The organism is Enterococcus sp. DIV0660C (assembly GCF_017316125.1).
Lineage (GTDB): Bacteria > Bacillota > Bacilli > Lactobacillales > Enterococcaceae > Enterococcus_B.
The window spans coordinates 57,672-115,342 of the sequence record NZ_JAFLWA010000003.1; the positions used below are offsets into that span (position 1 = coordinate 57,672).

Annotated in this window: 60 protein-coding genes and 3 tRNA genes (2 of these 63 cut by a window edge); 56 read left to right on the forward strand and 7 right to left on the reverse strand. The window is 37.8% G+C overall.

Going from position 1 to position 57,671, the window contains the following annotated elements; translation table 11 throughout:
- The 5 genes from DOK81_RS00450 to DOK81_RS00470 form a co-directional block, all read left to right on the forward strand.
- A protein-coding gene (locus DOK81_RS00450) for a V-type ATP synthase subunit F (RefSeq protein ID WP_206907108.1) crosses the window boundary here: on the forward strand, positions 1-136 show its end. The gene continues 176 nt to the left of window position 1, outside the view; the window shows 136 of its 312 coding nt (coding positions 177-312); its start codon lies beyond the left edge, outside the window; it ends in the stop codon at positions 134-136.
- A gap of 21 nt (positions 137-157) precedes the next feature.
- Complete coding sequence (locus DOK81_RS00455) at positions 158-1,939, forward strand: V-type ATP synthase subunit A (RefSeq protein WP_206907110.1); 1,782 nt, start codon at positions 158-160, stop codon at positions 1,937-1,939.
- Positions 1,932-3,311, forward strand: coding sequence for a V-type ATP synthase subunit B (locus DOK81_RS00460; protein WP_206907112.1), 1,380 nt, complete (start codon positions 1,932-1,934; stop codon positions 3,309-3,311). Before DOK81_RS00455 ends, DOK81_RS00460 begins: the two co-directional genes overlap by 8 nt.
- A gap of 2 nt (positions 3,312-3,313) precedes the next feature.
- Positions 3,314-3,952, forward strand: coding sequence for a V-type ATP synthase subunit D (locus tag DOK81_RS00465; RefSeq protein ID WP_206907113.1), 639 nt, complete (start codon positions 3,314-3,316; stop codon positions 3,950-3,952).
- 103 nt (positions 3,953-4,055) lie between these two features.
- A complete protein-coding gene (locus tag DOK81_RS00470) occupies positions 4,056-5,411 on the forward strand; it encodes a TrkH family potassium uptake protein (protein ID WP_206907115.1) in 1,356 nt (451 codons plus the stop codon).
- A gap of 85 nt (positions 5,412-5,496) precedes the next feature.
- Here the strand turns inward: DOK81_RS00470 and DOK81_RS00475 are convergent, their stop codons facing one another.
- Positions 5,497-5,868, reverse strand: coding sequence for a VOC family protein (locus tag DOK81_RS00475; RefSeq protein WP_067484141.1), 372 nt, complete (start codon positions 5,866-5,868; stop codon positions 5,497-5,499).
- Between the two features lie 120 nt (positions 5,869-5,988).
- On the opposite strand from DOK81_RS00475, the gene DOK81_RS00480 reads away from it, so the two are divergent.
- On the forward strand, positions 5,989-6,447 hold the full coding sequence (locus DOK81_RS00480; protein ID WP_206907117.1) for an NUDIX hydrolase: 459 nt from the start codon (positions 5,989-5,991) through the stop codon (positions 6,445-6,447).
- 223 nt (positions 6,448-6,670) lie between these two features.
- Here the strand turns inward: DOK81_RS00480 and yidA are convergent, their stop codons facing one another.
- The 3 genes from yidA to DOK81_RS00495 are packed head-to-tail and all read right to left on the reverse strand — an operon-like array spanning position 6,671 to position 9,697.
- Positions 6,671-7,483, reverse strand: a complete 813-nt coding sequence (yidA, locus tag DOK81_RS00485; protein ID WP_206907119.1) for a sugar-phosphatase — start codon at positions 7,481-7,483, stop codon at positions 6,671-6,673.
- 20 nt (positions 7,484-7,503) lie between these two features.
- Positions 7,504-8,871: an HD domain-containing protein gene (locus DOK81_RS00490; RefSeq protein ID WP_206907121.1), complete on the reverse strand. Its 1,368-nt coding sequence runs from the start codon at positions 8,869-8,871 to the stop codon at positions 7,504-7,506.
- Between the two features lies 1 nt (position 8,872).
- Positions 8,873-9,697: a lipoate--protein ligase family protein gene (locus DOK81_RS00495; protein ID WP_206907123.1), complete on the reverse strand. Its 825-nt coding sequence runs from the start codon at positions 9,695-9,697 to the stop codon at positions 8,873-8,875.
- Positions 9,698-9,909: 212 nt separating this feature from the next.
- Here DOK81_RS00495 and DOK81_RS00500 point away from each other — a divergent pair, with 212 nt between their 5' ends.
- Positions 9,910-10,347 carry a DUF1934 domain-containing protein gene (locus DOK81_RS00500; RefSeq protein ID WP_206907125.1) on the forward strand — a complete coding sequence of 146 codons (438 nt, stop codon included), beginning with the start codon at positions 9,910-9,912 and terminating at the stop codon, positions 10,345-10,347.
- 74 nt (positions 10,348-10,421) lie between these two features.
- A complete protein-coding gene (gene rpoE, locus DOK81_RS00505) occupies positions 10,422-11,048 on the forward strand; it encodes a DNA-directed RNA polymerase subunit delta (protein WP_206907127.1) in 627 nt (208 codons plus the stop codon).
- A gap of 300 nt (positions 11,049-11,348) precedes the next feature.
- Here rpoE and DOK81_RS00510 read toward each other — a convergent pair.
- A tRNA-Arg gene (locus DOK81_RS00510) sits at positions 11,349-11,420 on the reverse strand.
- Positions 11,421-11,479: 59 nt separating this feature from the next.
- Here DOK81_RS00510 and rpoN point away from each other — a divergent pair.
- The 32 genes from rpoN (at position 11,480) to DOK81_RS00670 (ending at position 36,823) form a co-directional block, all read left to right on the forward strand.
- Positions 11,480-12,811, forward strand: a complete 1,332-nt coding sequence (gene rpoN / locus DOK81_RS00515; protein WP_206907130.1) for an RNA polymerase factor sigma-54 — start codon at positions 11,480-11,482, stop codon at positions 12,809-12,811.
- A 150-nt stretch (positions 12,812-12,961) separates the two neighbouring features.
- The gene (locus DOK81_RS00520; protein ID WP_206907132.1) at positions 12,962-14,053 is read left to right on the forward strand and encodes a sugar-binding domain-containing protein; all 1,092 of its coding nucleotides are present in this window, start codon (positions 12,962-12,964) and stop codon (positions 14,051-14,053) included.
- 40 nt (positions 14,054-14,093) lie between these two features.
- Positions 14,094-15,095, forward strand: a complete 1,002-nt coding sequence (gap, locus tag DOK81_RS00525; RefSeq protein WP_206898410.1) for a type I glyceraldehyde-3-phosphate dehydrogenase — start codon at positions 14,094-14,096, stop codon at positions 15,093-15,095.
- A 104-nt stretch (positions 15,096-15,199) separates the two neighbouring features.
- On the forward strand, positions 15,200-16,390 hold the full coding sequence (locus tag DOK81_RS00530; RefSeq protein WP_206907134.1) for a phosphoglycerate kinase: 1,191 nt from the start codon (positions 15,200-15,202) through the stop codon (positions 16,388-16,390).
- 84 nt (positions 16,391-16,474) lie between these two features.
- The gene (gene tpiA, locus DOK81_RS00535; protein ID WP_206907136.1) at positions 16,475-17,230 is read left to right on the forward strand and encodes a triose-phosphate isomerase; all 756 of its coding nucleotides are present in this window, start codon (positions 16,475-16,477) and stop codon (positions 17,228-17,230) included.
- 117 nt (positions 17,231-17,347) lie between these two features.
- A complete protein-coding gene (gene eno, locus DOK81_RS00540; RefSeq protein WP_067483744.1) occupies positions 17,348-18,646 on the forward strand; it encodes a phosphopyruvate hydratase in 1,299 nt (432 codons plus the stop codon).
- Positions 18,647-18,791: 145 nt separating this feature from the next.
- Complete coding sequence (locus DOK81_RS00545) at positions 18,792-19,151, forward strand: DUF1304 domain-containing protein (protein ID WP_206907138.1); 360 nt, start codon at positions 18,792-18,794, stop codon at positions 19,149-19,151.
- Between the two features lie 151 nt (positions 19,152-19,302).
- On the forward strand, positions 19,303-20,271 hold the full coding sequence (locus DOK81_RS00550; RefSeq protein ID WP_206907204.1) for an alpha/beta hydrolase: 969 nt from the start codon (positions 19,303-19,305) through the stop codon (positions 20,269-20,271).
- 240 nt (positions 20,272-20,511) lie between these two features.
- Positions 20,512-20,787: a (4Fe-4S)-binding protein gene (locus DOK81_RS00555; protein WP_206907205.1), complete on the forward strand. Its 276-nt coding sequence runs from the start codon at positions 20,512-20,514 to the stop codon at positions 20,785-20,787.
- A 1-nt stretch (position 20,788) separates the two neighbouring features.
- Positions 20,789-21,064, forward strand: coding sequence for a GNAT family N-acetyltransferase (locus DOK81_RS00560; protein ID WP_206907139.1), 276 nt, complete (start codon positions 20,789-20,791; stop codon positions 21,062-21,064).
- Between the two features lie 308 nt (positions 21,065-21,372).
- Positions 21,373-21,609, forward strand: coding sequence for a preprotein translocase subunit SecG (secG, locus tag DOK81_RS00565; protein WP_206907141.1), 237 nt, complete (start codon positions 21,373-21,375; stop codon positions 21,607-21,609).
- A 112-nt stretch (positions 21,610-21,721) separates the two neighbouring features.
- Positions 21,722-22,477: an alpha/beta fold hydrolase gene (locus DOK81_RS00570; protein WP_206907207.1), complete on the forward strand. Its 756-nt coding sequence runs from the start codon at positions 21,722-21,724 to the stop codon at positions 22,475-22,477.
- A complete protein-coding gene (gene rnr, locus DOK81_RS00575; protein ID WP_206907143.1) occupies positions 22,474-24,831 on the forward strand; it encodes a ribonuclease R in 2,358 nt (785 codons plus the stop codon). Before DOK81_RS00570 ends, rnr begins: the two co-directional genes overlap by 4 nt.
- 20 nt (positions 24,832-24,851) lie before the next feature.
- Entirely contained in the window at positions 24,852-25,316 is a 465-nt protein-coding gene (gene smpB, locus DOK81_RS00580; protein WP_206907150.1) for an SsrA-binding protein SmpB, read from the forward strand.
- A 311-nt stretch (positions 25,317-25,627) separates the two neighbouring features.
- Positions 25,628-26,347, forward strand: a complete 720-nt coding sequence (gene atpB, locus DOK81_RS00585) for a F0F1 ATP synthase subunit A (RefSeq protein ID WP_206898417.1) — start codon at positions 25,628-25,630, stop codon at positions 26,345-26,347.
- Positions 26,348-26,397: 50 nt separating this feature from the next.
- The gene (gene atpE / locus DOK81_RS00590) at positions 26,398-26,613 is read left to right on the forward strand and encodes an ATP synthase F0 subunit C (RefSeq protein ID WP_010718599.1); all 216 of its coding nucleotides are present in this window, start codon (positions 26,398-26,400) and stop codon (positions 26,611-26,613) included.
- 91 nt (positions 26,614-26,704) lie between these two features.
- Positions 26,705-27,229, forward strand: a complete 525-nt coding sequence (gene atpF, locus DOK81_RS00595; protein WP_206898418.1) for a F0F1 ATP synthase subunit B — start codon at positions 26,705-26,707, stop codon at positions 27,227-27,229.
- A complete protein-coding gene (atpH, locus tag DOK81_RS00600) occupies positions 27,216-27,758 on the forward strand; it encodes an ATP synthase F1 subunit delta (RefSeq protein WP_206907152.1) in 543 nt (180 codons plus the stop codon). The genes atpF and atpH overlap by 14 nt, the downstream gene beginning before the upstream one ends.
- Before the next feature lie 22 nt (positions 27,759-27,780).
- Entirely contained in the window at positions 27,781-29,337 is a 1,557-nt protein-coding gene (gene atpA / locus DOK81_RS00605) for a F0F1 ATP synthase subunit alpha (RefSeq protein WP_206907154.1), read from the forward strand.
- A 13-nt stretch (positions 29,338-29,350) separates the two neighbouring features.
- Positions 29,351-30,253 (forward strand): F0F1 ATP synthase subunit gamma, encoded by a 903-nt coding sequence (locus tag DOK81_RS00610; RefSeq protein WP_206907155.1) that lies wholly within the window; start codon positions 29,351-29,353, stop codon positions 30,251-30,253.
- Between the two features lie 22 nt (positions 30,254-30,275).
- Entirely contained in the window at positions 30,276-31,682 is a 1,407-nt protein-coding gene (gene atpD / locus DOK81_RS00615) for a F0F1 ATP synthase subunit beta (RefSeq protein WP_067483770.1), read from the forward strand.
- A gap of 13 nt (positions 31,683-31,695) precedes the next feature.
- Complete coding sequence (locus DOK81_RS00620) at positions 31,696-32,118, forward strand: F0F1 ATP synthase subunit epsilon (RefSeq protein WP_067483772.1); 423 nt, start codon at positions 31,696-31,698, stop codon at positions 32,116-32,118.
- Positions 32,119-32,297: 179 nt separating this feature from the next.
- Positions 32,298-32,531, forward strand: a complete 234-nt coding sequence (locus DOK81_RS00625) for a DUF1146 family protein (RefSeq protein ID WP_206907157.1) — start codon at positions 32,298-32,300, stop codon at positions 32,529-32,531.
- Positions 32,532-32,627: 96 nt separating this feature from the next.
- Positions 32,628-33,929 (forward strand): UDP-N-acetylglucosamine 1-carboxyvinyltransferase, encoded by a 1,302-nt coding sequence (gene murA / locus DOK81_RS00630; protein ID WP_206907159.1) that lies wholly within the window; start codon positions 32,628-32,630, stop codon positions 33,927-33,929.
- A 12-nt stretch (positions 33,930-33,941) separates the two neighbouring features.
- Positions 33,942-34,118 (forward strand): DNA-directed RNA polymerase subunit beta, encoded by a 177-nt coding sequence (locus DOK81_RS00635; RefSeq protein WP_067483778.1) that lies wholly within the window; start codon positions 33,942-33,944, stop codon positions 34,116-34,118.
- Between the two features lie 70 nt (positions 34,119-34,188).
- A complete protein-coding gene (yidD, locus tag DOK81_RS00640; RefSeq protein WP_206907160.1) occupies positions 34,189-34,461 on the forward strand; it encodes a membrane protein insertion efficiency factor YidD in 273 nt (90 codons plus the stop codon).
- Between the two features lie 47 nt (positions 34,462-34,508).
- Positions 34,509-34,970 carry an N-acetyltransferase gene (locus DOK81_RS00645; protein WP_206907162.1) on the forward strand — a complete coding sequence of 154 codons (462 nt, stop codon included), beginning with the start codon at positions 34,509-34,511 and terminating at the stop codon, positions 34,968-34,970.
- Positions 34,971-35,058: 88 nt separating this feature from the next.
- Positions 35,059-35,943, forward strand: coding sequence for an ROK family protein (locus DOK81_RS00650; RefSeq protein WP_206907164.1), 885 nt, complete (start codon positions 35,059-35,061; stop codon positions 35,941-35,943).
- Between the two features lie 93 nt (positions 35,944-36,036).
- A complete protein-coding gene (locus DOK81_RS00655; RefSeq protein ID WP_067483785.1) occupies positions 36,037-36,270 on the forward strand; it encodes a DUF2969 domain-containing protein in 234 nt (77 codons plus the stop codon).
- 86 nt (positions 36,271-36,356) lie between these two features.
- Positions 36,357-36,437 (forward strand) — tRNA-Tyr (locus tag DOK81_RS00660).
- A gap of 9 nt (positions 36,438-36,446) precedes the next feature.
- Positions 36,447-36,518 (forward strand) — tRNA-Gln (locus DOK81_RS00665).
- A 134-nt stretch (positions 36,519-36,652) separates the two neighbouring features.
- Positions 36,653-36,823 (forward strand): hypothetical protein, encoded by a 171-nt coding sequence (locus tag DOK81_RS00670; RefSeq protein WP_206907165.1) that lies wholly within the window; start codon positions 36,653-36,655, stop codon positions 36,821-36,823.
- Positions 36,824-36,874: 51 nt separating this feature from the next.
- Here DOK81_RS00670 and DOK81_RS00675 read toward each other — a convergent pair whose 3' ends face one another.
- Entirely contained in the window at positions 36,875-37,483 is a 609-nt protein-coding gene (locus DOK81_RS00675) for a TetR/AcrR family transcriptional regulator (RefSeq protein WP_206907167.1), read from the reverse strand.
- 172 nt (positions 37,484-37,655) lie between these two features.
- On the opposite strand from DOK81_RS00675, the gene DOK81_RS00680 reads away from it, so the two are divergent.
- Complete coding sequence (locus DOK81_RS00680; RefSeq protein WP_206907168.1) at positions 37,656-41,897, forward strand: 2-hydroxyacyl-CoA dehydratase; 4,242 nt, start codon at positions 37,656-37,658, stop codon at positions 41,895-41,897.
- A 180-nt stretch (positions 41,898-42,077) separates the two neighbouring features.
- A complete protein-coding gene (locus DOK81_RS00685; protein ID WP_206898431.1) occupies positions 42,078-42,785 on the forward strand; it encodes a GntR family transcriptional regulator in 708 nt (235 codons plus the stop codon).
- Positions 42,786-42,833: 48 nt separating this feature from the next.
- On the opposite strand, the gene DOK81_RS00690 is transcribed toward DOK81_RS00685, so the two are convergent.
- Positions 42,834-43,472 carry a YigZ family protein gene (locus DOK81_RS00690; RefSeq protein WP_206907170.1) on the reverse strand — a complete coding sequence of 213 codons (639 nt, stop codon included), beginning with the start codon at positions 43,470-43,472 and terminating at the stop codon, positions 42,834-42,836.
- A 131-nt stretch (positions 43,473-43,603) separates the two neighbouring features.
- Between DOK81_RS00690 and DOK81_RS00695 the strand changes: the two genes are divergently transcribed.
- The 14 genes from DOK81_RS00695 to pstB form a co-directional block, all read left to right on the forward strand.
- Positions 43,604-43,894, forward strand: coding sequence for a hypothetical protein (locus DOK81_RS00695; RefSeq protein ID WP_206907171.1), 291 nt, complete (start codon positions 43,604-43,606; stop codon positions 43,892-43,894).
- Between the two features lie 104 nt (positions 43,895-43,998).
- Entirely contained in the window at positions 43,999-44,322 is a 324-nt protein-coding gene (locus DOK81_RS00700) for a PTS sugar transporter subunit IIB (protein ID WP_067483795.1), read from the forward strand.
- A gap of 88 nt (positions 44,323-44,410) precedes the next feature.
- The gene (locus tag DOK81_RS00705; RefSeq protein ID WP_206907173.1) at positions 44,411-45,727 is read left to right on the forward strand and encodes a DEAD/DEAH box helicase; all 1,317 of its coding nucleotides are present in this window, start codon (positions 44,411-44,413) and stop codon (positions 45,725-45,727) included.
- Positions 45,724-46,431 carry a ComF family protein gene (locus DOK81_RS00710; protein WP_206907176.1) on the forward strand — a complete coding sequence of 236 codons (708 nt, stop codon included), beginning with the start codon at positions 45,724-45,726 and terminating at the stop codon, positions 46,429-46,431. Before DOK81_RS00705 ends, DOK81_RS00710 begins: the two co-directional genes overlap by 4 nt.
- 137 nt (positions 46,432-46,568) lie before the next feature.
- A complete protein-coding gene (gene raiA, locus DOK81_RS00715) occupies positions 46,569-47,123 on the forward strand; it encodes a ribosome-associated translation inhibitor RaiA (RefSeq protein ID WP_067483801.1) in 555 nt (184 codons plus the stop codon).
- A 207-nt stretch (positions 47,124-47,330) separates the two neighbouring features.
- Positions 47,331-49,865, forward strand: coding sequence for a preprotein translocase subunit SecA (gene secA / locus DOK81_RS00720; RefSeq protein ID WP_206907177.1), 2,535 nt, complete (start codon positions 47,331-47,333; stop codon positions 49,863-49,865).
- A gap of 150 nt (positions 49,866-50,015) precedes the next feature.
- A protein-coding gene (gene prfB / locus DOK81_RS00725) for a peptide chain release factor 2 (RefSeq protein ID WP_206907179.1) occupies positions 50,016-51,117 on the forward strand; the annotation gives its coding sequence in 2 pieces (ribosomal slippage) (positions 50,016-50,087 and positions 50,089-51,117; 1,101 coding nt in all).
- Between the two features lie 110 nt (positions 51,118-51,227).
- A complete protein-coding gene (gene ftsE / locus DOK81_RS00730; RefSeq protein ID WP_206907181.1) occupies positions 51,228-51,914 on the forward strand; it encodes a cell division ATP-binding protein FtsE in 687 nt (228 codons plus the stop codon).
- On the forward strand, positions 51,907-52,791 hold the full coding sequence (gene ftsX / locus DOK81_RS00735) for a permease-like cell division protein FtsX (protein WP_206907182.1): 885 nt from the start codon (positions 51,907-51,909) through the stop codon (positions 52,789-52,791). The genes ftsE and ftsX overlap by 8 nt, the downstream gene beginning before the upstream one ends.
- A 155-nt stretch (positions 52,792-52,946) precedes the next feature.
- Positions 52,947-54,395, forward strand: coding sequence for a cardiolipin synthase (gene cls / locus DOK81_RS00740; protein ID WP_206907184.1), 1,449 nt, complete (start codon positions 52,947-52,949; stop codon positions 54,393-54,395).
- A gap of 350 nt (positions 54,396-54,745) precedes the next feature.
- Positions 54,746-55,603 (forward strand): phosphate ABC transporter substrate-binding protein PstS, encoded by an 858-nt coding sequence (locus tag DOK81_RS00745; protein ID WP_206907186.1) that lies wholly within the window; start codon positions 54,746-54,748, stop codon positions 55,601-55,603.
- 114 nt (positions 55,604-55,717) lie between these two features.
- On the forward strand, positions 55,718-56,638 hold the full coding sequence (gene pstC / locus DOK81_RS00750; RefSeq protein ID WP_206898440.1) for a phosphate ABC transporter permease subunit PstC: 921 nt from the start codon (positions 55,718-55,720) through the stop codon (positions 56,636-56,638).
- Between the two features lies 1 nt (position 56,639).
- Positions 56,640-57,524 (forward strand): phosphate ABC transporter permease PstA, encoded by an 885-nt coding sequence (pstA, locus tag DOK81_RS00755; protein ID WP_206898441.1) that lies wholly within the window; start codon positions 56,640-56,642, stop codon positions 57,522-57,524.
- A gap of 15 nt (positions 57,525-57,539) precedes the next feature.
- On the forward strand, positions 57,540-57,671 hold the start of the coding sequence (pstB, locus tag DOK81_RS00760) for a phosphate ABC transporter ATP-binding protein PstB (protein ID WP_206898442.1). It continues 675 nt past the right edge of the window; 132 of the gene's 807 nt are visible here — the first part of the coding sequence; it begins with the start codon at positions 57,540-57,542; its stop codon lies off the right edge, out of view.

Here is a 57,671-nt window from a genome sequence, read left to right on the forward strand (position 1 = left end):
AGAGGTGATTGCTCGCTACCAAGAACAACTGATGCCAGCAATCGTGCTAATCCCTAATTATCAAGGAACAGAAAAGATTGGAATAACAGAAATTCAAAACAATGTTGAAAAAGCCGTAGGTCAAAATATTTTATAGTAGGGAAAAGGAGCGAATGATTTGCAAATTGGAAGAATTATCAAAGTGTCTGGACCACTTGTGATGGCTGAAAATATGAGTGATGCTAGCATTCAAGATATGTGTTTAGTAGGAGAGCTTGGTGTGATCGGCGAAATCATTGAAATGCGTGGTGATGTCGCTTCTATCCAAGTTTATGAAGAAACATCAGGAATTGGTCCAGGTGAGCCAGTACGTTCAACTGGCGAAGCATTGTCTGTTGAACTGGGACCAGGAATCATTTCACAAATGTTTGATGGTATCCAACGTCCGTTGGATACCTTCATGGAAATTACACAAAGTAATTTTTTAGGTCGAGGTGTACAACTGCCAGCTTTAGATCATGAGAAAAAATGGTGGTTTGAAGCAACAGCTGAAGTGGGCGAGTTTGTCGTTGCTGGTGACGTCATTGGAACTGTGGCTGAAACAAAAGTAATCCAACACAAAATCATGGTTCCAAATGGAATCAGTGGAAAAATCATCCGATTAGAATCAGGCAATTTCACGATTGATGAAGTTGTTTGTGTTCTTGAAACGGAACAAGGAAGTAAAGATCTCACGATGATGCAAAAATGGCCAGTGAGGCGAAGCCGACCAATTAAGGAAAAATGCAACCCAGAAGCGCCTATGATTACTGGACAACGAGTGATTGATACTTTCTTCCCGGTGACAAAAGGAGGGGCTGCGGCTGTTCCAGGACCGTTTGGAGCTGGAAAAACAGTTGTTCAGCATCAGATTGCTAAATGGGCAGATGTTGATATGGTTGTTTATGTTGGTTGTGGCGAGCGAGGAAATGAGATGACCGATGTCTTAAATGAATTTCCTCAATTGATTGATCCAAATACTGGTGAATCCATCATGGAGCGAACAGTTTTAATTGCAAACACATCGAATATGCCAGTTGCAGCACGAGAAGCATCGATTTATACAGGGATTACAATTGCTGAGTATTTTCGTGATATGGGATATGACGTGGCAATCATGGCAGATTCTACTTCTCGCTGGGCGGAAGCTTTAAGAGAAATGAGTGGTAGGTTAGAAGAAATGCCAGGAGACGAGGGATATCCTGCTTATCTCGGTTCACGTTTAGCTGAATATTATGAGCGGTCAGGGCGAGTAATGACTCTTGGTTCCGTGTCTAGAGAAGGAAGTATTACAGCAATCAGTGCCGTTTCTCCTTCGGGGGGAGATATCTCTGAACCAGTGACACAGAATACACTGCGTGTAGTAAAAGTTTTCTGGGGATTAGATGCAAATCTAGCACAACGACGCCATTTTCCATCAATCAACTGGATGCAAAGTTATTCTTTGTATTCGACGGAAGTTGGGCAATATTTAGATCAAGTATTGCAAGCAGATTGGTCACAAATGGTTACAGAAGGAATGCGTATATTAAAAGAGGAAGAACAATTAAATGAAATCGTTCGTTTAGTTGGGATCGATTCACTTTCTGATAACGATCGTTTGACTTTGGAAGTTGCAAAGTCACTTCGAGAGGACTACCTTCAGCAAAATGCTTTTGATGACGTTGATACGTTTACGTCAAGAGAAAAACAATTCAAAATGTTGAAACTGATTTTAACATTTGGCCAAGAAGCGCGTCGTGCGCTGTCTTTAGGGTCTTATTTAACTGAAATTATGGAAGGAACGGTTGCTCTTCGTGATCGGATTGCTCGAAGTAAATATATACCAGAAACTGAAATCGAACAGCTTGATACACTCTTAAGTGAAACGAAAGAAACAATCCAAAAAATCATTGCGGAAGGAGGAATGACGGTTGATTAAAGAATACCAAACGATTGGTGAAGTAGTGGGCCCTTTGATGGCAGTGGAAAAAGTAGCAGGCGTAAAGTATGAAGAACTGATTGAAGTTCGTATGCAAAATGGTGAGATTCGTCGTGGACAAGTATTAGAAGTTCAAGAAGACAAGGCTATGGTTCAGATTTTTGAAGGAACTAGTGGTGTCAATCTTCGTGATTCCGCAGTACGATTTCTTGGTCATCCATTAGAGCTAGGTGTTTCTGAGGACATGATTGGTAGAGTCTTTGATGGCTTGGGTCGCCCGAAAGATCATGGCCCAGAAATTTTAGCAGAGAAAAAAGTCGATATCAATGGAGAAGTGATCAATCCAGTTGCACGAGATTATCCTGATGAATTTATCCAAACAGGTATTTCAGCAATCGATCATTTGAACACACTAGTTAGGGGGCAAAAGTTACCTGTCTTCTCTGGTTCGGGACTCCCACATAAAGAATTGGCTGCTCAAATTGCACGACAAGCAACCGTGCTAAATGAAGCGGAAGATTTTGCTGTTGTTTTTGCAGCAATTGGGATAACATTTGAAGAGGCAGAGTTTTTTATGGAAGACTTCCGTCAAACTGGAGCAATCGATCGAAGTGTGATGTTTATGAATCTGGCTAATGATCCTGCGATTGAGCGGATTGCTACGCCACGAATGGCATTGACAGCAGCAGAATATTTGGCTTATGAAAAAGGGATGCATGTTTTAGTTATTATGACAGATATGACTAACTATGCGGAAGCGTTACGAGAAATTTCTGCTGCGCGGCGCGAAGTCCCAGGTCGTCGTGGGTATCCAGGATATTTATATACAAATTTAGCGACATTATTTGAACGTGCAGGTCGAATTCGTGGCCTAAAAGGTTCTGTCACTCAGATTCCGATTCTGACGATGCCTGAAGATGACAAAACACACCCGATTCCTGATTTAACAGGATACATTACTGAGGGACAAATTATTTTATCACGTGAATTGTATAAGAGCGGAATTCAGCCACCGATTGATGTGTTGCCTTCGCTATCTCGGTTAAAGGATAAAGGGACAGGTGCCGGAAAAACAAGAGCGGATCATGCTGCTACGATGAATCAATTATTTGCAGCGTACGCGCAAGGAAAACAAGCGAAAGAACTTGCAATCGTATTAGGTGAATCAGCTTTATCTGATGTGGATAAAATCTATGCAAAATTTGCTAACCGCTTTGAAGAAGAATATATCAATCAAGGATTTACCACAAATCGATCAATTGTCGAAACACTTGATCTAGGTTGGGAATTGCTTTCGATGTTACCAAGGACGGAATTAAAGCGAATTAAAGAAGAATTGCTAGAGAAATATCTGCCTGAAAAGGAAGTGTGATCATGGCAAGACTAACGGTGAATCCAACACGCATGGAGTTTACTCGTTTAAAAAAACAACTAACGACAGCGACCCGTGGCCATAAATTATTGAAAGACAAGCAAGATGAATTAATGCGCCAGTTTATTTTATTAGTTCGCAAAAATCATCAACTTCGTCAAGAAATGGAAGCTGAACTACAAGCTGCCATGGCAAATGTTGTTCTAGCGAATGCGTCTATCAATGAAGCGTTCATCGAGGAACTGTTTGTTTTACCCACCGAAACGATGGAATTAGCAGTGACTGAAAAAAATATTATGAGTGTCAAAGTACCAGTGATGAACTTTCAATATGATGATCAACTGGGAGAGGCTCCGTTAGAGTACGGTTATTTAAACTCCAATGCAGAATTAGATCAAGCAATTGAGCAGTTTACAAAGGTTTTGCCGAAATTGTTGGCGTTAACAGAAATCGAAAAAACGTGCCAATTGATGGCAAGCGAAATTGAAAAAACACGTCGCAGAGTAAATGCCTTAGAGTATATGACGATTCCTCAATTGGAAGAGACAATTTATTACATTCAAATGAAACTCGAAGAAAACGAACGTGCCGAAGTGACTCGTTTAATCAAAATCAAAGACATGGGAAATGAACATTCATAGTAACTATATCCCCACGTATGCAAAAAAGAGATTTGATGAAAATCAAGTCTCTTTTTCTCAAAAATAAACTAATATAAGAAGAATAGGAAGGCAGTGAACTTGTTTGAAGATACGATTGACTCAACGCTTTCAAAAATTATCAGCAGTACAATTATTAGCTTTCGGTTTTTTTACGCTGATTTTTATCGGAGGAAGCTTATTGTCCTTGCCATTTTTTAGTCGAAGTGGAGAGGCAACCAACTATCTGGATGCATTGTTTACAGCAACATCAGCGATTTGCGTTACTGGATTAGCTACTTTAAATACTGTTGAACATTGGAATGGTTTGGGACAATTGGTCTTGCTGATTTTAATTGAAATTGGCGGATTAGGTTTTATGATGGTGCCAATCTTATATTTCACGCTTGTTCGAAAAAAGATTAGCTTGAGTACACGTATTGTGTTAAAAGAAGCGTTGAATTTAGAAAAAATGGCTGGTGTGACTGATTTGATGCTCTATATTTTCAAGTTTGCTTTAGTCATTCAACTGGTAGGTGCCATCGCATTATCTATCGTGTTTATTCCTGAATTTGGTTGGCTCAAAGGAACTTGGTACGGCATTTTTCATGCGGTTTCTAGTTTTTGTAATGCAGGTTTTGATTTATTAGGTGAGAGCCTGGTCGCATATCAAACAAATAATTATTTGCTACTGGTGATTTCAATATTGATTATTGCTGGTGGATTAGGATTTATTGTTTGGCGTGACTTGTTGAACTTCCATCAAACGAAAAAAATCAGTTTACACTCAAAGATTGCTTTGAGTATGACGGGAATTTTATTAGTAGGCAGTTTTTTCGTTTTTCTTTTTACAGAAAAAAATGGCACACATTTTTCACAAGGCGATTTTAGTAATCGAATAGTTCACACGTTCTTTTTGAGTGTGACACCTCGCACAGCAGGCTATTCGTCGATTGACTATTCTAAGATGAGCCATGCTGGTCTGATTCTGACGATGTTTTTGATGTACATTGGTGGAACTTCTGGCTCTACTGCAGGGGGGCTTAAAACAACAACTTTAGGTGTATTGCTCGCGCAGATGCGTTCGATGTTTAAGGGAAGGACAAGAGCCGAAATTTTTGGACGTACGATACGACAACCAACTATTTTGCGCGCACTGACTTTATTTTTTTTAACACTCACTCTTTGCGTGGTGGCAGTAATGATATTATCAATTACGGAGTATGTGCCAGAAAAAATGGGACTTGAATATATTGCATTTGAGGTCTTTTCTGCTTTTGGCACAGTTGGCTTGTCAATGGGATTGACGCCAGATTTATCAGTTGTTGGCAAATTGTTGATTATGACGTTGATGTATACGGGGCGTGTCGGTGTGTTGACGATTGCTTTTTCGTTGATGAAGAAAGTTCATCAACAAGAAATAAAAATCAAATACCCAGAAGAAAGTGTGATGATTGGGTAAGTCAAAATAAAGATAGTTTTTTGACGGAACTCCAAGCAAAAAGCCCGATTCAAATTTTTTGAATCGGGCTTTTTAAGTGGGGGGATTATCCACGGATAACTTCGATTTTGTAACCATCAGGATCGATCACAAAGTAGTAAGAAGGAGCAGTTCCAGGTAATCCTTTTAAGTCAGTTATATTTAAACCAGCAGCTTGGTGTTTTTCATGCAATGCTTCCAGGTCATCTGCAGCAATTGCGATATGGCCATAACCGTTTCCTAGATCGTATGCCTCATGATCGTAGTTGTAAGTCAATTCTAATTCGTAATCATCTCCAGGCAAAGTTAAGTAAACGAGTGTGAATTTGTTTTCTGGAAAATCACGACGGCGACTTTCTTCAAAACCAAACGCGGTTTGATAAAATTCAAGAGATGCGTCAAGGTCTTTTACGCGGACGCAAGTGTGTGCCATTTTCATAAATAAAAACTTCCCTTCTTTTTTTATAATGATAGCAAAGAATAACAACAAAAATAAATATTGGTGCTTGTTCATGAGAAAACTCTCATGTAGAATAAAAAGAAAAAGGTGGGAAGATAAATGGATTATCCAGTTTTTGGAGAAAAAAAACAGTCAGCCAGCTACCAAACGCGATATGCTGCATATATCATTGTAGAAGAAGAAACAAAAATAGCTTTGGTTGAAGCACCAAATGGCGCATTTTTCCTACCGGGTGGAGAAATCGAAGGACAAGAAACGAAAGAAGAAGCCATCGCTCGAGAGATGATTGAAGAGCTTGGCATCACAGTAGTTATTGACTGTTTTTTAGGACAGGCGGATGAATATTTTTATTCCAACTACCGTGCGACTTATTATTATAATCCGGGTTATTTTTATGTTGCTAAAAGCTGGGAAAAAATCGGGGAGCCAACTGAAACAACCAATCGTATTTGGTGGGTCACTCCTGCGGATGCGATTGTGAAGCTGAAAAGAGGCAGCCATCAATGGGCAGTTAAAAAATGGTTGGAAAGTAAAGAAGAAGCTGAAACAAAAAGTTGAAATCGTCAGTACAGAATGAATTTTTTTGAACTTCAACAATGAAGTTAGAGGATGAGCTTTACAGAGGGTTATAAAAAATTTATTTCTAGCTGATAGTTGATTAATGGATGAAAGAGAAAGCAAAAAATGGAACAATCCCTGGTAAGGGGTTGTTCCATTTTTTGTTAGTTAACTAGTAGTCTTTTTGAAATGGAAAGTATTCAAATAAATTGTGCAAATGGCTTTAGTTTAGCACATATTTTTTGATTGCTTCAGCTACACCATGTTCTTCGTTTGAAGTTGTTAATACGTTAGCTGCTTCTTTTACGATTGGGAGAGCATTTTCCATAGCTACTCCGAGGCCTGCATATTCAATCATAGATAAATCATTTTCATTATCCCCAATTGCCATGACTTCGTCTTGCGTGATTCCAAGATGTTGTGCCAAGTTCGCAACTGCTGTTCCTTTGTTTGCTTGTTTATTCAAGACTTCAAAATAAAAAGGTGCGCTTTTAACAGTGGTATATTTGTCGCGAAATTCTTGAGGAAGACGAGCAATTGCTGCATCTAAGATTTCAGGTTCGTCGATCATCATCATTTTGACAATATTCATATCTGGTGTCATTTCTTCAGGTGTACGATATTTCAACGGCATTTTTACAAGACCTGATTCGTGGACAGAATAAGGGCTGATGTCTCGGTTAGGAGTATAGATGGCTTGTTCATCAATTGAGTGTAAGTGGCTGCCAACTCGGCGCGCCATCACTTCGATTTCTAAAAAGTCTTCGTGAGTCAACCCATGACGTGCGATAATGTCCCCTGTTTTTGTTTGTTGAACTAAAGCACCATTATAAGTGATGACATAGTCTGTATCTTTGAATAGTTCTAACTCTTCAAGTTGTTCCCTGACACCAGGTAATGGACGACCTGTACATAAAACAATGTTTACTCCTTGCTTGTCCGCCTGCTGAATTGCTTTTTTGACTTCCGCTGTTAATTCACGTTGATCGTTTAACAAGGTGCCATCGATATCGATAGCGATTAATTTGATAGACATAATTTCCTCCAACATTTTTCTTACTTATTTTCAATTAGAGCGCCATTTTGAATGTGACTGGCAAATTCTTGATAGGTTTCATCAAAGAGATCATAATGGTCCCTCAAAGTGGGATCAACCATTTCTTTTGGAAAAAAGAATCGTTCATCACCTTGTTCTTGACCAGCTAATGCTGCAACTAATTGGCTAACCTTGGATAATTCTATCAAAGTTCCGTCATTTCTCAAAATCTCAATTTGAGTGCGATGTCGGTTTTGCTCTGGGCGATAAAAATCATAAGGCAAATCATAACTGGAATTGATTGCTGTGTAGTACACAGGATTGTATCCCACTTTTTCAACTAGTAGAGTAAGTTCTTCAATCAGTGGTGAGTTGCGCTCACCAGAAAAAGTGGCAGATTTTAATGGTTTTCGATTTAAAAATCGTTTTGCTAAGTCACTTAAAATCGGATCAGCAGATTCTGTCCATTGTGTAAAGTAGGTTCCTAATACGCCATCATCAAGCTTCAAGTAATCATCCAGTGTAAATGATTCAGCCAAGAAAGGAAGTAGAAGTTGTGCATGCATTTCAAATGAAGCGGGGTCTTCTAGATAAAGTTCGTGTGCCCGATGAAGTAAATGTTCTAAAATGACTTCCATACCACGAGAAACCGGATGAAAATAAACTTGGACATACATTTGGTAACGGCTAACAATATAATCTTCCACAGCATGCATACCATTCATTGAAAAGGCGATACCACCTTCATAGGGACGAATCACTCGTAAGATCCTAGTCAAATCAAAAGTTCCATATTCTGTCCCTGTGTAATAAGCGTCTCTCAATAGATAATCCATACGATCGGCATCAATTTGACTAGAAATCATTTGAACGACCTGTGGATTGGGATACGTTTTTTGGATCACACTTGCCACTTTTTCAGGAAAGCCGTCTTCGACTCGATTCAAGATTTGATACACTTCTGTTTCCGGAGAAGTAATGATTTCCACAGTGATTGCTTCGTGGTCTGTATGGAAAATGTGTTCAAAAGTGTGCGAGTAGGGACCATGACCGACATCGTGAAGAAGTGCCGCGCAAAGCGTAACCAATCGTTCTTTATCGTCCCAACCATTTTCACCAATTTTTTCTTTTGAATAGTTCCGTGAAAAAATATCACAAATTCGACGGGAAATTTCATATACACCCAGTGAATGTGTAAAGCGACTATGTTCTGCGCCATGAAAAGTAAATGAAGCTGTCCCTAATTGTTTGATACGTCGTAGTCGTTGGACTTCTTTTGAGTTGATTAAATCCAAAATAACTTGATGCTGTACATGGATATAATTATGGACAGGATCACGAAACACCTTTTCAATAGGGAGAACTTGGTATTTATAAGGAATTGTCATACTATTGCTCCTTTAAGATAGAATTTCTGTCAGCCATTCTTGTTAGCTGTGTCTTCCATTCGTCTGCTGACACGTAGTTTTGTAACCAGTCAGTTGAAGGAAAGGAAGTGAGAGGCTCAGATTGCACCATGAGGTTTTGAAAAGCTGTTGCTAAGCGGAATTTAACTTCAGAAACAGTCAATTGTTGGTGCAAAAGGTCGCTAAGATTCGCCATTTTTTCTGGTTGGACAGCAGGATAGCCATCTGCACCAAAAGCTTCTTTTAATGAAATTTGATAAAAGGTTCGCATCAACTCGCCGCGTGCTAGTTGATTCCCAGTGACGCTTAAATACATCATGACTGCAATCCCATTTTTGATTCGACGTTGAGCAATTCCTGCAAACTTTTTCCCAGAAATACTTAAGTCATATGTTCCAGGACAATAGGAGTCAGAAATTTCAAATGCTTCAATTGTCGCTTCAGGAAAAGCTTTTCTGGTCAAAGTTAACATTCGTTCATAACCGTCATCAATTGAAATTTTTTTGTCATCTGTTTGTGGAAATAGTAAAGACACATTTAAAATGCCCGTATCAGAAACGATACCCAAGCCTCCCGAATTTCGTACCACAGGCGTATAACCAAATTCACGAATTGATTGAACACCTTCATCAAAGAAAGGTGTACGAGTATCTTTCATTCCAAAAATCACTGTCTTGTTATATTGCCAGAAATGAAGAAATGTTTGTTGTCGCTTCTTCGTCTCTGCGGTTAATAAATCGGTCAATGCAAAAGGGGAAAAGTCATTGCCTTGATAGATGTCTTGATCCAATAAAATAGGAGGATTCATTTCATCAACTCCTTGTTCAGTTAGTTCCCTTATTTCTCTTTCAGTATACCTCAAAAACAAGCAGAAGTTTTTAAGTACGCTTCTTATAAGAATAACTGACAAGTGACTAAATTTGGGTAAAAAAAGTAAAAAAATAAAAAGTATACAAGTTGGTTGACAAAATAGCTGAAACTGGGAACAATAAGCCTATGAGAAGTAAAGGAGAATGCGAGATGGATTTATCACAAGGAACACCAATTTCAATAAAGCTACGCACAAAAGTGAAACAACAAGGTGAAGTTCAAGATTTTTATTTTGATCTAAATGGTCAAATGGTAAAAATTGGCGATACGTTATACATACGGTATAAAGAAGTTCAAGAAGAAACAGGGCAAGAAGTTCCTGTGACAATCAAAATCATTCCTGATGGCCATGTTCAATTGATTCGAGCAGGAGAAATGCGAATGCGCCTTAAATTTGGTTACAAAGAACGTTTAGAAACAGCTTATAAAACACCTTACGGAATGATCTTGATTCAAACATTTACGAATGAATTGCATGTTAGTCTAAAAGATCGACCAGCTTCAGGAAACATTGTGATTGCCTATGATTTATTTATGGGGGAAGAAAAATTAGGTGAATATTATTTAACCTTAGATTTTACAGCATAATTTAAAAGAAAAGTTTGATTTTTTATCGTTGATTTTGTATGATAAGGGATAGACTGTGAAAGGACGTGTCCTGATTGGAAATTAGTGTATTTGAAGGTGCAAACAAAAACGAATTATCAATGATCGAAGTTGCACATGCGATTTTAGAACAACATGGTGATGTGATGGATTTTTCTGATTTAGTTAATCAAATCCAAAACTATCTTGGCAAAACAGATGGAGATATTCGTGATTCATTAGCACAGTTTTATACTGACTTAAATATTGACGGCAGCTTTATTTCTTTAGGCGACAACCGTTGGGGCTTGCGCTCATGGTACGCAATTGATTCAATTGATGAAGAAGTAAATCATGGAATTGACGAAGAAGATGAAGATAAACCTCGTCGCCGCAAACGCAAAAAAGTGAATGCCTTTATCAATGATGATGAAGATGCAATTGACTATAACGATGATGACCCAGAAGATGCTGACTTGTCTGATGAAGATGATGATGATTTATTTGAAGATGATGATGACGACGATGAAGAAATCGCAGCATACAACTCTGATCTACAAGAAATCGGTGCGGATGACAATAGCGACGATGAAGAAGTATTACCAGGGAACATTGAAGAAGACTTAAGCATTATCGAAGACGAAGACGATGAAGATGATGATGAAGAGTATGACAATGAAGAATTTTCTGAAAAAACAGAGTAATGACATCCTTTGCTTGAAAAGCGCTACGTTCTAATTGAAGAAATGTATATGTAGGATCAGAACCAACTAGCTGGAAAATGGCTGGTTGGTTTTTTTGTCGATGGTAAAAGAGAACAAACAGAGGCTGTGACAATACTTTTGTCACAGCCTCTGTTTCAATACATGATGTTTCAGACGCGACTTCCTCGAAAGTAAGTCGAAACTCCACAAGGAAAGGAGAAGCCAACTGCTTCTGTCATAACCTCTTCTTTAAAATATAGAAAGCAAAGATACTTAAATTATGCTAAAATGGCTATTGAACGCGTCCTGAGGGAATCGAACCCCCGTCTCAAGAACCGGAATCTTACGTGATATCCACTACACTAAGGACGCAAGCACTGGCATAATTGTAACCAACCAAAAAATAATTTACAAGGGGATAAGGCAAAAAAATGAAATTTCAACAGAATTTTTCACAAAAACAACAACAAACGCAAAAATTGGCTATGACTCAGCAATTGCAGCAATCAATCCAAATCCTCCAATATAATAGTGAAGAATTATTAGCTTTTGTTGAAAATCAGGCGCTAGAAAATCCTTTGGTTGAAGTAGTCGAACCAGAATGGCAACCAGACTACAAAAAAACAAGCAACAATTATGATGGAGAAGAAACAAGCTATCTGAATCAAATTCCTGATACAAAGGGATCATTGTTTGAATCGTTGATTGACCAAGTACATTTGAACTACCGTGATACATTTTTACGTAAAATGATTTTGTATTTGATTGAATATATTGATTTAAATGGTTTTTTAACAATTGATCTAGCGGATGCGGCCAAAGATACAGGTGCATCAGCAATCCAACTATTAGATGCACTGACGTTGATCCAACAGCTAGAACCGGCAGGAGTAGGGGCTAGAAATCTTCAAGAATGTTTAATGTTACAAACAGAACGAGACGATTTTGCTCCAGCATTAGCTTACATCGTTTTGGAGGAATGCTTTGATGAACTAGTCCAACGAAAATGGAAAGAAATCGCACAAAAATTCTCAATTGAACTTAGCGAGGTCCAACATATTTTTGACTATCTTCAAACATTATCACCAAGTCCTGGGAGAATTTTCGACAACAGTCATGAACTTTATATAATTCCAGATGTGAAAGTTTTGGTCCACGACGACAATGAAGTTCAAGTGGTCTCAAATCGAACAAGTCAACCAACTATTCGTTTTCAAGAAAACTATTTCAAACAAATGAATCAAAAAGCAGATAAAGAAACAGCTACTTATTTGAAAGAGCGAAAACAAGAATTTGAGTGGCTACAAAAAACGATGGTGCAACGTGGTGATACGATTTTAAAAGTTGCGCAAGTAATCGTTTCACGTCAAAAAGATTTCTTTATCGATGTTAATCGGCCCATTAAGCCATTGACCTTAAAAGAAGTGGCTTCAGAAGTTGACGTTCATGAGTCAACTGTGAGTCGGGCTGTTCATGGAAAATACTTGGAAACAACTTTTGGTATTTTTGAACTGAAAAAATTTTTTACGACTCGCATAGCAAGTAACAACTCGGCTGGAACGGAAGACTTATCCGCCGAGATGGCAAAGAAGAGACTACAAGAGTTAGTCGACCAAGAAAATAAGGCGAAGCCTTTGTCGGATCAAAAATTAGTCGAGCTTCTAAAAAAAGAAGAAATTGTGATTTCAAGAAGAACCGTTGCAAAATACCGAGATCTTTTGGGAATCCCGAGTTCATCAAAAAGAAAACGGTATGATAAATAAAAAAAGAAAGGCTAGTAAAAGTATTTCACTTTTCTAGTCTTTTTTAGTTGAAAAGTTAGCCAGAAACTGTTAGACTAACGCATGTGAGGTTGAAGTTTTCCTTTTAATGAAAAAAGAAAGTAAAACAATCAATTTTATTTTTTATCGTACATGGGTCGTTTTGAGTCTACATTGGACATTTATAGTCCAACTAAGGAGATCGCTATGCTAGATGAATTGAAAATGATTGAATCCGTTGCACCAGATATTATTGAAGTTCTTCAAGAACGCTATAAAATTTTGCGGAATATTTATTGGATGCAGCCGATTGGTCGACGTAGCTTATCTGAAAGTATGGGGATGACAGAGCGAGTTTTGCGAACAGAAACAGATCTTTTGAAAAATCTTCAACTAATTGACACGTCAAAAAGTGGTATGACGTTGACCACAAAAGGTGAGGAAGTTTATCAAAGCCTTGAAAACTTCATGGATCAGCTTTTAGGAATGCATCAGACAGAAAAAAAGTTGGCTGAGTATTTTGGTAATCAACGTTGTATTGTCGTTTCAGGAAATAGTGACGCACAACCAAAAGTGACAGATGCTTTTGGGGATGCTTTAAACGAATCCTTGAACTTGCTTCTTCCAGAGGGTGAGAATATTATCGCCGTAATGGGAGGAACCACGATGGCTGTTGTCGCTGAACAGTTGACGAATTTGGAAAACAAGAAACGACATAACTTGTTTGTTCCTGCCAGAGGGGGAATTGGCGAGGCGGTTACCGTACAAGCAAATTCAGTTAGTGCTAGAATGGCAGCTAACACAAATGGGGATCATCGAGCATTGTATGTTCCAGAGCAACTAAGTTTAGCTACCTATAATTCTTTACTCAATGAACCATCTATTCAAGAAGTGTTAAACTTGATAAGTCAGGCGAATTGTGTTATTCATAGTATTGGACGTGCTTTGCATATGGCAGCACGCCGAAAAATGACTGAAAAAGAATTGATTATGTTGAAGCAGGCGAATGCTGTAGCGGAATCCTTTGGTTATTTCTTTAACGAAAATGGAGAAGTTGTTTACAAGGTTCCGAGAATCGGTATCGAACTGAAAGACTTGACACAGGTGCCAATCATTCTTGCGATTGCTGGTGGAAAAACAAAAGCCAAAGCAATCCGAGCGTATATGAAAAATGCACCAAAACAAACGTGGCTGATCACAGATGAGGCCGCAGCAAATGAGATTTTAAAAGGGGTAACCCTTTAAAATAAAAATTTTTTTGATTTTCATAAGGAGGAAATCTTAAATGACAGTTAAAGTAGGTATTAATGGTTTTGGACGTATCGGACGTCTAGCGTTCCGCCGTATCCAAGATGTAGATGGAATCGAAGTAGTAGCAATCAATGACTTAACAGATGCTAAAATGTTAGCACACTTGTTAAAATATGACACAACTCAAGGACGTTTCAACGGAACAGTTGAAGTTCATGAAGGTTCTTTCAACGTTAACGGTAAAGAAGTTAAAGTTTTAGCTAACCGTAACCCTGAAGAATTACCATGGGGCGAACTAGGCGTAGACATCGTTCTAGAATGTACTGGTTTCTTCACTTCTAAAGCAGCTGCTGAAAAACATTTAACAGCTGGTGCTAAACGTGTTGTTATCTCTGCTCCTGGTGGAGACGATGTTCCAACAATCGTTTATAACACTAACCACGAAACATTAACTGGTAAAGAAACAGTTATCTCAGGTGCTTCATGTACTACTAACTGTTTAGCTCCTATGGCTAAAACATTGAACGACAAATTTGGTGTTGTTGAAGGATTAATGACAACTATCCACGCTTACACAGGTGACCAAATGACTCTAGACGGACCACACCCTAAAGGTGACTTCCGCCGCGCACGCGCTGCTGCTGCAAACATCGTTCCTAACTCAACAGGTGCTGCTAAAGCTATCGGCTTAGTTATCCCTGAATTGAACGGTAAATTAGACGGAGCTGCTCAACGTGTTCCTGTTCCAACTGGTTCATTAACTGAATTAGTAACAGTTCTTAAAAAAGAAGTTTCAGTTGACGAAATCAACGAAGCAATGAAAGAAGCTGCAAACGAATCTTACGGTTACAACACTGACGAAATCGTTTCTTCAGATATCGTAGGTATGACTTTCGGTTCATTGTTTGATGCAACTCAAACTAAAGTAATGACAGTAGGCGACCAACAATTAGTTAAAACTGTTGCTTGGTACGACAACGAAATGTCTTACACTGCACAATTAGTACGTACTTTAGAATACTTCGCTAAACTATAAGAAACACGTACGAGTGTAAATTTAAACAAGTACACTTAAAAGCGGGGAAGCAATCGCGCTTCTCCGCTTTTTTTGATAACAAAGTTTATTTAGGAGGAAACAAAATGGCTAAGAAAACAGTAAAAGATATCGACTTAAAAGATAAAAAAGTTCTTGTCCGTGTTGACTTTAATGTTCCTTTGAAAGATGGCGTGATCACTGACGATACACGTATCAAAGCTGCTTTACCAACAATCAACTACGTGCTTGAACAAGGCGGAAAAGCAATCCTTTTCTCTCATTTAGGACGTGTAAAAGCTGAAGAAGATAAAGCAGGAAAATCTTTAGCACCAGTTGCTAAACGTTTGGGCGAATTATTAGGTAAAGAAGTTACTTTCGTACCTGAAACTCGTGGAAAAGAATTAGAAGAAGCAATCAACAACATGAAAGACGGCGAAGTTGTTGTCTTTGAAAACACTCGTTTTGAAGATGTTGATGGTAAAAAAGAAAGCAAAAATGATCCAGAATTAGGAAAATACTGGGCTTCACTAGGTGATGTTTTTGTCAATGATGCTTTCGGTACGGCTCACCGTGCACATGCTTCTAACGTAGGAATCGCTTCAACTGGTATTCCAACAGTTGCTGGATTTTTAATGGACAAAGAAATCAAATTTATCGGCGAAGCTGTTGAAGAACCAAAACGCCCAATGATTGCAATCCTTGGTGGTGCTAAAGTTTCTGACAAAATCGGCGTTATTGAAAACTTGATTCCAAAAGCTGACAAAATCTTGATCGGTGGCGGAATGACTTATACATTCTACGCAGCAAAAGGAATTAAAATCGGAAGTTCTTTAGTTGAATCTGACAAAATCGAATTAGCTAAAGAATTGATTGAAAAAGCAGGCGACAAACTTGTATTACCAATCGACAACGTTTGTGCACCTGAATTCTCAAACGACGTAGAAACTCAAGTTATCGAAGGCGACATTCCTGATGGATTGATGGCTCTAGATATCGGACCTGCATCAGTTAAATTATTTGCTGATACATTGAAAGGTGCGAAAACTGTTGTTTGGAACGGACCAATGGGTGTGTTCGAAATGAGTAACTTCGCTAATGGTACAATCGGAGTTTGTGAAGCAATCGCAAATCTTGAAGGTGCTACAACAATCATCGGTGGTGGGGACTCTGCAGCTGCAGCTGAACAACTTGGCTTTGCTGACAAATTCACTCATATCTCAACTGGTGGGGGCGCAAGTTTAGAATTGTTAGAAGGTAAAGAATTACCTGGTCTAGCAGCAATTAACGATAAATAATCCACCTGTATCTAGGTGTGCGCTTTGAAACAAGTGTACCTTTAGACTTGTGTTTTGAAAAAGAAAAAGGAGTGTGTGTTCATCATGCGTAAACCAATCATCGCTGGTAACTGGAAAATGAACAAAACTGCATCAGAAGCAAAAGCATTTGCTGAAGCAGTAAAAAACAAAATCCCTTCAAATGAAGTAGTTGACTCTGTTATCGGATCACCTGCATTATTCTTACAAGAATTAATGGCTTCTGCTGAAGGTACTGAACTAAAAATTTCTGCACAAAACTGTTTCTGGGAAAACTCAGGCGCTTTCACTGGTGAAACTTCACCAGCTGCATTAGCAGATCTTGGTGTTCAATATGTTATCATTGGACATTCAGAACGTCGTGAATATTTCCATGAGACTGACGAAGATATCAACAAAAAAGCAAAAGCAATTTTTGCAAATGGTATGACACCTATCTTATGTTGTGGTGAAACTTTAGAAACATATGAAGCAGGAAAAACTGCTGAATGGATCGAAGGCCAAATCACTGAAGGTCTTAAAGACTTAACAGACGGACAAGTAAGCAATATGGTAATTGCTTATGAACCAATCTGGGCAATCGGTACTGGTAAATCTGCTGATGCACAAATCGCTGATGAAATTTGTGGCGTTGTTCGTCAAACAGTTGAAAAATTATATGGCAAAGAAGTTTCTGATGCTGTACGTATCCAATACGGCGGTTCTGTTAAACCAGAAAACATTGCGGAATACATGGCTAAAGAAAACGTTGATGGAGCTTTAGTTGGCGGAGCTAGCTTAGAAGCTGACTCATTCTTATCTTTATTAGACGCTGTAAAATAATTTTTGAAAATTTGTGAAAAAAAGCAATAAATGTTTGCACTTAGTCACAAAATTAACTAAAATCGTATATGAGGGAAATCCCTTAGGATAAAAACAAACTCAAAGGAGAGACAAAACATGTCAATTATTACTGATGTTTACGCTCGCGAGATCTTAGACTCACGCGGTAACCCAACAATCGAAGTAGAAGTATACACAGAAAGCGGAGCTTTTGGCCGTGGAATGGTTCCTTCAGGTGCTTCAACTGGTGAATACGAAGCAGTTGAATTACGTGATGGCGACAAAGCTCGTTACGGTGGTAAAGGTGTTACTAAAGCTGTTGATAACGTAAACAACATCATTGCTGAAGCAATCATTGGCTACGATGTACGTGACCAAATGGCTATCGATAAAGCTATGATCGCTTTAGACGGAACTCCTAACAAAGGTAAATTAGGTGCGAACGCTATTTTAGGTGTATCTATTGCTGTTGCTCGTGCGGCTGCTGACTACCTAGAAGTACCTTTATACCACTACCTAGGCGGATTTAATACAAAAGTATTACCAACTCCAATGATGAACATCATCAATGGTGGATCACATGCTGATAACTCAATCGACTTCCAAGAATTCATGATTATGCCTGTAGGTGCTCCAACATTTAAAGAAGCACTACGTATGGGTGCTGAAGTATTCCACGCTTTAGCTGCAATTTTAAAAGGTCGCGGATTAGCAACTTCTGTTGGTGACGAAGGTGGATTTGCTCCTAACCTTGGTTCAAACGAAGAAGGTTTCGAAGTTATCATCGAAGCAATCGAAAAAGCTGGCTATGTACCTGGTAAAGACGTTGTTCTTGCTATGGATGCTGCTTCTTCAGAATTCTACGACAAAGAAAAAGGTGTTTACGTTTTAGCTGACTCAGGCGAAGGCGAAAAAACAACTGACGAAATGATCAAATTCTACGAAGAATTAGTTTCTAAATATCCAATCATCTCAATCGAAGATGGCCTAGACGAAAACGACTGGGACGGATTCAAGAAATTAACTGACGTATTAGGCGACAAAGTTCAATTAGTTGGTGACGACTTGTTCGTAACAAACACTCAAAAATTAGCTGAAGGTATCGAAAAAGGAATTGCTAACTCAATCCTTATCAAAGTTAACCAAATTGGTACTTTAACAGAAACTTTCGAAGCTATTGAAATGGCTAAAGAAGCTGGTTACACTGCAGTTGTATCTCACCGTTCTGGTGAAACAGAAGATTCAACAATCTCTGATATCGCAGTTGCAACTAACGCTGGCCAAATCAAAACTGGTTCTCTTTCACGTACTGACCGTATTGCTAAATACAATCAATTATTACGTATCGAAGACCAACTTGGTGAAGTTGCTGAATACAAAGGTTTGAAATCTTTCTACAACTTAAAAAATAAATAATTTTTACGAATTAACTATTTTGAGACGTGAGGCTTGCCTCACGTCTTTTTTTGTTCATAAAATACTGTGCAGTTAATTGTTTTACAAGCCGATCGAATTTTTATATGATAAATAGCATCAATAAGTATCAAAGGAGAGAAACAATATGCATCTTTTTTCAACGATAATCATCACGTTAGTAGCAATCGAGTTTTTTTATATTATGTATTTAGAGACGTTTGCAACCACCTCAGCAACCACTGGACGAGTATTTCATTTGTCAAAAGAAGAATTAGCACGTCCGTCAGTAACTGTTTTATTCAAGAATCAAGGAATTTATAATGGATTGATCGGCGTAGGCTTACTTTATGCGACATATGTCTCCTCTGTCGGTATTGAGCTCGCGAAGATCTTGTTACTATATATTATTTTAGTAGCTTTATATGGAAGCATAACAAGTGACAAAAAAATTATTGTTACACAAGGTGGATTGGCAATTATTGCTTTTATTTCTCTATTTTTTTAAGTTAAGTCTTTAAAAATTCCACAGTTTTTTTATTAGAATGGTACAATAAAAATAGAGTTTACTTGAATTTTTTTAAAAGCAAAAATCAGCTTTGATTAATCGATCTCATGGTGCAAATTAATGATAACTGAGTAGTGGAGGTGTTGAATTGATCATTATGTTGTATATTGTTTTAGTAATTGCGATTTTTGCTATTATTTTTAATGTTATTTCTTATTCTTATGCAAAAAAGTTGATCAAGGTTGGTGTACAGCGAGGTCATAATTGGTATGAAACAACTGGACATCTCTTAATGGATCCTGCAGCGACTGAAGCTGTTGAAGCAAAACGACAACAACTAGAAGAATCAGCAGAGAGTTTTTGGCAAACAGGTGTGATTGAAACAATCAAAAGCTATGATGGATTAAAACTTGTAGGAAAATGGTTTATCACAGATCGGAGACAAAAAAATTGGGTGATTTGTATCCATGATTACCGAAGTACGGGGAAACGAGACATGTCTTTTATTGGGAAAAAATATGCGGAACAAGGATTTAATGTTTTGATTCCAGATTTACGTGCACATGGCGAAAGTGAAGGAGAAATCATCGGGATGGGCTGGTTAGATCGTCTGGATTTGATTGCTTGGATCAAACAGCTGATGAAAGAATATCCGGAGGCTTCAATCGTTTTGCATGGGGGTTCGATGGGGGCATCGACGATCATGATGGCTAGTGGCGAGAAGTTACCTTCTTCTGTGAAAGGTTTCGTCTTGGATAGTGGATATGTTTCTGTTTATGCAGAATTTCGTTATATGTTAAGCAAGCTAACTTCATTTCCAAAGTGGTTGATTATGCGGTACGCAAATTCTTACGCTCAAAAATATGCTGGATATTCTTTAAAACAGGCATCCGCTACGCGACAACTAGGTAGTAATCATTTACCATTGTTAATTATCCATGGGGAACATGATTATTTTGTACCAGTTGAAGCAGCATATACGGTGCAAAATGCAACAGCGGGGGAAAAGGAATTATTGTTGGTTCCAAATGCGGAACATTTAGCACCAGTATTGAATGAACCAAAGACTTATTGGACAGTTGTGTTTTCTTTTATCAACGAACGTATTTTAGTAGGTTAATAAAGCATTTTGCTTTTTCGGATCAGACGATTTGCGATAATTAATATAGAAGAAAAAATTTGCAATGTTTCATCTAAGCAATTTATATTGGGTTTCAGGTCGTAGGCTTGATTGAGTAAGTTGTGCCTGATTTATAAAACTGCTTTATTTATTCTCGTCTGCGAGGATAAATAGTTGCTGCTTCGAAGAGAGATTGGTAGAATGAATTATATAAAAACACGAGTTATTTTTAGGGGTGGTATGATGGGGCAACAGGTGAACAAGGAACATTTTTCAACCGAAGAAGAATTATTTGAAGCAGGTTATCGAAAATATTCGGGTGAAAAGATAGATATTTTTTATAACAAAGAGATTTGTATCCACAGTGGAAATTGTGTTCGCGGAAATGCAGCCGTTTTTGAAGTTGGCCGTAGACCGTGGATCATGCCAGATAATGCAAGTGCTGATGAAAGTAGCAACATTATTCAAACATGTCCAAGTGGTGCGTTGAAGTTTATTCGAAAGGATGAAGTGTAAAATGGAAATCAAAGAAGAAAAAAATCGCTTTGCTTTATACAATGATGAACAACAAGAAATTGGAGAAATGACTTGGTCGGATGCTGGACCAGATATTATGATCATTGATCACACGTTTGTCGAACCTGCTTATCGTGGACAAAAATTGGCAGAAAAGTTAGTGAATAGTGGTGTTGAACTAGCTCGTCGTGAAGGAAAAAAAATTATTCCGCTATGCCCGTTTGCTAAAAAAGAATTTGATACAAAACCGGAATATGGAGATGTATTACGTAAATAAATAGAAATAAAAAAAGAGTGACGTTTTTGACGTCACTCTTTTTTTATAGATAGATTGACGAGACTTGATTTTTATCTGGCGTTCAGAGTAAAAAGATGACGTTGATTGAATGTAAATATGTTAGCGAAAACTGTACTCTCGATATGTCCAAAGTAACACCTCAAAATAATTTTGATTAGTTTCCTCTTACTGTTGAAGAGTGTTGTTTGTCGTTAGAACTTTCCTTTACAACCTTTTTTTGAATTTATTTTTATTCTATGGTAAAGTTAAAGAGATGATATTTTTCAAAGAAGGAGGAGCTGACGCATATGTATAATTTAATTTTAGGAATCGTGATTGCCTTATCGATCGTCATGATCATTGCAATTATGATGCAGCCAAGTAAACAAAATAGTGCGGCGAGCGCATTTACTGGTGGAGCGGATCAGTTGTTTGGAAAGCAAAAGGCACGTGGCTTTGAAGCTGTGATGCAACGAACAACTGCTGCGCTAGGAGCCGTTTGGATGATCTTATTGTTTGTCCTAGCGTTTTTATCTTCAAACTAATCAAGAGAAACCTCTCGCCGATTTGCGAGGGTTTTTTTTATTGGTCGAGTAGGTGAAAACAAGAAGTTTCTGAGAGTAACTATGGTAAAATGAAGAACGAGAGGTGATTGAATTGAAAGGAAGTTTACCAAAACCATTTTATGCGGAGCATGGAAAGCCAGCGGTCTTACTTTTGCACGCATATTCAGGTAGTTCAAATGATGTCCGAATGCTTTGTCGTTTTTTGGAAAAAGCAAATTATACTGTTTATGCTCCGATGTTTTCAGGCCATGGGACATTGAACCCAGAAGATATTTTGCATCAAGATGCTAATACTTGGTGGGAGGATGCAAAAGCAGCACTTGAATTTTTAAAAGCTAAAGGGTTTACCGAAGTTGCTGTTTTTGGCTTGTCTATGGGTGGTATTTTTGCGACAAGATTACTTGAAGAAGAAAATGTGATTGGCGGTGGCTTTTTCTGTTCACCAATTTCACCGGTAAAAACGAATGTACCAGAAAACTTTCTCATTTATGCACAACAAGTGTTGAATGCAGCAGGAAAATCAGAAAAAGAAATTCAGCAACAACTTGAAATCTATCGTCCCTTAGTTAAGGAACAATTAGCAAATATACAAGAACAAGCAGCTTATGCAAATGAAAAGCTGTCAAAAATTCAAGCACCAATCTTTCTAGCTCAAGCAGGTCAAGATGAAATGATTGATCCTATGGGTGTTTATGAAACGGCTCGCCGTTTGCACAAACAGCGAGTGACTCTTCAATGGTATCCGAAAAGCAAGCATGTGATTACGGTTGGAAACGCTAGACGTGAGCTAGAACAAGATGTCCTAGAATTTTTAGAGAAATTACCCTGGAATGAGGAAACTAAATGACAAAAGAAACAATTAAAGAAAAAATTATTTTTTTTATGGAAAGTAGCCGTAAAAAGAGCTTTTCAATGGAAGAAATTGCAGAAGGATTGGGATTTCAAAAAAGTGAAGACTTTAAACTATTAGTCCAAACAATTGCGCAAATGGAAAGAGAGCAAAGTATCGTTTTTAACAAAAAAGGTAAAGTGAAGTTGCCATTACAACCATTACTGATTGAAGGAACATTTCGTGGAAATGAACGTGGTTTTGGATTTGTAACAATCGATCCAGAAGAAGATGATATCTATATTCCAAAGGAAGCTACTGGTTATGCAATGGACGGGGACATCGTGGCAATCGATATTATTAAAACGGCAGATACGGCGCTCGATCGAGGCGCAGAAGGAAAGATCGTTGAGATTCGAGAGCGTGGAACAACGCAACTAGTGGGTGAATTCGTTGCTTATTCACCTGAGGAAGAAGCAGAAACTGATCTTTATGGCGTGGTGATTCCCAAAGATAAAAAATTAACGAGATTTAAAGTATATGCAGCCGCAGAAGGTATTCGTCCAGTAGATGGAAGTATCGTGATCGTAGAATTGACCCATTATCCAGAAAATGGTTATGCTACTAGCTTAGAAGGAATTGTCAAACAAGTAATTGGTCATAAAAACGATCCCGGTATGGATATTTTATCGATCGTTGTAGCAAATGGGATTCCAACGAAATTTCCTGATGATGTATTAGAAGAAGCAGATAAAGTCCCTGATCATATCAATGAAAAAGATTTGGTTGGACGACGTGATCTGCGAGACCAACTAATAGTAACGATTGATGGCGAAGACGCGAAGGACTTAGATGATGCAGTAACTGTTCGCAAACTAGCAAATGGCAATTACTTCTTAGGGGTTCATATTGCAGACGTTTCGTATTATGTAACACAAGGAAGCCAATTGGATCGTGAAGCTTATGATCGTGGAACAAGTGTCTATTTGACTGATCGTGTGATTCCTATGATTCCACAACGATTGTCAAACGGAATCTGTTCCTTAAATCCACACGTGCCAAGATTGACGATGAGTTGTGAGATGGAAATTGATCCAAATGGAACTGTTGTGAGTCATGAAATTTTTCAAAGTGTTATTCAAACAACCGAACGAATGACTTATACTGCTGTAAATGAAATTTTAGAAGACGAAGACCCAGAAACAATGAAACGCTATGAACAACTAGTGCCGATGTTTCGGGCGATGAAAGAATTACATGAAATATTGGAAAAGATGAGAATCCGTCGTGGGGCGATTTCTTTTGAAGATCGCGAAGCCAAGGTATTAGTGAACCCAGAAGGACATCCTTTAGATATTTTATTGCGGACACGTGGTGTAGGAGAACGATTGATTGAATCATTTATGCTTGCAGCTAACGAAACAGTGGCACATCATTATCATGATCTTCATTTACCCTTCATCTATCGAATTCATGAACAACCTAAAGAAGAAAAAATGCAACGTTTCTTTGACTTTGCTTCAGCACTAGGAATCTTAGTTAAAGGAACAAAAGGAACAATTACACCGAAAGATTTGCAAAAAGTAATCGAAGACGTAGAAGAAAAGCCTGAATCTGCAGTAATCAATACGATGCTATTGAGAAGTATGCAACAAGCGCGTTATTCAGAAGAAAACTATGGTCATTATGGCTTAGCAGCTGAGTATTATACACACTTTACCTCACCAATTCGCCGTTATCCGGACTTAATCGTTCACCGTTTAATTCGTTCTTATAGTGAGGATCGTAGTGAAGAAAAACAAGCAATCTGGTCTGCTGAATTGCCAGACATCGCTGAACACAGTTCAAAAATGGAACGCCGAGCAGTTGAGGCAGAACGTGAAGTTGATGCAATGAAGAAAGCAGAATACATGATGGATAAAGTTGGAGAAGAGTTCGATGGCATCATTAGTTCAGTGGTAAAATTTGGTTTATTTATTGAACTGCCTAATACGATTGAAGGTCTGATCCATATCAATGATTTGAAACAGGATTATTTTCACTTTATTGAAAATCATTTAGCGTTGGTGGGTGAACGGACAGGGCTAACTTTCAAAATTGGACAAAAAGTCCGAGTGAAAGTGGTCAAAGCAAGTCCAGATGAACGAGCGGTAGACTTTGAACTAGTCTCAGCAGAAGAAGTCGCACAACTTGAACGGCCAAAAACTAAACAAAAAGGTAGAGCAGGTAATCAAAATCAAAATCGTGGACGCAAAGCAAATCAACGAAATAAAAAAAATGGTGGGAAGAAAAATGACTTCCAACCGACTAAGAAAAAAGGAAAAGGTGGTAAAAAACCTTTTTATAAAGGAATCAAGAAAAAGAAAAAATAAAATAGTTTGGGGGAACTAGAATGCCAAAAGGCGAGGGAAAACTAATTGCACAAAATAAAAAGGCTCGCCATGACTACTCGATTATTGATACGATGGAAGCAGGCATGGTTTTACAAGGCACCGAAATCAAATCGATTCGGAACAGCCGAATCAATCTAAAAGATGGATTCGTGCGTGTTCGAAATGGCGAGGCCTTCCTATATAATGTTCACATTAGTCCGTATGAACAGGGGAATATTTTTAATCATGATCCGTTACGGACACGTAAGTTACTCTTGCACAAAAAGCAAATTGCCCGACTAATCGGTGAAACAAAAAATGCAGGGGTAACGATCGTCCCTTTGAAAGTGTATATCAAGAATGGGTATGCAAAAGTGTTGATTGGTTTAGCCAAGGGAAAGAAATCGTATGACAAACGGGAAGACTTGAAACGAAAAGATGTCGATCGTCAAATTGATCGAACATTGAAAAATTTCTCCAGATAATTTCAATATCCTTTTTCGCATATTCGGTGCTTTTACTTTTACTTAATGATAAAATTTGGTAGCATTTAATCTGATAAAGCACGATTACTAAAGGTTTTCCTAGAAAATCGCCACCATAATTTAAATGAAAACTTCATCAAATTAGACTGAAACGAAAAAGTGTCTAATTTTCATGAAAATGTTTTGTATTTTCTGTTTCATGGTGGTATGATACCGATTGGTTATGATCAGATTTTTTCAGAAAAACCAAATGCGCACTTGAAAGTTATTTCATGTGAATTTCAGGGAAAAGAGAAAAGAGGTGAAATGAATTGGATGAACGCTCGCTAACGTTCCACATTGGACCTGTGTGGTTTGATGGTACTGTTTGTATGATGGTGTTATTGACTTGTCTAATCGTTTTCTTTCTAGTGTACTTCTTTACGCGTAACTTAAAGATGAAACCAACTGGAAAACAAAATGCGATTGAATGGGTAATAGATTTCAGTCGAGGAATCGTCACAGATAACTTGCCTAGAAAAGAACTAAGTAATTTCCATTTACTAGCATTTACCTTATTCTTATTTGTTTTTATTGCAAATAATATCGGTCTAATGACAAAAATCGTCCTACCAAATGAAACGACACTTTGGAAAAGTCCAACAGCTGATCCATTTGTGACATTAACATTGGCATTTATGATGATTTTACTTACTCATTTGTTTGGGGTAAAACGATTTGGATTGAAAGGCTATTTTGTAAATTCATTCTTGAAGCCTTATAGTTTCATGTTACCAATGAAGATCATTGAAGAATTTACAAATTTATTAACACTTGCTTTACGTCTTTATGGGAATATTTACGCGGGGGAAGTTTTGCTAACCTTGATTGCAAAAATGATGACAAGCCTAGGCTGGCTGTCACTACCATTAGCAATTCCATTAGAGATGGTCTGGATTGCATTTTCATTGTTTATCGGAAGCATCCAAGCATTTGTCTTTGTCACTTTATCAATGGTTTATATGAGCCATAAGATTGAAGTAGAAGAGTAATATTTGTTTTAGAAAACTACTATTTATTTACTTTAGGAGGAAAAAATATTATGAATTATATCGCAGCAGCAATCGCAATCATGGGGGCAGCAATCGGTGCCGGTTATGGTAACGGTCAAGTAATCTCAAAAACTATCGAATCAATGGCTCGCCAACCTGAAATGTCTGGTCAATTACGTACAACAATGTTTATTGGGGTAGCCCTAGTTGAAGCTGTTCCTATTCTTGGTGTGGTTATCGCCTTAATTCTAGTTTTTGCCGTTTAATAAATGTAAGTAAACTGGCAGAAACAACTTGGTTTGTTCCTGCTTTTTTACATGGAAACTAGAGAAACCTCAAAGAAAGGAAGGCTAGCTTATGCTGAATCAATTGGCAATTGCAGAAGTTGGCAATCCGATGTTAGGTAATATCATCGTTGTCAGCGGCTCATTTTTGATCCTACTTGCTCTTTTAAAGCATTTTGCTTGGGGACCAATTAGTGAAATTTTGAAGAAACGTGAAGATAAGATCGCCAATGATTTAGATTCTGCAGAACAATCTCGCATCAAATCAGCAAAAATGGAACAAGAACGCGAACAACAATTGTTAGCTTCTCGTTCTGACGCAGCTGAAATTATTAAAAATGCGAAAGAAAGTGGAGAACTTAGCCGCCAAAATATTTTGAAGGATACACAAGATGAAGTTGTTCGTCTAAAAAACAAAGCTAAAGCAGACATCACATTAGAACGTGACAATGCATTGAACTCTGTTAAAGATGATGTTGCTGATCTTTCACTTCAAATTGCGGAAAAAATCTTGAATAAAGAATTATCTCCAGAAATGCATGAATCATTAATCAACCAATATATTGAAGGTCTAGGTTCTTCAAATGAAACTAGATAAATATACTGTGGGTAGACGCTACGGAAAAGCTTTGTTTGAACTGGCGATCGATTCAAACAATAGCGAAGAAATCTATCAAGAACTATTGAGCTTACGTAAAATTTATGAAAAAGTCCCTGAATTAGGGGGAGTGCTCAGTGATGCTCGTTTAGAACCACATGAAAAACGACTTATCATGGATAAGTTAATTGGTGGGTATGACGGTATTGTTAAAAACTTTTTAGAAGTGGTCTACAATTACAATCGGATGGATGATCTATTATTCATGATTGACGAATATGAACATCGTTATAATGAAAGTAATGGGTTATTACGTGGAACAGTTAAGACTGCCGTTCCTTTATCTGATGAACAGTTAGAAAAATTAGAACAGAATGTAGCAAAAACAATGAACTATCAAACAGTTGAATTAGAAACAATCGTTGATTCTTCTATTCTTGGTGGCGCAATTGTTGAAGCCGACCATCGAGTGATCGACGGTAGCATTCGAACGCAATTGGAAACAATGCGTAATCAATTAAATAGATAGTACAAAGAGGTAGGTGAATCGAATGGCCATCAAAGCAGAAGAAATTAGTGCCTTGATTAAAGAACAAATTGAACATTATCAAAGCGTGCTTTCAGTTGAAGAAATTGGTACTGTCACATACGTCGGTGACGGAATCGCTCGTGCGCATGGATTAGAAAATGCAATGAGTGGTGAGTTGCTTGAATTTTCAAACGGCTCATACGGAATGGCGCAAAACTTAGAATCAAATGATGTAGGGATTATTATCCTTGGTGATTTCGAATCCATTCGTGAAGGAGATAAAGTAAAACGTACAGGCAAAATCATGGAAGTTCCAGTTGGAGATTCTTTGATCGGACGTGTCGTAAATCCTTTAGGTCAACCTATCGATGGACTAGGAGAAATCGTTACTGATAAAGCTCGTCCTGTAGAAGCAATGGCACCAGGTGTTATGCAACGTAAATCAGTTAATGAACCAATGCAAACAGGTCTAAAAGCAATTGATGCTTTGGTCCCAATTGGTCGTGGACAACGTGAATTAGTCATCGGTGACCGTAAAACAGGTAAAACATCCATTGCAATCGATACAATTATCAACCAAAAAGGTCAAGATATGATTTGTATCTACGTTGCGATTGGACAAAAAGATTCAACTGTCCGTACACAAGTTGAAACATTGAAAAAATATGGCGCTATGGACTATACAATCGTAGTCAATGCGGGTGCTTCCCAACCAGCACCATTGCTTTATATCGCACCTTATGCTGGTACAGCGATGGGTGAGGAATTCATGTATAATGGCAAACATGTTTTGATTATCTTTGATGATTTATCAAAACAAGCTGTTGCTTATCGTGAACTTTCCTTACTATTACGCCGTCCGCCAGGTCGTGAAGCATATCCAGGGGATGTTTTCTACTTACATTCACGTTTGCTAGAACGTGCAGCAAAATTAAGTGATGAATTAGGTGGCGGTTCAATGACTGCCTTACCATTTGTTGAAACACAAGCAGGGGATATTTCTGCATATATTCCAACAAACGTTATTTCAATCACTGATGGACAAATTTTCTTGGAAAGTGATTTATTCTACGCAGGAACACGTCCGGCCGTTGATGCTGGGTTATCTGTATCCCGTGTTGGTGGTTCTGCACAAATCAAAGCAATGAAAAAAGTTGCCGGAACGCTACGTCTTGACTTAGCAAGTTATCGAGAACTTGAAGCATTTACGCAATTTGGTTCAGACTTAGATGCAGCAACACAAGCCAAATTAAATCGCGGTCGTCGTACTGTAGAAATCTTGAAACAAAAATTACATGCACCACTTGCTGTAGAAAAACAAGTCATCATTTTATATGCGTTGACTCATGGTTTCTTAGACAGTATTCCTGTGGATAGCATTCTTGACTTTGAAAGTGAATTATTTGAATACTTGGATACAAATCATCCAAATATCTTTGAAATTATCCGTACAACACAAGATCTTCCAGAAGAAGAAGCGTTGAACAGTGTAATCAAAGAATACAAAGACATTTTCTTAGCTTCTAAAGGTAGTACATCCTCGACAGAAGACAAATTGAAATCCATTCAAAATGCATAGTGAGGTGAGATGAATGGGTGCTTCACTAAATGAAATTAAGACACGTATTGCTTCAACGAAAAAAACAAGTCAAATTACGCGTGCCATGCAAATGGTTTCTGCTTCGAAGCTAACGAAATCGGAATCTTCTTCTAAGAAGTTTCAGGTTTATGCGAACAAAGTGAGAGAGATCGTTACGCATTTAACAGCGACTCAATTAAGTGATATTGCTTCTTCAAACACAAATAATGATATCAACTATAATTCAATGTTGATTAGTCGCCCTGTTAAAAAGACAGGCTATATTGTGATCACAGCTGACGGTGGTTTAGTTGGTGGTTATAATAGTTCAATTTTGAAACAGACGATGTCGATTTTGGAAGAAGATCACCAATCAGCCGATGAGTATGTGATGATTGCAATTGGGGGGACAGGTGCGGACTTTTTCAAAGCTCGTGGCATTGACCTTGCCTATGAATTGCGTAACTTATCTGACCAACCAAGTTTTGATGAAGTGAGAAAAATTGTGAACATGGCTACAACAATGTATCAAAATGAAGTCTTTGACGAATTATATGTATGCTACAACCATCATATAAATTCATTAACTAGTCAATTTCGTGTAGAAAAGATGTTACCAATCTCAGATTTAGATCCAGAAGAAGCAACAAGTTTTGAGCAAGAATACATTTTTGAACCTTCAAAAGAAGAAATCCTAGCTCAATTATTGCCTCAATATGCTGAAAGTTTGATTTATGGTGCAATTGTAGATGCTAAAACTGCCGAACACGCAGCAGGCATGACTGCAATGAAAACAGCAACTGATAATGCCGCAAACATTATTGACGACTTGACGGTTTCTTATAACCGTGCAAGACAAGGGGCTATTACCCAAGAAATTACCGAAATTGTTGCCGGAGCTTCGGCACTAGAATAGTATTGAGATTGGAGGAAAAAAGATGAGTTCAGGCAAGATTGTTCAAGTAATCGGTCCCGTTGTCGACGTGGAATTTTCTTTAGACCAATCCTTACCAGATATCAACAACGCATTAGTTGTTTATAAAAAAGATGAAAAAAAATCAAAAGTTGTTCTTGAAGCGACCCTAGAACTAGGGGACGGTGTGATCCGTACGATCGCAATGGAATCAACTGATGGTTTACAAAGAGGGATGGAAGTTGTCGATACAGGCAAAGCAATCTCTGTTCCAGTTGGTAAAGAAACATTAGGTCGTGTATTCAACGTATTAGGGGATACTATTGATTTAGAAAAACCTTTCCCAGAAGATGCTGAAAGAAGCGAAATTCATAAAAAAGCACCTAATTTTGATGAATTAAGCACAAGTACTGAAATTTTAGAAACAGGGATCAAAGTTATTGACTTACTAGCTCCTTACCTTAAAGGTGGGAAAGTTGGTTTATTCGGTGGTGCCGGTGTAGGTAAAACCGTATTGATCCAAGAATTGATCCACAATATCGCGCAAGAACATGGTGGTATTTCAGTGTTTACCGGTGTTGGTGAACGTACACGTGAAGGGAATGACCTTTACTATGAAATGAAAGATTCTGGCGTTATTGAAAAAACAGCGATGGTGTTTGGACAAATGAATGAGCCACCCGGTGCACGTATGCGTGTTGCCTTGACTGGTTTAACAATTGCTGAATACTTCCGCGATGTTGAAGGTCAAGACGTACTATTGTTTATTGATAACATTTTCCGTTTCACACAAGCTGGTTCAGAGGTATCTGCCTTACTTGGTCGTATGCCTTCTGCCGTTGGTTACCAACCAACTTTAGCAACAGAAATGGGTCAATTACAAGAACGTATTACTTCAACGAAAAAAGGTTCAATTACTTCTATCCAAGCTATCTATGTACCAGCGGATGACTATACTGACCCTGCGCCAGCTACAACATTTGCTCACTTAGATGCAACAACCAACTTGGAACGTAAATTAACTGAACAAGGGATTTATCCAGCGGTGGATCCATTGGCATCATCTTCAAGTGCACTTGCACCTGAAATCGTTGGTGAAGAACATTATAAAGTGGCTACTGAAGTCCAACACGTTTTACAACGTTACCGTGAATTGCAAGACATTATTGCAATCTTAGGAATGGATGAATTATCTGACCAAGAAAAAGTTTTAGTTTCTCGTGCACGTCGAATTCAATTCTTCTTATCACAAAACTTTAACGTTGCAGAACAATTTACTGGTCTTCCAGGATCTTATGTTCCTGTTGAAGAAACAGTTAAAGGTTTCCGTGAAATCTTAGAAGGTAAATATGATGATCTTCCTGAAGAAGCTTTCCGAAGCGTAGGTCGAATTGAAGATGTCGTTGAAAAAGCGAAAAAACTAGGCTACTAGAAAGGGGTGCCCCATGGATCAATTTTTAACAGTTAATGTGGTAACACCTGACGGCTTGGTCTATGATCACCATGCAGCAATTGTCGTTGCACGTACAACTGCTGGAGAATTGGGGATTTTACCGAAACATGCTCCAATTATCGTTCCTTTAGCCATTGATGAAGTTCGCATCAAGAGAACGGACTCTGATACGCACGTTGACTGGATTGCCGTTAACGGAGGAATCATGGAAGTTCGTGATAATCTAGTTTCCATCGTCGCAGATACTGCGGAACGTGAGCGCGATATTGACGTTTCTCGTGCTGAAAGAGCAAAACAACGAGCAGAACGTCAAATCGAAGAAGCAAAACAAAAAGAAGATACGAATGAATTGAAACGTGCGACAGTTGCATTACACCGAGCAATCAATCGGATCAATGTTTCTAAGCATACGTAGATTCAAATGAACTTATTTTTTGATAAAAACTGTGCCAAAGTCACTTATTGATTTTGGCACAGTTTTTTTTATTGTATTTGTTTTATGTAAAAAAGCACAGTTATTTTTCCTTTTAGAAAATTTATGGTATTATCGTTTTATTGAGTTTACAGTAAACAGATGCAAGAAAGGACGTTATGATGCAAGTCTATGGAATTGACGCGATTATTCGAATTGTGAGTCATTTAGCGTTTATTTATTTAGCTTTTTGGTCTTTGCGTTCTTTGCGTACGGAAACGTTTTTTAGATATATGCAAAACACTACGCAAATCAGAATGGTAATTGTCTTTTTTTCAATTTTTTTAGGATACACTGCTAGCAATTTTTTTCTAGAAATCATGGCGTTATGTCGAAATCTTTTTGTTAGTATCTAATTTCAAAAAAAGGTACTATTTTAAAAGAAGAAATGCTATAATGAAAAAGATTTTGAGTAAGAGTATGCTCATTGGAATTTTTTTGGGGGGAACAACATGGAAGAGATCATCGTACAAGGTGGCAATCAATTAACTGGAACTGTCAAGATTGAAGGAGCTAAAAATGCTGTACTGCCAATTTTAGCTGCTAGTTTATTAGCGGAAGAAGGAACAACAACATTAACCAACGTTCCAATTCTTTCAGATGTATTTACAATGAATCAAGTAATTCGTCATTTGAATGTAGACGTTGACTTTGATGAAGAGCAAAATCAAGTGACACTTAATGCATCACGACAATTAGAAATCGAAGCACCTTATGAGTATGTTAGTCAAATGCGCGCATCAATCGTTGTTATGGGTCCATTGTTAGCTAGAAATGGCCATGCAAAAGTAGCAATGCCTGGGGGCTGTGCCATTGGCAAACGCCCGATTGATTTGCATTTAAAAGGATTTCAAGCGTTAGGTGCGAAGATTATCCAAAAAAATGGTTATATCGAAGCAATCGCTGATGAATTGATTGGTAATACAATTTATCTAGACTTTCCAAGTGTAGGTGCAACACAAAATATCATGATGGCTGCTGTGAAAGCAAAAGGTACAACGATTATCGAAAACGTTGCTCGTGAACCCGAAATTGTTGACTTGGCAAATATCTTAAATAAAATGGGTGCAAATATCTATGGCGCTGGTACAGAAACAATGCGTATTGAAGGTGTTGAGCATTTACACGCAGTGACACATTCAATCGTGCAAGATCGTATTGAAGCAGGAACATTCATGGTTGCTGCAGCAATGACTGAAGGAAATGTTTTAATTGCTGATGCGATTTCTGAACACAACCGTCCTTTGATCTCTAAATTAACAGAAATGGGTGCGACAATCACTGATGAAGAAGGTGGCGTTCGTGTAGTTGGACCAAAACATGTACTCCCAACGGACGTGAAAACAATGCCTCATCCTGGTTTTCCAACAGATATGCAAGCACAAATGACTGCTATTCAAATGGTCGCTGAAGGTACAAGCGTCGTAACTGAAACAGTCTTTGAAAATCGTTTCCAACATTTGGAAGAAATGCGTCGTATGAATGCACATGTTAAGATTGATGGAAATGTTGCAATGATTGAAGGCGCACATGAATTACAAGGTGCAGAAGTATATGCTACGGATTTACGTGCTGCTGCTGCGTTGATTTTAGCTGGATTAAAAGCAAATGGTGTGACACGTGTTCGTAATTTGAAATATTTAGATCGTGGCTATTATAATTTCCATTTGAAATTACAACAACTTGGTGCAAATATTGAACGTGTTGAAATGGATCAAACACCAACAGAAAAAACTGCACAAACTATCGCTTAAGGACGTGTTTGAATGAGTAACCATCGTTATATTTTAGTCAGTTTGATGAAGATACTAATTGTGATCATCTTGCTTTTTCTTCTTTTTATTGCCGGTACAATGATTGGTTACGGCGTAATCGGTGGTGGAAACCCGTTTCGAGTTTTCCAACTTGATTTATGGCTTCATATTCGAGACTTTTTTAACTGAGATTTAAGGGGTTGTGGCAAACTTTTGTCGCAACTCCTTTTTACATAGACTGATTAGTGAGGCAGAGAAAATGAAAAAATTCTTGATTTATTTAGTAAGAGGTTATCAACGATTCATTTCACCCGCATTTCCACCGAGTTGCCGTTATTATCCGACATGCTCAAATTATATGATTTGTGCGATTCAAGTGCATGGTGCTGTGAAAGGAACGCTGATGGGAACGGCACGAATTTTACGTTGTCATCCATTTGTAAGAGGTGGCATTGATTATGTGCCAAAAAAATTCAAATTAACGAGGAATACAGTTGACAAGGAGCAGCCAGATTATGATGGACGAAAGTAAGAGGTAAAAATTTACTTTTTTTATCAATGAAAGGAGAACTATTACCGATGATTGAAAAATTAAAGGCAAATGAACTTCCATGGGCGTTACTACTAGATGCTGATCCTGAAAAAGAAAAAGTGCTTGCTTACCTTGAACAAGGCGAAGGGATTGTTTGGAAAGAAAATGGAGAAACACTGGGCGTCTTGATTTTTGTCGCCACAAAAGATGAATTTGAAATCATGAATGTTGCGGTAGCTCCCCAAAGTCAAGGGAGAGGAATCGGTGGTTTATTATTGGAAGCCGCATTCCAACAAATTGAGGAAGAAACAGAAAATCAAACGCAAGTAATCATTCGCACGGGTAGTATTACTTCCGCGGCTTTACATTTGTATCAAAAAAAGGGGTTTAGTGAAATTTCTCGAGAAAAGGATTATTTTATCAAAAACTATGCAGAGCCTATTTATGAAGAGGGTATTTTATTAAGAGATCAAGTGACATTAGCCAAAAGTATCCAATCATTTCGCTAGATTTAGCTGGTCACTTCGGAAAAGGCTTTCAAAAACCAAGGGATTGTTTTACAATATTTTTAGGAAGCAAAAAGGAGCGAAAATAGTTATGGGAATTCTTGTATTTGATTTTGGTGGTTCAGCAGTAAAATATGGTTATTGGAATGGTCGTCAATTAGAAGCAACCAATCAATTTCCAACACCTGCTACTTGGGAAGAAATGAAACAAAAACTAAGCGAAACATACCAAACTTTTGTTGAAACAAACGTGATTGAAGGCATAGGGATCAGCGCTCCCGGTGTAGTTAACAGCGAACGCCAAATCATTGAAGGGATTAGTGCAATTCCTTATATTCATGGATTTAATATTTTCAAAGAATTAGAAGAATTGTTTGGGTTACCAATTACTATCGAAAATGATGCGAATTGTGCTGGAATGGCAGAATTTTATGAAGGCGCAGCGCGAGATTACCAAGATGTCGCGTTTGTCGTTATTGGAACAGGGATTGGTGGCGCGATGTTCACGAAGGGACAAATGAACAAAGGTGCGCATCTTTACGGCGGAGAGTTTGGGATGATGTTTTTAGATGGTGATCAAACATTCAGTCTTTTGGGAACGGCTGTGCAGATGGCTTGGCGGTATTGTGAGCGTCTTGGTCTAGATAAGATGACCTACTCTGGAAAAGAAGTCTTTGAAATGGCAGAGTCAGGCGATGTGATCGCTCAAGAAGAAGTTGAAAAATTTTATGATTACTTAGCAAAAGGACTTTTCAGTATCCAGTTTTCATTTGATCCAGAAGTGATTGTACTTGGTGGTGGGATCTCTGCAAAAGAGGGCTTGATTGACGAATTGAATCAGCGTATCGAAAAATTAATGGACAAGCTAGATTTACATGATTTTGTTCCAGAAATCTTATTATGTGACTATCGTAATGATGCGAATTTAGTTGGTGCTGCTGCAAATTATTATGCAGTAAGTCAAAGAGAGGCTTAAGAGTTTGAAGAGAATCAGATTATATACCCTGTTAAGTAAACAGGGTATATTTTATTGTAGAGAGTATGATAAAATAGGTAGGAGGTGAGAATAATGTCAAAAAAGAATAAAGATATTGAAGTACGAGTAGAAGAAATCCAAAAAGTAATTAATGGCAAAAATTATGAGGTCACTCAGTTATTTATTGGCAAAAAAAATATTGGTGAAATTTTAGCATATGGACCAAAAGAATTTGAAATATTTTTTGGTGAAGAGGACTTTGGAAAAGAAAAAAGCCTTGAAAACGCGATAGAAACGGTAATCCGTCATTGGAATTTACAAGACTAAAAAATATCAAAAAAGTTTTCAATAAAGGGTTGCAAAAATCTGTGAAATTAGGTATTATAACTAAGTCAGGTTGATACAGACCTTTCGGAGGAGTAGCGAAGTGGCTAAACGCGACGGACTGTAAATCCGTTCCTTAGGGTTCAGTGGTTCGAATCCACTCTCCTCCATTTTTTTATTGGGGTATAGCCAAGCGGTAAGGCAAGGGACTTTGACTCCCTCATGCGTTGGTTCGAATCCAGCTACCCCAGTTCTTAGATAGACGTTCACGAGATGACAGTTTCTGTTATCTCGTTTTTTTTGACCTACAGTAGCTTGATTCTTGAAGTATTTAAAGAATTAAGCTAGAGTTAAATTAGGTACTCAAACAGAAAGGATGAAGAGAATGAAGTGGAAAGAAAAAGTCGATGAAACTGCTGAAAAATTATATGATTTGGTTAAATCTGGAAAATATGATGTAGAAGTTGGACTTCCAAAAAATGCAAAAAAAGCAGTCCAAATCAAGACGAAACGTCCAACCAATCACACCAAAAAATGGTTAGCAAAAAACCGCTAATAATAACAAAAAACTGCCAAACGCTAAAAAAAGCGAATTGGCAGTTTTTTGTTATCTTTCGACTTCAATCCCTAAAACAGTCAGGTGACCATTTCCAACTAATTTCACGACTAAAGCAGCCAGTTGTTCGGCTGACATGTTTGTGTCACTAGTAATCCACCAGTGCAGCGTCCCAATGAAGATCGAAGTCATGTATTCGATAATAAAATCAATAGGGACCTCCAGTTCATTTTCGGTGATTTTTAACCGATTGAAGATATTTGCGTATTTATTGTATAAAAGCTCTTCTAGTTTTTTACGCAAAAGTTCGTTAGACGAACCATCCATGATGGTCAAAAAGAAAGTTTTTCTTTCTTGGATATTTTTGTAAATATTTGTTAATGCAGCAATGATTTGTTTCACTTTGATTCGATTGCCATGAACAAGTTGTTCTAAATCCAAAACGGAAGTAAAGGCATTGATCGCCATTTCAAAAATTTGTTCGTAGAGATCTTGTTTGTCTTTAAAATGAGCATAAAAGGTAGCACGATTGATCATTGCTTCATCGGCAATGTCTTGTACGGTGACGTTATCGTATCCTTTTTCTTCGACCAAGCGAATAAATGCCTCGATAACCATTTTGTGTGTTCGTTTCACTCGAAGATCAGTTTTCTTAACCATAAAAAATTCCTCGCTTGTTATTCGACATTTTTAATTTGTTTGTTGCTTATCTCACAAATAAGGGGTGTTTGCCAGTTGCAAAACCAGCAAATTGTTTCTAAAATATACATAAGTAGTATAACAGACACTTTGTTAGATAATCAACAAACTGTCTGTTTGAGGAGGAGAACAGATGAACTTACGAGCGGGAATCGATGTTGGATCCACGACAGTCAAATTAGTATTACTAGATGAGCAAAATCAAACAATCTTTTCCAAATATGAACGTCATTATTCAGATGTCAAGAAAGCAACAGCCAAGACTTTACGGGAAGCACAAGCATTGGTTCGCGATCAACCAATTGCCATGGCAATCACTGGATCAGGTGGGATGGGACTAGCAGATGTGTTGAGCATTCCTTTTGTTCAGGAGGTCATCGCGTGTACACGCACAGTGGAAGAAATAATTCCTGAAACAGATGTTGCGATTGAATTGGGCGGAGAAGATGCGAAAATCACTTTTTTTGAAGGCGCACTAGAGCAACGAATGAATGGAAGCTGTGCTGGTGGAACAGGTGCATTTATTGACCAAATGGCCGTTTTATTAAAGACAGACTCAAATGGCGTGAACGAGTTAGCCAAAGAATATCGTCAAATTTATCCTATTGCTTCACGCTGTGGCGTGTTTGCTAAGACAGATGTGCAACCATTGATCAATGAAGGAGCAGATAAAGCAGATATTGCAGCGAGTATTTTTCAAGCTGTAGTAAATCAAACGATTGCCGGATTGGCCGCTGGACGAAAAATTAAAGGAAAAGTAGCATTTTTAGGTGGGCCATTGTACTTCATGTCAGAATTGCGTAAACGTTTTGTTGAAACATTAGACATTGCGCCGGAAAATGTCATTTTTCCAGAAAATCCGCAGCTATTTGTGGCAATGGGTGCTGCTTTCTATGCTGAAGAAGCACGAGTGACGACAATTGCTGCTTTGCTTGATGCTTTAGAAAATGGCGATCAAGCACAGCTAACACCTTCAACTACTTTATCGCCGCTATTTGAAGAAGAAGCAGATTTGGTCGCGTTTCGAAAGCGCCATGCTCAAGCAACTGCTTCAGAAAAGCCACTTTCAAAACATCATGGTGTAGCATTTTTAGGAATCGATGCTGGTTCGACAACGACAAAAGTTACCTTGATTAATGAGGAAGGAGAAATTCTCTTTTCTTTCTATGGAAATAATGAAGGTCAGCCTTTAGAAACAACGATGAAAGTGCTAAAAGAGTTATACAGTCAATTACCAGAAGATGTTTTTATCGGAAAAGCAGCGGCAACAGGTTATGGCGAATTATTGATCAAAAATGCCTTAAAGGTTGATATTGGTGAAGTGGAAACGATGGCGCATTACAAAGCGGCAAATTTTTTCCAACCTGGTGTTGATTTTATTTTAGATATTGGTGGACAAGATATGAAAGCCATGACGATTAAAGATGGTGTACTCTCCTCAATCCAATTAAATGAAGCCTGTTCTTCTGGTTGTGGTTCATTTATTGAAACATTTGCTCAATCATTAAATTATGATGTAAGGGATTTTGCAAAAGCTGCCGTGGCATCTAAGGCACCAGTTGATTTAGGTTCTCGCTGTACAGTTTTTATGAATTCAAAAGTAAAGCAAGTCCAAAAAGAAGGGGCGTCGGTAGGAGATATTTCTGCTGGATTGTCTTATTCTGTTATCAAAAATGCTATTTATAAAGTAATTAAAGTTCGTAGACCAGAAGATCTTGGTGAAAAAATTGTCTGCCAAGGTGGTACTTTTTATAACGAAGCGGTGTTACGCGCGTTTGAATTGATTAGTGGGCGTGAAGTTGTTCGTCCATCAATTGCTGGGCTGATGGGGGCTTATGGAGCGGCACTGATTGCCATGGAAAATTATTCACTAGGCGAAGAAAGCACCATTTTGTCAGAAGAAGAGCTAGATCACTTTACTGCGGAAAAAGAATTTACCCATTGTGGTTTGTGTGAAAACAACTGTATGCTAACAGTTACGTTATTTTCTGATGGTCGTCAATTTATCACTGGAAATCGGTGCGAACGTGGTGCTCGAATCAAGATCAAAAAGGAAGACAAAAAGGTCAATCTTGTCGACTATAAGTATCGACGTTTATTCAAATATCGTCCATTACGTAAAAAAGAAGCGGTCAATGGTGTGATTGGTATCCCTCGAGTATTAAATATGTATGAAAATTATCCTTTGTGGCATACATTCTTCACTGATTTAGGATTTAGAGTAGAATTATCACCACGTTCAAACAAAGAATTATACGAGCAAGGAATGGAAACAATCCCAAGTGACACAGCATGTTATCCAGCTAAAATCACACACGGCCATATTCAGGCAATGATTGATGCGGGTATTCCACGTATTTTTTATCCGGGAGTTGTTTTTGAACGACAAGAATCTGCTGAAGCGGATAATCACTTCAATTGTCCTATTGTCCAGAGCTATCCAGATGTTATTAAAAATAATGTGGATGACATTCGCGATGGTAAAGTCGATTATCGAAATCCCTTTATCAATTTAGCAAATGAATCAGCAGTAGCAAAAGTTCTACACCAAACTTTTGCGGATTTTGGTTTTTCGGAGGAACAGATTGCTCAAGCGTTGCATCATGGATATGAAGAATTAGCAACCTTTAAGGCAGATATTCAAAAAAAAGGTGAAGAAACTTTATTGATGTTGAATCAAAAAAATGAGCGAGGAATTGTTATCTCAGGTCGTCCGTACCATTTAGATCCAGAAATCAATCATGGAATCTCTGAAGTAATTACACAAGAAGGCTTCCATGTACTGACCGAAGACAGTATTTCCCATTTAGGAGATGTAGGAAATTTACGTGTTGTGAATCAATGGGTCTACCACTCACGGCTATATGCGGCTGCGCGTGTCGTAGCAAAATCAAAAAATCTTGAATTAGTTCAATTGAATTCATTCGGCTGTGGTTTAGATGCAGTAACAACAGATCAAGTCGAAGAAATCATGGAACAATATGGAAAAATCTATACAGTTCTAAAAATTGATGAAGGAGCAAACCTTGGAGCAATTCGTATTCGATTACGTTCCTTAAAAGCAGCGGTCAATGAACGAGCAAAACAAAACTTTGTTCCAGTCAAACGATTTGAAGAACCAGAAAAAATCGTCTTTACAAAAGAAATGAAAGAAAAACATACTTTGTTGTTGCCAATGCTTAGTCCGATTCATCAATCCGGCTTAGTGGATGTAGCGTTAAATGCCTCTGGGTACAATGTTGTTTGTTTGCCAGCAGAAGATAATGAAGCAATCAATGTTGGTCTGAAATATGTGAACAACGATGCGTGTTATCCAGCAATCATCTCCATTGGTCAATTAGTGGAGGCCTTGGAAAGTGGTAAGTATGATTTGGAAAATACAAGTGTGATGATGACTCAAACTGGTGGTGGTTGTCGTGCAACGAATTATATTCCATTACTTAGAAAAGCATTGAATGATGCTGGGTTTGGAAATATTCCAGTTGTTTCGATCTCAATGGGGAACAAGGGCGTTGAATCAAACCCTGGGTTTAAATTCACATTTCCAATGTTAAAACGTTTGGCGATTGCCTTTTTATATGGTGATTTGTTTGAACGAGTTGTTTATCGTACACGTCCTTACGAATTAGAAAAAGGGACAGTTGATCGCTTACATGAAGAATGGCTTCAACGAGTGGAAAAAAATGTTCGGAATGGCTCCTTGACGTTGTTTAATAGCAATATGAAGAAAATCGTCAAAGCATTTGATACCTTACCGATTTCTGATGTGAAAAAACCAAAAGTGGGAGTAGTTGGTGAAATATTAGTTAAGTATTCTCCAACTGCGAATAACGATATAGTTCGCTTACTTGAAGCAGAAGGCGCAGAAGCAGTGGTTCCTGATATTGTTGGATTTATGAACTATTCCCTATACAATCAAGTTTGGAAATATGAAAATCTTGGAATGGCTAAACAAAGTAAATTACTCGCACAATTTGCGATTCGGATGATTGAAATGATTGAAAAACCAATGGATAAAGCACTAAGAAAATCAGAACGATTTGATGGCATCCAATCTATTCAAGATTTGGCAGAAGATGCAAGCAAAATCTTGTCGATTGGAAATCAAACAGGTGAAGGTTGGTTCTTAACAGGAGAAATGATTGAGTTGTTGAAACATAATGTGAATAACATTGTTTGTATGCAACCGTTTGGCTGTTTGCCTAATCATGTAGTTGGTAAAGGCGTTATTAAAGAATTGCGTCGTCAATACCCTAACGCAAATATTGCAGCGATTGATTATGATCCAGGTGTTTCGATCGTCAACCAATTAAATCGTATTCGTTTAATGATGGCGACTGCTAATAAAACATTAGTGAAAGAAACCATTTCATGAATAACCTAATTAGATAAAAATACACGAGGAGAAAGTAGGGTTAAAACTTACTTTTTCCTCGTTTTTTGAAGAAAAATAAGCTGAACTGTTTCAACCGCTCAATGGAGAAAATCCTTTTTTTGTTGAGAATCAGGTATATACCAGTTATAATAAAGAAAACGAAAGGAAGGATGAAATCAGATGTCAAATCAGTTACCCGTATATATACAAATTCATGATCAATTAAAAAATGAGATTGAACAAGGGGTCTGGAAAATCGGTGACCGCCTTCCCTCTGAAAGAGAATTGGCTGTAAAATTTAATGTTAGTCGAATGACTTTGCGTCAAGCAATCCAAAATTTAGCAGACGAAGGAATCTTAGAGAGAAAAATTGGTTCAGGGACTTATGTTGCACGTGAAAAAGTTCAAGAAAAAATGTCTGGGACAACTAGTTTTACCGAAATTATGGAGTCACAAAATCGTGTACCTTCTAGCCGAACGGTTTCTTATTTCTTAACATCACCTAGTTCAAGTGAGATGGAAAAATTACAATTAGAAAAAGAGGACGTGATTCTTCGAATGGAACGTATTCGTTATGCAGATAACGTTCCAATTTGTTTTGAAGTTGCCAGTATTCCACAAAAAATCATTGAGGGATATAGCAAATCAGAAATTACAGAATCATTGTATCGAACGTTAGAAGAAAAAGGTGGAAAGAAAATTGGTCATGCAAATCAAACCATCTCTGCTATGTTAGCTTCAGAACAGATTTCTGAATATCTAGAAGTCAAACGTGGGGACGCAGTTCTACGCTTGCGACAAGTTTCTTACTTTGAAGAAGGAACGCCGTTTGAATATGTACGTACGCAATACGTTGGTAACCGATTTGAATTTTACCTAGAGAAATAAAACAAGCTGAAACAATTCGTTGTTTCAGCTTGTTTTTTTGTCTATTTTTCATTTGGTGTAAAGTTGTTCATGATAAGAAATTGGTCCTTCTTCGAAGACAACTTGTCCACTCAATAATTCGGTGACCGCTGCTTTAAACTGTGAGATGTTTGTTTCATTAATCATACAAACAACAATTACTTGATCGGTGTAACGAGTTTCCTTGACAGTCACTTGTTGTAGTTCAAGAAAATTTTCTAGCTTTCCTAGTTGTGGATAAGTGATGGCGATGGCAAGTTCCTGTTGTAAGGTACCTTCAACAATCCCAACCTCAGTTAGACCATGCGAGACAGCTTGCGTATAAGCTCGAATCAATCCGCCAGTACCTAATTTGATGCCACCAAAATAGCGTGTGACAACGGCAACAACATTGATTAGTTCATTCTTTTTTAAAACTTCAAGCATGGGTACGCCAGCTGTTCCGCTTGGCTCGCCATCATCACTACTGCGTTGAATCTCGCTTTGATCACCAATGACAAAAGCACTACAGTTATGATTTGCTTTCCAGTGTTCCTTTTTGATAGCTTGAATAAATGTTTTGGCTTCTTCTTCAGTCGTCACGCGTTTAAAGGAACAAATAAACCGAGACTTTTTTATTTCAATTTCACTTTGGCCATCTTCTTTGACCGTTAGATAACGTTCAATCATTGTTTTACCTCATTTCAAATGAAGAGTTACTTTCTTTAGTATATGAAAAATCTTTTGATGTTTCAACTTCCCAAATGGTTGCGCAAATGCTGGACTATGGGATAATGAAGGAAAGGTAGGTGAAGTTGGGAATGAAAGAACGTGTGAAAAAATATGATGCTATAACCCACTACATAAAAAATAATGGTGGTTCGCAAATTACTTTGACGTTTACTCAAATGGATGAGTTGTTATTTCCTAACAGTGGGCTTCCAAAGTCTGCCAGACAGACGACGGATTGGTGGGCAAACGATTATCGTCATCCGGAAAAAGGGGCTTATGGTTGGCTGAATGCAGGATATGAAGTTGTTGTTGTTAATTTGGCAAAAGAATATATCGTCTTTAACCAATTAGTAAAATCCAGTTGGTTGTTCAATGAGTGAACCGCATTCAGAAAACGTTGACAATCGTTATCTTTTAGCTATAATAAATACATAGGAACAAGAAAGCGGTTACGTTCCTTGGCTTAGAAAAGGGGAGATTAACAATGTCAAAAAAAACAATTATGCTTGTCTGTTCAGCTGGTATGAGTACGAGCTTATTAGTAACTAAAATGGAAAAAGCTGCGGAAGCACAAGGCTTAGATACAGATATCTTTGCAGTATCTGCATCTGATGCAGATAATCATTTAGCAAGCAAAGACGTTGATGTTTTATTATTAGGCCCACAAGTTCGTTTTATGAAAGGTGACTTTGAAAAACGTGTTGAGCCAAAAGGAATTCCATTAGACATCATCAATATGGCTGATTACGGCATGATGAATGGCGAAAAAGTGTTACAACAAGCTTTGACACTAATTGGCGATAAATAAAGAGTACTGACGAATTAAAAAGTGCGAGGTTTTTTCATTTCGAAAATGCCTCGCACTTTTTTTGCGTATCTTTTTTTAGGGAAGAAAAATGCCACACAAAAAAGTTTGGGGAAGGCGACTCTTAACAAGAGAAGTCGCACAACTACCAAAAGAAATACTGAATCAAGTCACGTATCAACGAACTGCTAGTGTAATGAAACGAAACCAACAGATCATTTGTCAACGTTGTGGACAAATCACTCAGCAACAAGAGGCCAAACTAAATGAAGAAGACTATTATTGTCCACATTGTTTATTTTTGGGACGAAACGATACGACCCAAGAATTATGGTTATTTGATCAGCCACCATTGTTTCCACGTCAAATTATTTTTACTTGGGACAAAACATTAACGATAGAGCAAGCCAAAATCGCCCAACGTTTGACTACGCAAGTCACAGATCATCATTTAATCTGGGCTGTGACCGGTGCCGGAAAAACAGAAATCTTGTATCCACTTTTACAATTGTTGCTAGCAACTGGGAAACGAGTGGCGATTGCTTCACCACGGGTGGATGTGTGCCAAGAACTTTTGCTGCGTTTTACTACAGTCTTTCCAGAAGAAAAAATCGTCTTACTTCATGGCAAACAACAGGTTCCCTATACATTTAGTTCCTTCGTTATTTGTACGACACACCAGTTGTATCGTTTTTATCATGCGTTCGATTTATTAGTCGTCGATGAAATTGATGCGTTTCCCTATGTCAGGGATCAAGGACTTCAGTATGCGACGGAAACAGCGAAGAAGCCTGATGGCCAATTGATCTATTTAACAGCAACACCCGATGAACGTTTGCTAAAAGAAATCCGACGGACATTTCAGATCCATTACTTACCTTTACGCTTTCATCAACGACTGTTACCCGAGCCACGACTCATTTTCTGGAATAATTGGCGCCTGTGCTTAAACAAACGAAAAAAAATGAACCCGTTAATCAAAAAAATCCAAACATTAGTGAAAGACAACCATGTCTTGTTGTTTTGTCCAAGCATTGAATTGATGAATGAGTTACAAATGAAATTAGCAGAGTGGTTGCCAACGATTAACATTACCTCTGTATCTTCAAAAGATAAAAAACGTCAGGAAAAAGTACAAGCAATGCGTCATCAAAAATATGAGGTGCTTTTAACTACCATGATTCTTGAACGAGGTGTTACTTTCGAAAATATTTCAGTTATTGTTCTAGGCGCAGAACATGAAGTTTTTACGAAATCTGCACTGGTCCAAATTGCCGGTCGAGCAGATCGCAAGGGAGAATTCAGTAACAGCCAAGTCTGTTTCTTTTATCATGAAAAAACGCGTGCAATCAAAAAAGCAGTAAAAGAAATCAACATGATGAACAAAGCGGGGAGACTCTTACAATGAAGTGTTGCTATTGCCAAAAGCCAATCATTAAAAATTTAACAATCAAGGAACTCGTTCAGCGAAAAAAGTCAGTTGAACTTTGTTGGGAATGTGCCAAACTATTTACTCCTTTATCCAGCGAAAATAAGTGTGATGGTTGCCAAAAAAGTTTATTGAAGAGTGAGAGAAAATCCACACATAGTCAGAAACGCCTTTGTACAGATTGCCTTTATTGGCAAGAACGTTATCCGACATATGATTTTTGCCATCGAAGCTTTTTTAAATATGATGAAGCGATGCAAACGTGGTTCCAACAATATAAATTTACAGGGGATATTCGTTTAGCAGGGACTTTTGCAAAGCAATGGCAAAGTTTACCAAAAAGATTCCCTGATTATCTTTTTTGTCCGATTCCATTATCAAACGAACGACTAGCTCAACGTGGATTCAATCAAGTGAGCCAGATGCTGAAAGTTTCAGGAGTGACTTTTCAGATATTACTTAAGCGAGTCAAACACCATTCTGCGCAGGCGCAACATACTCGAGTGAAGAGATTAGCGATGCCTCAGCCATTTGCCTTGTGCGTTGAGCCAGAGCAAATCAAACAGTGTAAAATTTTATTAATTGATGATGTGTATACAACAGGACAGACGTTATTTCATGCTGCGACTTGTCTTGCAGAATATCAACCAATTGAAGTTCGGACGTTTTCTTTAGCACGATAAAGCAAAAAGTAAAAAATACGTGAAATTGGTAGCGATTTAGTTTGCAAATAGATTAGAGTTCGATATAATATAAATAAGAAGAGGGAAAGAGTGGTCCTTCTCCTTCTTGATTGTGGTAGACGAAAGGGGTAATTTTTATGTTTAGATATAATGTACGTGGCGAAAATATCGAAGTAACTGAAGCGATTCGTGACTATGTTGAAAAAAAAGTAGGCAAGTTAGAACGTTATTTCAGTGATGCACCCGATGCTACAGCCCATGTAAACTTAAAAGTTTATACTGAAAAAACAGCAAAAGTGGAAGTAACGATTCCATTACCTTATCTTGTATTACGTGCGGAAGAAACTTCACCAGATTTATATGCAAGTATTGATTTGGTTGTTGATAAATTGGAACGTCAGATTCGCAAATTTAAAACAAAAATCAACCGCAAATCTCGTGAAACTGGCATGAATACTGCAAGTGCTGCAGTTTTATTCAATGAAGAAAACGGGGAAGGCGAAAACGAATCTGAATTAGATATCGTTCGCACAAAACGTTTGTCGTTGAAACCAATGGATAGTGAAGAAGCTGTCTTACAAATGAATATGTTAGGACACAACTTCTTTATCTTTGAAGATGCTGAAACCAATGGTACAAGTATCGTTTACCGTCGTAAAGATGGAAAATATGGTTTAATCGAAACTGACTAAAAAATAACTATTTTTTAAAACCTTATGGTGTCTAGCTTGACACCATAAGGTTTTTTTACATAAAAAAGCTGTATTTTTATTAAGAATAAAGAAGTTCATAGAATAATCTAGCTAAGATATTTCAATTATCTATAAGTAATGATAAAATGGATAGGAAAGTCTACATAAGCGAGATGGATATTGCAGAAAAAGGAGATTATACAACGAATGGCCAATTTTATACGTTCAATTATTGAAAATGATAAAAAAGAATTAAAACGTTTAGATAGCATTGCTAAAAAAGTTGAATCACATGCTGACAAAATGGCAGCTTTAACTGATGAGCAATTACAAGCAAAAACTGATGAATTTAAAGGTAGATACAAAAAAGGTGAAACCTTAGACCAATTATTACCAGAAGCGTTCGCCGTTGTTCGCGAAGCAGCGAAACGTGTCTTGGGTTTATATCCTTACCATGTCCAATTGATGGGTGGGATCGTTCTTCATGATGGGAACATTCCAGAGATGCGTACCGGTGAAGGTAAAACATTGACCGCTACTATGCCAGTGTATTTAAATGCATTGTCAGGTGAAGGTGTACACGTTGTTACTGTAAATGAATATTTAGCAACCCGTGACTCAACTGAAATGGGTGAGCTATATAATTTCTTAGGACTTAGCGTTGGTTTGAATATCAATTCTAAATCAGCTGATGAAAAACGTGACGCGTATAATTGTGATATTACTTATAGTACAAATAACGAATTAGGTTTTGACTATTTGCGTGACAACATGGTGGTTTATCGTAATCAAATGGTTCAACGACCATTGAACTACGCGATTGTCGATGAAGTGGATTCCATTTTGATCGATGAAGCCAGAACACCATTGATTATTTCAGGACAAGCAGAAAAATCAACTGCTTTATACACAAGAACAGATAACTTCGTTAAACGCTTGAAGGAAGAAGAAGACTATAAAATTGACGTTCAGTCAAAAACGATTGGGTTAACTGAAACGGGTATCGAAAAGGCAGAAGAAACTTTTGGATTAGAAAACTTATATGACATTGAAAACACTGCTTTGACACATCACTTAGATCAAGCATTACGTGCGAACTACATTATGTTACTTGATATTGATTATGTGGTTCAAGACGGAAAAGTCATGATCGTTGACCAATTTACTGGTCGTATTATGGATGGTCGTCGTTACTCTGATGGACTTCACCAAGCAATTGAAGCAAAAGAAGGCGTAGAAATCGAAGACGAAACAAAAACAATGGCTTCGATCACATTCCAAAACTATTTCCGTATGTACAAAAAACTTTCTGGGATGACTGGTACTGCGAAAACGGAAGAAGAAGAGTTTAGAGAAATCTATAACATTCAAGTTATTCAAATTCCAACGAACCGTCCAGTTATTCGTGATGACCGTGCAGATTTACTTTATCCAACGTTGGAAAGTAAATTCCATGCGGTTGTTCAAGATATCAAAGATCGTTATCGTAAAGGACAACCAGTCTTGGTAGGTACAGTTGCGGTTGAAACATCTGAATTACTATCAGATATGTTGAATCGCGAACGGATTCCGCATGAAGTATTGAATGCTAAAAATCATTTTAAAGAAGCCGAAATCATCATGAATGCTGGTCAAAAAGGTGCAGTTACGATTGCTACTAACATGGCTGGTCGTGGGACGGATATCAAGTTAGGTCTTGGTGTACGTGAATTAGGCGGTTTAGCTGTTATTGGTACGGAACGTCATGAATCTCGTCGTATCGATAATCAGTTGCGTGGACGTGCTGGACGTCAAGGAGACCCAGGCATGTCACAATTTTATCTTTCATTAGAAGATGATTTGATGAAACGTTTTGGTTCAGAACGAATCAAGGCTTTCTTGGATCGGATGAAAATTGGGGATGAAGATGCGGTTATCCAAAGTAAGATGTTAACAAAACAAGTTGAGTCTGCTCAAAAACGAGTAGAAGGAAACAACTATGATACGCGTAAAAATGTCTTACAATATGACGATGTGATGCGTGAACAACGTGAAGTAATCTATAAACAACGTCAAGATGTCATCATGGAAGAAACTAGTTTGTCTCAACCATTGATGAATATGGTCAAAAGAACAATTAGCCGTGTAGTAGATGCACACACACAACTAGAAAAAGAAAATTGGAACCTTGAAGGCATTGTTGACTTTGCCGGAAATGCGATTGTCCATGAAGACAGCATCAGTGTGAAAGAGCTTGAAGGAAAAACGCCAGAAGAAATGAAAGCTTATTTAAATGAGTTAGCACAGGATGTGTTTGATACAAAAGCCAACCATTTAAATGGTCCTGAACAACTCTTAGAATTTGAAAAAGTTGTTATCTTGCGCGTGGTTGATTCAAAATGGACAGATCATATTGATGCTATGGATCAATTACGTCAATCAATTGGGCTACGTGCATACGGGCAAAATAATCCGCTAGTTGAGTATCAAACAGAAGGATACAAAATGTTTGAAGATATGGTCGGTGCAATTGAATATGAAGTGACTCGATTATTCATGAAAGCTGAAATCCGTCAAAATGTTCAACGAGAACAAGTATCTCAAGGCGAAGCTTCGCATGCCACAGAAGCAAGTGCAGAAGAAAAAAGTAACACAAGTGCAAAAAAACAACCAGTTCAAGTGAATAAAGTTGGACGAAATGATCCTTGTCCTTGTGGAAGCGGAAAAAAATATAAAAACTGCCACGGGAAAAATGAAGCTTAATCATTTTTAAATAGAAAGAAGCTGGTGAGAGAAGTTCTTTTTAGAAAGAATTTGTCTCACCTTCTTTCTGTTATCTTTAGATTCTGGTAGACTAGAAAAAGAAGTGAAAAGAAGACGAAAAAGATTGTCCAGAGAAAGAAGGAAGCAAACATGGAAATTTTTGAGATTCGCAATTTGTTAGCTGACATGCAAGAGAAGGTCACAAGCTTTAGGGGGTCTCTTTGACTTAGATCAGTTAGAAGAATCGATTGCGCAAGCGGAGTATAAGATGGCTGAACCGGGTTTTTGGGATGACAGTGTTGCTGCTCAACAAGTGATCAATGAAAATAATGCGAATAAAGAAACTTATGACCAATTCCATTCATTAGCGGATGAATTGGAAGAATTAGAACTGTTGACGGAATTGTTGCAAGAAGAACCAGATGCAGAAATGCAAACAGAATTGGAAACACGATTACATGCGTTAAATGAAAAAATGAAGACGTATGAGTTAGCTATGTTACTTGATGGACCTTATGATCGAAATAACGCTATTTTGGAATTACATCCTGGAGCAGGCGGAACAGAATCACAAGATTGGGGCAGCATGTTATTGCGTATGTATACACGCTGGTCAGAACAGCATGGGTATCAAGTGGAAATCTTGGATTATCAAGCCGGTGACGAAGCGGGAATCAAGAGTGTTACTTTACTCATCAAAGGACATAATGCATTTGGGTATTTGAAATCTGAAAAAGGTGTTCATCGCTTGGTTCGAATATCACCGTTTGATTCAGCAAAAAGACGTCACACTTCTTTTTGTTCAGTGGATGTTATGCCTGAATTGGATGAAACAATTGATATTGAAATCAATCCAGATGAGTTAAAAATCGATACGTATCGTGCCAGTGGAGCCGGTGGACAGCACATTAATAAAACAGAATCTGCTGTGCGAATCACACATATACCAACTGGAACAGTGGTTGCCAGCCAAGCACAACGTTCCCAGTTAAAAAATAGAGAGCAAGCAATGGGGATGTTGAAGGCTAAACTTTATCAACTCGAAGTAGAGAAAAAAGAACAGGAAGCTGCAGCATTGCGTGGTGAACAAAAAGAAATTGGTTGGGGTTCACAAATCCGTTCCTATGTATTCCATCCTTACTCAATGGTTAAAGATCACCGAACAAATGTGGAAACCGGGAATGTTCAAGCGGTCATGGATGGAGACTTAGACCTATTTATTGATGCTTACCTAAAACTACATTTGGTATAACATTAGTGGATTATTATTTAATTGACATAAAATTGTAAAATTTTGCAAGCAACTTGAAACATTGCCATGCTATAATGGCTGAAGACTGAAAAAGATATGGAGAGAATGCCATGATTGAAATGAAGGATGTAATGAAGAAGTACTCCAATGGTACGACTGCCATCCGCAATCTCTCGGTCGTTATCGATCAAGGAGAATTTGTTTATGTAGTTGGACCATCAGGAGCAGGGAAATCTACATTTATCAAATTGATGTACCGAGAAGAAAAAGCAACTAAGGGAACATTGAATATTGCAGGACACGATTTGATGGCTATCAAAAATCGTGAAGTTCCTTATTTACGCAGAGAAATTGGAATTGTCTTCCAAGATTATAAACTACTCCCACGGAAAACTGTTTATGAAAATGTTGCTTACGCTATGCAAGTAATTGGTCGTAAACCACGTGAAATCAAAAAACGTGTGATGGAAGTTTTAGATTTAGTTGGGTTAAAACATAAAGTACGTGTTTTTCCAAGCGAATTATCTGGTGGGGAACAACAACGTGTTGCGATTGCACGCGCGATTGTCAACACACCAAAAGTTTTGATTGCAGATGAACCTACAGGTAATTTAGACCCTGAAAATTCATGGGAAATTATGAAACTCCTTGATCGCATCAATGGACAAGGGACGACAGTTGTTATGGCAACACATAACAGTACGATCGTAAATACAATTCGTCATCGGGTAATCGCTATTGAAAATGGACGAATTATTCGAGACCAAGCGGAAGGGGAATACGGATACGATGATTAGAACCTTTTTCCGCCACCTATTAGAAAGTATCAAAAGCTTGAAACGTAACGGCTGGATGACTGTTGCCTCTGTTAGTGCGGTAACAATCACTTTAGCACTTGTTGGTATTTTTATGGCTGTTATTATGAATGCAACCAAACTTGCACAAGATATTGAAGGAAACGTAGATGTTTCAGTTTTTGTTGATATTGGTACAAAAGAGGCGGATATCAAAAAATTAGGAACAGAATTAGAAAAACTTGATCATGTTGAAAAAGTGTCTTTTTCAAGTAAAGACCAAGAATTGAAAAAAATCCAAGCAGCAATGGGTGATTCATGGAATCTATTTGAAGGAGATAGCAATCCTTTATATGATGTATATGTGGTAAGTGCAACCGAACCTTCTTATACCAAAGAGGTCTCAAAAGAAGCAGAAAAATTATCTAACGTTTATCATGCAGATTATGGAGGTACTTCTTCAGATCGGATCTTTGAAATTGCAGGAGCTGTTCGTACATGGGGATTAGCAGCTGCGGCATTGTTATTATTTGTTGCTATGTTCTTGATCTCTAACACGATACGCATTACGATTTTATCTCGTCAAAGAGAAATTCAAATCATGCGTTTAGTTGGAGCAAAAAATGGCTATATTCGTTGGCCTTTCTTCCTAGAAGGCGGTTGGATCGGTTTGATTGGCGCAATTATTCCGATGTTGATCTTAACATTTGGTTATCGTGAAATTTTCCAATTGGTCAATCCATCACTCTTGCGTTCGAACTATTCATTATTACAACCAGCAGACTTTGTTTGGAAAATCAATGTCTTGATGACTGGTATCGGAGTAATCATTGGTTCTTTAGGATCAACAATCTCAATGAGACGATTCCTGAAAATTTAATCAATCATTTACAGTAGAAAACATTGTACTCATGAAAACTGAGTACAATGTTTTTTTTATGGTGAAAAAATGGCTTGAGGCGTATTCTTTTTTCTCTTTACTTTAAAAAAAAACTTGGTTATGCTTAGGAGGTTAGAAAATGAAGAGGTGAATCCATGAAGGTGATTGTTGATAATTTTTTTACGATCATTTTGATTGCGAATATTTTATTATCGCTAATCATTGTGTTTCGTGAAAGAAGAGAAACAGCACAAACATGGGCTTGGTTACTTGTGTTGATGTTTATCCCAATTTTAGGATTTATTCTATATATTTTTTTTGGTAGGGGAATTTCAAAAGATAAAATTTTTGATTTGAAGATGCAAGGAAAAATTGGGATGAATTTGGAAATTGAAGAAGATAAACAAGCGTTAAAACGTGGACTGTATCCCCATCCGCCAACCGGACAAGCCGATGTTAGACAACTGATTTATATGTTGACTGTTTCAGAAGGAACGTTATATACGTCTCAAAACGAAGTTACTTTATTTACAGATGGCCGTGAAAAATTTGATGCGTTGATTGACGATATCAATCATGCCCAAAATCATATCCACCTCGAGTATTATATTTATCGAAGCGATGATTTGGGAGTCGAACTACGGGATGCCTTGATCTCGGCTGCACGACGAGGTGTAAAAGTACGGGTTTTATTAGATGCATGGGGATCTACGCAAGTTTCACTAAGTTTCTTTGATGAATTAAAGAAACATGGCGGGGAAGTTGCTTTCTTTTTCCCTTTATTTGTTCCGTATATCAATCCGCGAATCAATTACCGAAATCATCGGAAAATCGTTGTAATTGATGGACAAATTGGTTATACAGGTGGATTCAATGTGGGGAATGAGTACTTAGGTTTGGTCAAAAAATTTGGGTATTGGCGTGATAACCATTTAAGAATCTATGGCGAAGCTGTTTATAGCTTACAAAATCGCTTTTTGATGGATTGGAATTCTCAACATACAAATGAAGTCAGTTACTCACCAGATTTTTTCCCGAGGATTAATTCTACAGGGGACATGGCTGTACAAATCGTGACTAGTGGGCCTGATTCGGAACACGAACAGATCAAAATGACTTATTTAAAAATGATTTCTTTAGCTAAACGAGAAATTTTGATTCAGACACCTTATTATATTCCTGATGGCTCCATTCATGAGGCGCTCAAGCTGGCTTTGCTAGCAGGCGTAAAAGTTCATTTACAAATTCCGAATAAACCAGACCATCCATTGGTTTACTGGGCAACTTATTCTTTCGCAGCGGAACTGATTGAGTACGGTGCAATCGTTGAAACCTACGAGAATGGCTTTATTCATGCGAAGACGATGATTATTGACGGGGGCGTCGTTTCGGTAGGCTCGGCAAACATTGATGTTCGTTCTTTCCGTTTAGATTTTGAAGTCAATACATTAGTGTATGATGAACGAATGGCTTCGCAAGTACGCAAAGCATTTTTTGATGACTCAAATGTATCAAAACAATTGACAAGAGAAATTTATGAAAATCGAGGCACGATAATCAAACTTAAAGAAGGGTTAGCAAGATTAGTTTCACCATTACTTTAAGAGGGATAAGCAAAAAGGACTTGAAGCATAAATCGCTGATTTATGTTCCAAGTCCTTTTTTATCGGGGTCACTTCTGAATAAATTCAGAAATGAAGAAAACGTCTCAATCCACTTTTGTGAACTTTGGGGTATTTCTTGATTTTTGGGGAAAGCAAGAAATAAGTTCGCTCAAGTTTTTTTGAGAGACGCATTTCAGAAATAGTATAGCATAGTCAAAAATAATGAGATAGTTTTATTTTTATTTTATCAAAAATAACTCATCAATTTGTTATTTAATAATTTTGATTCGTTTTCAATAAACACGGAAAATGTTAGAATAAAATTACTTTATGACTAAAGGAGATTTTTAATGAAAAAATTAAAATTATTATTACCAGTATTGGGATTAGCCATTCTTTTATCTGGATGTGCAAAATGGATTGATCGTGGGGAATCAATTACAGCAGTAGGATCTTCTGCATTGCAGCCACTAGTTGAAACTGTTGCGGAAAGCTACCAAACAGAAAATCCCGGAAAATTCGTCAACGTCCAAGGTGGTGGTAGCGGAACTGGTTTATCTCAAGTGCAATCTGGTGCCGTAGACATCGGAAACTCTGACTTGTTTGCTGAGGAAAAATCTGGAATTGATGCAAAAGCTTTGGTAGATCATAAGGTTGCTGTTGTTGGGATCACGCCGATTGTGAATAAAAAAGTGGGTGTCACAGATATTTCCATGGAAGAATTAAAAAAACTATTTACTGGTGAAATCAAGAATTGGAAAGAGCTTGGTGGGAACGATCAGGCAGTGGTTATTTTAAACCGTGCTTCTGGAAGTGGGACACGTAGTACATTTGAAAAATGGGTCCTAGATGGTGAATCTGCAATCCAAGCACAAGAGCAAGATTCAAGTGGAATGGTTCGCCAAATCGTTGCCGACACACCTGGAGCAATCAGCTATGTCGCTTTTTCTTATGTAACAGACGAAGTAGCAACACTTAAAATCGACGGTGTAGAACCAACAGATGAAAATGTAACAACCAATGAATGGACTATTTGGGCATATGAACATATGTATACAAAAGGTAAGCCAACGGAGTTAACGGATGAATTTTTAGCGTACATTCTTTCAGACGAGATTCAAAATAATATCGTTGGTGAACTAGGTTATATCCCAGTTTCACAAATGAAAGTGGAACGTGACTGGGAAGGAAACATCATTTCTGAATAACCTTTACAAAAAATTTACAAACTTAGCGAAACTTTTACATGTTATTAAAACCAAATTGATGTTTGTTTTGTACACTAAACAAGTATGTTAAACCTGAGCAAGGGGGAGTCATCTGTGGAGGATGTAAAAAAAGTATTATTAACAAAATCGAAGCGTTCAAAAATGGAGCAACGTGGAAAATTTATTAGTTTTCTTTGTATCGCTTTAATTGTTTTAGTGGTATTAGCTATTTTTTATTTTGTTGCAAGTAAGGGGTTAGCAACTTTCTTTGTTGATAAGGTGAACGTGTTCGACTTTTTATTTGGTACGAGTTGGAACCCAAGTCAAGTTGGTCCAGATGGAAAACCGATGGTTGGGGCATTGCCAATGATCACCGGATCTTTTATCGTGACATTTTTATCTGCAATCATCGCAACACCATTTGCTATTGGAGCAGCGGTTTTCATGACGGAAATTTCACCGAAAAATGGAACAAAAATTTTACAACCAGTGATTGAGCTGCTAGTTGGTATTCCATCAGTAGTTTATGGGTTTATTGGTTTATCTGTGATTGTACCGTTTGTCCGTAACGTCTTTGGTGGTACAGGTTTCGGGATCTTGGCCGGAACATTTGTCTTGTTTGTTATGATTTTGCCAACGGTCACAACGATGACTGTTGATGCGTTGAAGTCTGTGCCTAGACATTATCGAGAAGCGTCATTAGCTTTAGGCGCAACGAGATGGCAAACTATTTATAAAGTGGTTCTTAGAGCAGCCGTACCTGGAATTTTGACAGCAGTTGTTTTCGGAATGGCACGTGCATTTGGAGAAGCATTGGCGATCCAAATGGTTATCGGGAATGCAGCATTGATGCCAACTAGCCTAACAACACCTGCATCAACTTTGACTTCGATTTTAACAATGGGAATCGGAAACACGATCATGGGCACGATTGAAAATAATGTGTTATGGTCCTTAGCTTTGATCCTATTATTGATGTCATTATTCTTCAATATTATTATCCGTATGATTGGTAAGAAGGGAGCCTTAAAATAAGATGAATGCAAAACGTTCCGATAAAATCGCAACTGGTATTTTATATGCCGTTTCTGGAATCATTGTTTTGATTTTGGCTGCTTTGTTACTGTACATTTTAGTACGTGGAATTCCTCATATCTCTTGGTCGTTCTTGACTGAACCTTCCAAGGCTTATCAAGAAGGTGGGGGTGTAGGAGTTCAATTATTCAACTCCATCTATTTATTACTGATTACAATGATCATTAGTTTTCCCTTATCACTTGGTGCAGGTATCTATCTTTCTGAATATGCAAGTAAGAACTGGCTGACAGATGTAGTCCGTACTTCTATTGAGATCTTGAGTTCATTACCATCTGTCGTTGTTGGTTTGTTTGGTTTCTTAGTCTTTGTTATTCAGTTTCAATATGGTTTCTCTATTTTGTCTGGTGCGTTAGCGTTGACTGTGTTTAATCTACCGCTTTTGACAAGAACGGTGGAAGAATCATTACAAGCTGTTCATTACACACAACGAGAAGCAGGCTTAGCTTTAGGTTTATCACGTTGGGAAACAGTTTTAAAAGTTGTTGTTCCAGAAGCAACACCGGGGATTTTAACGGGGGTCATCTTGAGTTCTGGAAGAATCTTTGGTGAAGCGGCTGCCTTGATTTATACCGCAGGACAAAGTGCGCCAGCTCTTGACTTTAGTAACTGGAACCCATTGAGTGTTTCAAGTCCGATTAGTATCTTCCGCCAAGCGGAAACATTGGCTGTTCATATTTGGAAAATCAATACTGAAGGAACGATGCCAGATGGTGCTGCTGTATCAGCTGGAGCATCAGCCGTACTGATCATTGCCGTCTTGCTCTTCAACTTTGGCGCACGCGCGATTGGGAAACGGTTATACCGTAAAATGACTTCAGCCTAAGGAGAAGAAGAAACTATGAAAGAATACAATTTGAATGATACAAATATCATCACAATGCCTCCGGAAAAGAAAATTGCTTTACACACGGAAGATTTACATGTCTGGTACGGTGACAATGAAGCAATCAAAGGTGTTGATTTAGAATTT

Excerpts from the sequence above, each read along its gene's own strand:
- DOK81_RS00465 (WP_206907113.1), top strand. The coding sequence starts at position 3,314 with ATGGCAAGACTAACGGTGAATCCAACACGCATGGAGTTTACTCGTTTA.
- DOK81_RS00475 (WP_067484141.1), bottom strand. The coding sequence starts at position 5,868 with ATGAAAATGGCACACACTTGCGTCCGCGTAAAAGACCTTGACGCATCT.
- DOK81_RS00480 (WP_206907117.1), top strand. The coding sequence starts at position 5,989 with ATGGATTATCCAGTTTTTGGAGAAAAAAAACAGTCAGCCAGCTACCAA.
- yidA (WP_206907119.1), bottom strand. The coding sequence starts at position 7,483 with ATGTCTATCAAATTAATCGCTATCGATATCGATGGCACCTTGTTAAAC.
- DOK81_RS00490 (WP_206907121.1), bottom strand. The coding sequence starts at position 8,871 with ATGACAATTCCTTATAAATACCAAGTTCTCCCTATTGAAAAGGTGTTT.
- DOK81_RS00495 (WP_206907123.1), bottom strand. The coding sequence starts at position 9,697 with ATGAATCCTCCTATTTTATTGGATCAAGACATCTATCAAGGCAATGAC.
- DOK81_RS00500 (WP_206907125.1), top strand. The coding sequence starts at position 9,910 with ATGGATTTATCACAAGGAACACCAATTTCAATAAAGCTACGCACAAAA.
- rpoN (WP_206907130.1), top strand. The coding sequence starts at position 11,480 with ATGAAATTTCAACAGAATTTTTCACAAAAACAACAACAAACGCAAAAA.
- DOK81_RS00520 (WP_206907132.1), top strand. The coding sequence starts at position 12,962 with ATGGGTCGTTTTGAGTCTACATTGGACATTTATAGTCCAACTAAGGAG.
- gap (WP_206898410.1), top strand. The coding sequence starts at position 14,094 with ATGACAGTTAAAGTAGGTATTAATGGTTTTGGACGTATCGGACGTCTA.
- DOK81_RS00530 (WP_206907134.1), top strand. The coding sequence starts at position 15,200 with ATGGCTAAGAAAACAGTAAAAGATATCGACTTAAAAGATAAAAAAGTT.
- tpiA (WP_206907136.1), top strand. The coding sequence starts at position 16,475 with ATGCGTAAACCAATCATCGCTGGTAACTGGAAAATGAACAAAACTGCA.
- eno (WP_067483744.1), top strand. The coding sequence starts at position 17,348 with ATGTCAATTATTACTGATGTTTACGCTCGCGAGATCTTAGACTCACGC.
- DOK81_RS00545 (WP_206907138.1), top strand. The coding sequence starts at position 18,792 with ATGCATCTTTTTTCAACGATAATCATCACGTTAGTAGCAATCGAGTTT.
- DOK81_RS00555 (WP_206907205.1), top strand. The coding sequence starts at position 20,512 with ATGATGGGGCAACAGGTGAACAAGGAACATTTTTCAACCGAAGAAGAA.
- DOK81_RS00560 (WP_206907139.1), top strand. The coding sequence starts at position 20,789 with ATGGAAATCAAAGAAGAAAAAAATCGCTTTGCTTTATACAATGATGAA.
- secG (WP_206907141.1), top strand. The coding sequence starts at position 21,373 with ATGTATAATTTAATTTTAGGAATCGTGATTGCCTTATCGATCGTCATG.
- rnr (WP_206907143.1), top strand. The coding sequence starts at position 22,474 with ATGACAAAAGAAACAATTAAAGAAAAAATTATTTTTTTTATGGAAAGT.
- smpB (WP_206907150.1), top strand. The coding sequence starts at position 24,852 with ATGCCAAAAGGCGAGGGAAAACTAATTGCACAAAATAAAAAGGCTCGC.
- atpE (WP_010718599.1), top strand. The coding sequence starts at position 26,398 with ATGAATTATATCGCAGCAGCAATCGCAATCATGGGGGCAGCAATCGGT.
- atpF (WP_206898418.1), top strand. The coding sequence starts at position 26,705 with ATGCTGAATCAATTGGCAATTGCAGAAGTTGGCAATCCGATGTTAGGT.
- atpH (WP_206907152.1), top strand. The coding sequence starts at position 27,216 with ATGAAACTAGATAAATATACTGTGGGTAGACGCTACGGAAAAGCTTTG.
- atpA (WP_206907154.1), top strand. The coding sequence starts at position 27,781 with ATGGCCATCAAAGCAGAAGAAATTAGTGCCTTGATTAAAGAACAAATT.
- DOK81_RS00610 (WP_206907155.1), top strand. The coding sequence starts at position 29,351 with ATGGGTGCTTCACTAAATGAAATTAAGACACGTATTGCTTCAACGAAA.
- atpD (WP_067483770.1), top strand. The coding sequence starts at position 30,276 with ATGAGTTCAGGCAAGATTGTTCAAGTAATCGGTCCCGTTGTCGACGTG.
- DOK81_RS00620 (WP_067483772.1), top strand. The coding sequence starts at position 31,696 with ATGGATCAATTTTTAACAGTTAATGTGGTAACACCTGACGGCTTGGTC.
- DOK81_RS00625 (WP_206907157.1), top strand. The coding sequence starts at position 32,298 with ATGCAAGTCTATGGAATTGACGCGATTATTCGAATTGTGAGTCATTTA.
- murA (WP_206907159.1), top strand. The coding sequence starts at position 32,628 with ATGGAAGAGATCATCGTACAAGGTGGCAATCAATTAACTGGAACTGTC.
- DOK81_RS00635 (WP_067483778.1), top strand. The coding sequence starts at position 33,942 with ATGAGTAACCATCGTTATATTTTAGTCAGTTTGATGAAGATACTAATT.
- yidD (WP_206907160.1), top strand. The coding sequence starts at position 34,189 with ATGAAAAAATTCTTGATTTATTTAGTAAGAGGTTATCAACGATTCATT.
- DOK81_RS00645 (WP_206907162.1), top strand. The coding sequence starts at position 34,509 with ATGATTGAAAAATTAAAGGCAAATGAACTTCCATGGGCGTTACTACTA.
- DOK81_RS00650 (WP_206907164.1), top strand. The coding sequence starts at position 35,059 with ATGGGAATTCTTGTATTTGATTTTGGTGGTTCAGCAGTAAAATATGGT.
- DOK81_RS00655 (WP_067483785.1), top strand. The coding sequence starts at position 36,037 with ATGTCAAAAAAGAATAAAGATATTGAAGTACGAGTAGAAGAAATCCAA.
- DOK81_RS00670 (WP_206907165.1), top strand. The coding sequence starts at position 36,653 with ATGAAGTGGAAAGAAAAAGTCGATGAAACTGCTGAAAAATTATATGAT.
- DOK81_RS00675 (WP_206907167.1), bottom strand. The coding sequence starts at position 37,483 with ATGGTTAAGAAAACTGATCTTCGAGTGAAACGAACACACAAAATGGTT.
- DOK81_RS00680 (WP_206907168.1), top strand. The coding sequence starts at position 37,656 with ATGAACTTACGAGCGGGAATCGATGTTGGATCCACGACAGTCAAATTA.
- DOK81_RS00685 (WP_206898431.1), top strand. The coding sequence starts at position 42,078 with ATGTCAAATCAGTTACCCGTATATATACAAATTCATGATCAATTAAAA.
- DOK81_RS00690 (WP_206907170.1), bottom strand. The coding sequence starts at position 43,472 with ATGATTGAACGTTATCTAACGGTCAAAGAAGATGGCCAAAGTGAAATT.
- DOK81_RS00695 (WP_206907171.1), top strand. The coding sequence starts at position 43,604 with ATGAAAGAACGTGTGAAAAAATATGATGCTATAACCCACTACATAAAA.
- DOK81_RS00700 (WP_067483795.1), top strand. The coding sequence starts at position 43,999 with ATGTCAAAAAAAACAATTATGCTTGTCTGTTCAGCTGGTATGAGTACG.
- DOK81_RS00705 (WP_206907173.1), top strand. The coding sequence starts at position 44,411 with ATGCCACACAAAAAAGTTTGGGGAAGGCGACTCTTAACAAGAGAAGTC.
- DOK81_RS00710 (WP_206907176.1), top strand. The coding sequence starts at position 45,724 with ATGAAGTGTTGCTATTGCCAAAAGCCAATCATTAAAAATTTAACAATC.
- raiA (WP_067483801.1), top strand. The coding sequence starts at position 46,569 with ATGTTTAGATATAATGTACGTGGCGAAAATATCGAAGTAACTGAAGCG.
- secA (WP_206907177.1), top strand. The coding sequence starts at position 47,331 with ATGGCCAATTTTATACGTTCAATTATTGAAAATGATAAAAAAGAATTA.
- ftsE (WP_206907181.1), top strand. The coding sequence starts at position 51,228 with ATGATTGAAATGAAGGATGTAATGAAGAAGTACTCCAATGGTACGACT.
- ftsX (WP_206907182.1), top strand. The coding sequence starts at position 51,907 with ATGATTAGAACCTTTTTCCGCCACCTATTAGAAAGTATCAAAAGCTTG.
- cls (WP_206907184.1), top strand. The coding sequence starts at position 52,947 with ATGAAGGTGATTGTTGATAATTTTTTTACGATCATTTTGATTGCGAAT.
- DOK81_RS00745 (WP_206907186.1), top strand. The coding sequence starts at position 54,746 with ATGAAAAAATTAAAATTATTATTACCAGTATTGGGATTAGCCATTCTT.
- pstA (WP_206898441.1), top strand. The coding sequence starts at position 56,640 with ATGAATGCAAAACGTTCCGATAAAATCGCAACTGGTATTTTATATGCC.